This is a genomic window from Rossellomorea sp. NPDC071047 (assembly GCF_050270195.1).
Lineage (GTDB): Bacteria > Bacillota > Bacilli > Bacillales > Bacillaceae_B > Rossellomorea.
In genome coordinates, this window is sequence record NZ_JBNNJT010000007.1 from 115,343 (window position 1) to 169,377 (window position 54,035).

Sequence of the window (54,035 nt, forward strand, 5' to 3'; positions counted from 1 at the left end):
AGTGGCACTATTTGTCCAAAAATACTTTTAATTCACTGTAACATAGTCACTAAGTGAGAGGAAATACAAAATTTAACAAACATGCGACGATTTAGAATACTTATCTCTATTATTCGCTATATGATACTTTCAAACTATATGAGGGTTCATTCTATACATTTCCTAGTCAGGTTGTAAAAACTTACCTCGTTTTATGCGCTGAAGAAAGGGTAAAATGGTATGTGCAACAATTCTAGAAAAAGAAGGTAGATAAACATGAACCCGGACTTCTTAGTGAACCTTATCCTGGTAGGGAATGTTTTTCTTGGGGTGTTATTTGCTCTCAAGTCAAGAAGATGGTGGCTACCCTACATTTTCATTGCAGTCACATTTTTAACCTTGACCTTTGGATTCGGGATTTCCCTTTTATTAAATAAAGAATCCATACTGGCCTATCTATTTGTGTTTGTGGTCGGACAATTGATATGGGTCTTTGCATTTGTGATCATCGCCCACATTTTGTCATGGATCGTAAGAAAAGTTCCATTCCGGCATAAGCAACAGATCGGATGGGGCTTCCTGATTGGTTTCCCATTGTCATTTAGTGTGTTTTTGTTAGTAAATTGAGGATGGCAGTTTTGAGGAACCGTTCATAACTGAAAATTTTGACGCATAAAGAGCAGACTCACATTACCTATGGTAAGAAATATCCTCAAACAAATAAAAAAGGAATGCCATTAACCCCAAATGGCATTCCTTTTTATCATTCAGCTTTATCTTCCGGGCGAATTTTATCCAGAGGGACAAATACCTGCAAATGGCGGTAAAGGTTTTCAAATTCTGCAGGAAGGACTCCTCCCAGCTCACCATCTACATTCAGCTGTACCTTTTCTTTTGCTTTGATCTTGATTCGATTGGCCTGTGTGTAAATGACGTTGGGATCATTTACATGCTCACCTCGGACAGCCAATGTCGCAATGCGTATAAACTCGGCCAAATTCGTTTTCTTTAAAATTAAGAGCGAGAATAAACCATCATTGATTGACGCATCCGGAGCGAGCTTTTCAAAGCCTCCGACTGAGTTGGTTAAACCAATCAGGAATAGCATTGCTTCCCCTTCAAACAGCTTGCCATCATACTCGATGGAAACGTCCGTCGGCTTGATCGATGGAAGCATTTCAATCCCTTTTAAATAGTAGGCCAGCTGTCCCATCATCGTCTTAAGCTTACTTGGCACTTCATAGGTCAATTCGGTTATTCTTCCACCACCGGCGATGTTAATGAAGTAGCGTTCATTCATGCGCCCGATATCGACAGGAATGGATTCACCCTTTGTGATCACATCAATGGCTGATCCGATATCCTTTGGAATGTGAAGAGCCCGTGCGAAGTCATTCGTTGTTCCCATTGGAACGATTCCAAGCTTAGGTCGGTAATCCTGTTCGGCTAATCCGTTGACTACCTCATTTAACGTACCGTCTCCACCAGCAGCGACAACGATATCGTATTTACGTTCTACAGCAATCCGTGCCGCTTCTGTGGCATCTCCTTCGCAAATGGTTGCGTGAACGGAAGTTTCATATCCCGCTTGTTCTAATCTGATTAATACTTCTGCAAGGTGCTTTTTGAATAGCTCTCGTCCAGAAGTAGGATTATAAATAATTCTTGCTCGTTTCATACCCCATCATCCTAATCTGTATTAATTCCAAAGACTCGTCCTTTTATATTCCATCTTTTAACATCATATACTTATTATTTTTATTCATGCGATTTTTATTCCGCAGCTAATTTATTATAAAGCGTCTACCGGTCAATATCATAACTCTTTTCGCTGGAAAAATCTAATGAAAAATGAAAATTGTAAAGCATTCGCCTCCTATTACTGTTATTAAAATACATAAAACGGCACTCTCTTTCGTAATCTTTATAGATTACTCATGGAGGTGCTCAGATGGAATGGTTGATTCTTTTACATGTGTTGTCTGCCATTATAGGGGTTGGGCCTACTTTCTTTGCTCATGTTTTGACCAGGCCTGACAAAAGCATTGAACAATTAAAGGTTACGACGGAATTGTATAAACGCTTGGAATGCTTCCCTAAAATTGGTGGAAGCATTGCCGTGTTAACGGGGTTCATCCTTTTTTATACAGGGGACTATGGAGACTTTGTACAATTGTGGATTCTGGGGTCTGTCATACTTTATATTCTTATTCAAATCATTGTCATCGGCTTCATCACACCCGTCTCTAAAAAAATCAACGAATGGATATCCTTACCGGAAAATGAACACCTTACAGGAGCACCTCCCGAAGAAATCCAACGACATCTGATGACTGTCGATCGCTACTTTTATCTTGCATCCTCTTTTGGTATACTTCTGTTCATTTTTATGATTATGAAGCCATAAATACAAAAAAACCATCCAGAATATCAACACGATATTCCAGACGGCCTATGGGAACAGCTTGATATTCCTTTGTTGCAAAAACTGGATGGACTCTTGCAGGGATGTCGCATCAAAGTGGTAGACTTCCCCGACGATATCTTTCCACTTATCAAAATCTTTCATTTGATATTCACGGATGTTTCGGTAGGTCATCACTTTCAAGGTCTGATTTCGAAGGAAGTAGCATTGATTGCCCTGGAAGCGGACTGCCGTGATTCTTCTCATTGTAATATTGTCATCAGAATCCAGGTATGATGCTTCTATATCGGACTCTAATTCTTCTTCCTCTAACGGGATCCACTCTATGGTTTTTTTTACAAAGGATTTGCCATTTGAACGTCGGTCCACTTCAAATTCACGAATGTCTTTCTGGGTAAAAATGATTTCTTCCCCGAAACCGTGAAGAAGATGCTTCTGCCTCGCTTCAAGCTCAACAGGCTTCATGATCGGGGAACCATATCCAACATCCACATAGAGCTTACGATCATCAATGGTAATCATTAAACCAAGGTGACCCGGTTGCACTCTGACAAACTGACAATGGAATCCTAACTTCTTCAGCAGCCTTCCAAAGTTGATGTTTAATGTAAAACAGGTGCCCCCCCACCCTTTAGAGTGGAGATTCTCTGCGAAGGTGTGTAAAGAGGGCACAAAGGATTCACCTTGAGAGAAGTAATAAAATTTACTAAAGGTCTCATATGGGATCCTGATCAAGTGCTGCTGGATAAGTCGTTGCAAATAGTTTAATGTAGGCGGCTCTATATCCATATTTAAATAGTTTACATATTTTTTTACTGCTTCCAATCCGATCACTCTTTCTACTTTTTCATCAGGCAGACTGTAAACTGGTGCTGAAGAGTAAACTCATGAAGAGCATCGTAACGTCCGGACAGGAACGTATGTAATGATTGGAGTAATCCCTCTTTCTCGCTACCCTCTAAATGAGAGAACCAGGATAAGGAGCCTACCCGCTCACACCAGGACTGTAACGTAAAGTCGACTGCGTAATAAAATGTGTAAAAGTCTTTCAAGTTAAAGTCAGCTTCCTGCCATTCTAACAGCCATTCCACAGGAATTCCATTCAATTGATTCCCTGATTGGGCAATTGATCCCGGTGGGGCCATATCTATATATTCATTTAAAAACGTCATCGTATCTTTTACCACTTCATGATCCGGAACGAAGGTTGAATCACTCACAATGAACGACCCTTTTTCCTTCAATATCCGTTTCATTTCGCTGATCGCCTTTGGACGATCGAATAAATGCCAGCTTCTGTGAATCATCGTGATATCATAGTACTGATCCGGCAGATTCGTAGTTTCAGCTGTACCTGTAAGATATGGGATGTCCAAGTATTGCTTACTCTCTAATGCCTTGGCAGCTTTCCTAAGCTCTATGGACGGCTCGACTCCGATCACTTCTGCCCCACGCTTGTGGAGCTTTCTTGTCAAAGCACCGGTACCCGAACCAATTTCAGCTACTTTTCTTCCTTCCCACACAATTCCCCTAACCTTTAACGTATCAAAAAATTGATGCGGAATATCATCACAAGACGCAGCATTACAAGAGGTCACACGATCAAAATTAACTTCCATTTACTCTCTTCCCCTATCATAATTGAATTTCCCTCAAATGAGCATTACGATTTCATGTCAACTCCATCACAAAACCCTGCCAACAACACCATACCTACTACATTCTGTACCCTGTGCCAAAACTCCTGCCAGGGACTCCTGCCAGGGACGGACCTTGACAATTTTTATATCGTTATAATTAAAAATCTTCTAAATAAACTCTTACTTTAAGGAATTATCCTGTTTTGCCTGGTTGTAAACCTTGAGTTTATATTATATTTCTATCATTTGATAGGGGAATATGGATAAGAAATAGAGGTCCGTCCCTAACCTAAAAAAAACGGTCATCAGGAATGACCGTTTGAGGTGGAATGGTGTTTAGTTGTTTGCTCCAGCTGCGATTCGCTTTACGTTTTGTTCAGCGGTTTTTGTCAGGTCTGGAGTTAATCCATTTTTCATTCGTTGATTTTCTTCATTGAAGTAGTCTTGAACTTCTTGATCAAACTCTATTTCGATGAGATCACGAATGTCTGTAATTCTAAGGGCGATCATAATGGAAACAAGATGAGCCACAGTTAAGGATTTCTTTTTGAAATTAACCAGCTCATTGATCGTAGCCACTCTTAGCCCTGTTAAGCGATGAAGATCGCCTTGTGTCAATCCTCTTTCACGCAGGATTTCTCCCAGTTTAATGTGAATTTTATGGGGAAATTTATTTAGCGCTTCTATAACGATTGTATTTGTCTTTTGGTGAATCATGATGCTTCAACTCCTCATCCTATACCATATTAACGCGAATTCCGTCATTCGTGAACCGGCAAAAAATCCCATGCCGACGGGTACTTTTTACCATTCTATTTTGAGTGAGTATGAAGACATCTTGCCTTAAAAAAAGAAGACTCCAGAAACGACTGGATGTCTTCGAATATTAGAATCCTTTTTACATCAGTACATTCTGGACAAGACTGGTTTTCAAGCTTTCATACACTTCCTGCCATACTTCTTTATCTTTCGTATATTGAGAAGTTAAGCGCTGAATCATTTCCTTCTGCTTTTCCGGGAAAAGCTCATGATCTTTCGGTGGCAGCTTCGCCCGTTCGTCGTCCACGATCTTCTTTACCATAGGGGCTCTGGGTCCCCATACCAGCTTTTCATTCCCATCACAATCGATGAAAATAAAAATGGGAATCGCTCTCGATATGCCATTCGTTAAATATTGATCCATCAGTTCAAGGTTTTCGTCCCGTAAAATCATGCGAACATCCATGTCAGCGGATTTTGCGACTTTTAACAGAATGGGGATATTCAGCATTGCGTCTCCACACCAATCCTCCGTAATGGCAATTACCCGTAAGGAGTGTTCTCCGAGTTTATTCAAAACTTCTATATCTTCTTGTGGAATCGAAAAGTTCTTCCTGATCGCTTCGGTATTTTCTTTATGTACACTCATATATTCCAAGTATTCTTCAGGTGTCATCCCTTTAGTGAACCATTGTTCTAAGTTCATGCTTCTTCCTCCTCCAGCCCCACACATTCCAGTGAAGCGCCAACATCTTTTCTCTTAAATTCTCCTTATAGCATATTCATGTTTCTCGTATTCCACAAGGAAAATATAGTTTTCATTCTATTCAAATTTCAATTGTACGATTATGCCTGTAGGAATATAATAAAAGAAAAGCATCGAAATGGGCAGATTTACAGGTTCTTATGAACTCTCTTTCTTAATAAATTCAATCTAAAAAAAGGAATAGCATACTGCTACTCCTCAGGCATTCTTTCCAGAGGGGGATGGAAATAAATAAGTATGTGAAGAGAAGTATCTTTCATACTTCTTTCATTTACAGAAAAAAAGCTGACTCAATTGTCAGTTTCATCCTCACTTTTTTTGGTTAAATTAGATAGGTATAGGACTACTCTTCAATTGACCCATCTTAGACATCTTGTGATTTCTCAATTATTTTTGCCACTTTATTATAGTAGTAGTTCAGCTCGACTAGGCTATCTGCCTCCTTCAGTCTTTTTAGATACTGATTTGCTTTTTCATAGTCTTCTGGTGGCAGTTCAACCTTGATTCTTTTTTTCTTCCACTTCGCCAACAGGTTTCACCTCATTATGGTTTGGAGATCCTCCCTTAGAGGTCGGTTCGAGCTGATAATGAGATAGCTCTTGGATATAAGACGCTTTGGTACTTGCTAAATTTTGTTCGATTTTCCGTGTGATGACGGAACTTCCCCCGATACCTGATAATAAACTAATATAGATGACATACCAGATCGGGACCGTTTCAACAACCGGTAATACTGACAGATACCCTGCTAGAATGCCTATGATAATATCCTTTGTTGAGCCAAAAAGATAGTGCTTCTCACCTTGGTCATCGATGAATTTTCGCGGAAAAGTGAAATGACCATTTTTGAAAACCAGAATATGTCCTAAGCCTCCAATACCACCCATTAACATTGGCAACAAGATCACTTCGAATAAGGACATTCTATCCACCCTCTGGAATCATTTACTATTATTATACATTATTTACAGAAAATTCAGAATAGATAATTGGACGCAATTTTGTCCAATAAAGGAGTGCCAAAATGAGAAAAATTGTGATGAAAGTCTCGTCAGTCGACAAACTTCGATTCCAAAACTATATGATGCAGCTAAAGAGAGCTGAATCAAAAGTCGAAGCGGATACGTATTACCGCTTGGCTAAACAGATCCTGGAGAAAGCAAAGAAGAAACAAATGTAGCATTCAACGAGCAAGTACCGAAAAATATCTTACTTGCATATAGATCATGCTCCCCCTGGAAAGAACGAATGAGTGTAAAAACCTCCACCTTCTCTTTTCCAACATCGCGTTAGCATACTACAACAACCCATTAAAATCATGGTTCCCAGGAAAACTGCACTTAAAAGAGGGACGGACCTTGAAATTTTTCAAGGTCCGTCCCTCTTTCGTATAAAATAACCCCTGGAAATATAAGGATCCCAGGGGTTACGCATATTTTATTAACGTTTTTGAATTTCTTGAAGCAGCAGCTTGTTAACAAGCGGCGGGTTGGCCTGCCCTTTTGTAGCTTTCATGATTTGACCAACGAGGAAGCCGATGGCGCGGTCTTTCCCGTTTTTGTAATCTTCGATGGATTGTGGATTGGCGTCCAGCGTCTCCGTCACGATTTTGAGTAAGGCACCTTCATCAGAAATTTGAACAAGGCCCTTATCCTTCACGATTTGCTCCGGATTTCCACCGTTTTCCACTAGTTCTTTAAATACTTTCTTCGCAATCTTGGAAGAAATCGTTCCTTTTTCGATTAACTCAATCATTCCTGCAAGTCCTTGTGGAGTCAATTTAACATCTTCAAGTTCTTTTTGCCCTGCATTTAAGTAAGCTGAAACTTCTCCCATCAGCCAGTTGGACGCTAGTTTGGCATCTGCCCCAGCCTCAACGGTATCCTGGAAGAAATCAGACATTTCTTTCGTCAAAGTCAGAACCATGGCATCGTACGCAGGTAAGCCTAAATCCTCTACATAGCGCTTTTTACGCTCATCCGGAAGCTCAGGAATCTCTGCACGGATACGGTCCATCCACTCTTGATCGATGTGAAGGTTTAATAAATCTGGTTCAGGGAAGTAACGGTAATCATCCGATCCCTCTTTTACACGCATGAGAATCGTTTTACCTGTTGATTCATCGAAACGAAGCGTTTCCTGTTGGATCATGCCTCCTGATAAAAGGACCTTCTCCTGACGGACGATTTCATACTCCAATCCTTTTTTAACAAAGTTAAAGGAGTTCAGGTTTTTAAGTTCAGCTTTCGTTCCGAACTTTTCCTGTCCGATTGGACGGAGGGAAATGTTGGCGTCACAACGAAGCGACCCTTCTTCCATCTTACAATCGGAAACCCCTGTGTATTGAATGATGGATTTCAGTTTCTCAAGATACGCATACGCTTCTTCCGGTGTGCGGATGTCCGGCTCAGATACAATCTCAATAAGAGGAGTACCTTGGCGGTTATAGTCGACAAGGGAATAACCGTCGCCTGAGTGCGTCAGCTTTCCTGCATCTTCTTCCAGGTGAAGACGGGTGATTCCTATACGTTTCTTCTCACCGTTCACTTCAATTTCGATCCAGCCATTCTCACCGATCGGCTTGTCAAATTGAGAAATCTGATACGCTTTCGGGTTATCCGGATAGAAATAGTTTTTACGGTCAAACTTCGTATCCGTGGCGATTTCACAGTTCAATGCGATTGCGGCTTTCATTCCGAACTCAATGGCACGCTTGTTCACCACCGGAAGTACGCCGGGATATCCAAGGTCGATGACGTTTGTATTCGTGTTCGGCTCTGCTCCGAAATGGTTCGGTGCCGGAGAGAACATCTTACTGTCCGTTTTTAATTCTACGTGGACCTCTAGTCCGATTACTGGTTCAAAGTTCATTGATTTCACCCCTTACAGTTGTGGTCTTTTTGTATGGAAGTCAGTAGCTTGCTCATACGCATGCGCTACGCGATAAATCGTGCTTTCGTCAAAATGCTTACCGATGATTTGCAATCCGAGTGGCAATCCAGTTGAAGAGAATCCACAAGGTACAGAGATTCCCGGTACACCTGCAAGGTTTACTGGAATCGTTAAAATATCGTTTGCATACATCGTCAATGGATCATCAATTTTCTCTCCAATTTTGAAAGCTGGAGTTGGTGTTGTCGGTCCAATAATGACATCATACTTCGCAAATACATCTTCAAAATCTTTCTTGATCAGTGTACGTGCCTGCTGTGCTTTTTTGTAGTAAGCATCATAGTATCCAGAACTTAATGCAAATGTTCCAAGCATAATACGACGCTTCACTTCGTCCCCGAAGCCTTCTGCACGGGTTTTCTTGTAAAGATCAAGAAGGTTCTCTGCGTTCGGAGTACGGTAACCGTAACGGACACCATCGAAACGTGCAAGGTTGGCAGATGCTTCAGACGATGCTAATAAGTAGTACGTTGAAACACCAAATTTAGAATGAGGCAGTGAAACCTCTTCCCATGTAGCACCCATGCCTTCCAACACTTTCAGTGAAGCAAGCACGGCTTGGCGGGCTTCTTCCCCTACACCTTCACCTAAATATTCTTTCGGTACAGCAATCTTCAAGCCTTTCACATCACCTGTCAGAGCTGCCGCGTAGTTCGGAACCTCAACATTCGCTGAAGTAGAATCATTCGGATCAAGACCCGCGATCGCTTGCAGTAAGTATGCATTATCTTCTACGTTACGAGTAATCGGTCCGATTTGATCCAGTGAAGAAGCGAATGCTACAAGACCGAAACGGGACACCCGTCCGTACGTAGGTTTTAAACCGACAGTACCCGTGAATGCTGCTGGCTGGCGAATCGATCCGCCTGTATCTGAACCCAGTGAGAAAGGTACTTCTCCAGCTGCAACGGAGGCCGCTGAACCACCTGAAGACCCACCGGGAACCGTTTCAAGATTCCATGGATTGCTCGTCTTCTGGAAACCGGAGTTCTCAGTAGATGAACCCATCGCGAACTCATCCATATTCAGTTTTCCGATCGTAATCGTATCGGCACTATGTAATTTATTGATAACCGTAGCATCATAAATCGGATTGAAGTTTTCAAGGATTTTACTGGCACAAGTTGTACGAAGTCCTTTTGTGACGATATTATCTTTAATCCCGATCGGCATTCCGAAAAGAAGACCTTTGCTTTCGTCTGTACCAAGCTTTGCATCCATATCTTTCGCTTTATTGCGGGCATTTTCTTCATCTAATGTTAAAAATGCTTTTACTTTATCTTCAACGGCATCAATACGTTTGTATGATTCGTCTACAAGATCTGTGACAGATACTTCTTTCTTATGTAAAAGCTCATGAAGCTCTGATAATTTATGGTCAAATAATGACATGAGGTCCCCTCCTTAGTCCAAGATCGATGGAACGCGTACTTGTCCATCTTGTTTGTCTGGTGCGTTCTTTAATACTTCTTCACGTGGCAGTCCTTCAACAGGCTTATCTTCACGCATAACGTTCTTCATATCCAACACATGACTCGTCGCTTCCACATTTGAAGTATCCAATTCATTCAGCTGCTCGGCAAACCCGATGATCGCATCTAATTGAGTTGTAAACTTTTTCGCTTCATCCTCTGTGATGGCTAGTCGTGCAAGGTGGGCAACATGCTTTACTTGCTCTTCAGAAATTCTAGTCATCTTCTTCACCTCCGTATATGTTCGAACACTCACAATACTATTGATAATACCAAAATTCGCTTCATTAAAGCAACTATGATAAGAGATAACGATTGTAGGAGCATGGTTGATTCTTGTCCATACCTCCCTTCATTCTACCACGAATCGGAGATAGGATGTGCCATTTTGTGAGGGACGGACCTTGGGTGGGTGTATCACGTGGTGAAATTATAGTTAATGCATTCCATTTGCTTCCTATCCTCCAATTGATTACCTTTAAATAGAGTACTTATTAATGAGAGGATTTTTAGAATGCATCCTATTTTATTAGCCTTTGTCGTTGGAGTTGCCGGCGGCGGGGTATTTACACTTCTACACCTCCCCCTGTCCTGGCTTCTCGGTTCTATGACTTCAGTCTTCTTCATCAATAAATGGATAAAGCTCGATTTAGCATGGCCCTCTTATTTCAGAGATTTGGGATTGATCATTGTAGGCTATGCCATTGGCCAAACCTTTAGTCAGGAAACGATGATTGAAATCTTCAATCAGCTCCCGTCCATGCTGACGATGACAATTGCCATCATTATCTTTAGCATGGTGCTCGCCTATATCACATCGAAAATGACGGGGATAGGTCTTTCCTCAACCATTACTGGGAGTATACCGGGCGGACTTTCGCAAATGGTGGCTCTTGGAGAAGAAATGAAGAATATAGACTTAACGGTTGTGACAGTCCTGCAGGTGATACGCTTATTATCGGTCATCTTCGTTGTACCTTTTCTGGTGTTCAGCCCCCTTTTAAAAGGCGGTGGTGGATCCAGTTCCGGGAATCCTTCACTACCATTCGAAGCAACCTCATTCCAGTGGGTCTTCATCTTATTCTTCATCATTGCCATTCTGGCTGGGATTGTGGCTAAAAGAATCCATTTACCCACCCCTGCAATGCTGGGACCGATTTTAGTCATTGGTGGCTTCATGGTGGCTGGGTTTTCTGTCCCCCAAATGCCCGATCCGTTCATAATTCTTGCTCAATTATCCCTCGGAATCTACTTTAGTTTCATGATGAATTTCTCTTCATCTAAAGAGTTGTCCAAGTTCATCCTTTGGTCTTTGTTTACTTCCGTCTGCCTGCTATTATGCTGCGCGGGTCTTAGCCTTGTATTAAGTCGCTGGCATGACATGACATTTCTTACTGCCTTTATTAGCTTGGCTCCGGGGGGAATGGCTGAAATGGCCTTAGTGGGACAAGCCGTCAACGCGGACCTTTCCATCATTACCGGATATCACTTATTTCGGATATTATTTATTCTGTTTATCATCCCAGCGATTTTGAAAGGGCTGTTCAAACTCTCATTTTTCAAAAAAAGCACACACTATTAAAAAAGCTTGTTTTTAATCGAGGAAAAGAGGCTTTTCTTTGGCTTTTGTTTCGTTTTGGCTTCAGAGTTCTTTTCATTATTTTTCTTCACATAGATTTCTTCTTTATCAATGGCATGATCATAAGCGAGGACGAGGCCTATATCGGTTTCGATTTCCTTATTTGTCACCATTGAAAACGAGACATGATGCGTATCAGCGAGCTTGATGTATTTAGATAAGAAGGAGTAGCTCATATTACCATTTAATAAAAGCTTCGCCTCAGGATGCTTCTTCAAACTCTCCTGAACTTCCTTGTATACTCCCTTTTCCCTTACCTGACTCTGAGTCAGGGCAATGACGATACGTTCCCGCAGGCTCCCGAGAAACTTTCTTCTTTCATCAGGCTTCGTTTGCTTCTGGCCATATATTCCATTATCCAGGTAATCATCAATCGTTGGTTTACTCAAAACCACAAGCACCTCCAAAAACGGTCTAATTACAGTTTCTCCTACACTATATGTTTACATGTGTTTGTTTGGTTCAGTCTTATTTTCTCTTATGGAAATGCTTTTAGGCAACTAAAAGGTCCGCCTCCATCCAGAAGCGGACCCTTTTAACTTTATACAAACAGTGATTGCAATATAGCCTTCTGTACATGTAGTCGATTTTCCGCTTGCTGAAATACGGCAGAACATGGTCCGTCAATGACAGCCGCTGTCACCTCTTCTTCACGATGTGCCGGAAGACAATGGAGAAATTTCACTTGTGGTGCAGCATGCTGAAGCAGCTGTTCATTCACCTGATATGGTTTGAAGTCTTTAAGACGCTTAACCGCTTCTTCCTCCTGCCCCATACTTGCCCATACATCAGTGTATACGATATCCGCTTTCTTAACTGCTTCAACCGGATCGTAAGAAAGAGTAAAGCTTCCGCCGTTCATACCGGCAAGCTCCACCGTTTTCCCGACAATTCCTTTATCGGGTTCATATCCTTCAGGACAAGAAACGACGACCTCCATTCCAAGCTTCGCACATAGAATCATAAAGGAGTGCGCCACATTGTTTCCATCCCCTATATAAACAACCTTCAATCCTTTTAGCGTTCCCGCAAGCTCCAAAATCGTGAGAACATCCGCCAATGCCTGACAAGGATGATACGTATCGCAAAGTCCGTTGATGACTGGCACACTCGCGTACTGGGCAAGTTCCATAACCTTCTCAGTTTCAAACGTACGGATCATGATTCCGTCCACATAAGCAGAAAGGACCCGCGCCGTATCTGCGATCGACTCTCCTCTTCCCAGCTGTATATCACGTGCATTCAAGTAGATGGCATGACCTCCCATCTGGAGCATTCCCGCTTCAAATGAAACACGGGTTCTTGTGGATGACTTCTCAAAGATCATTCCAAGGGTTTTCCCTTCCAATACCTTTGAATAAGGATTTTTCTTCAAATACTGAGCAAGTGATAAAAGCTCATGTACTTCTTCCTTTGTGTAATCTAACCACGTGATAAGATCTCTCCCTTTTAAAGAAGCCTTTACCGGTGACGTCGCAACACTTGAATTCATCATACTCTGCTCACTCCCTGTATGGATTTTGCTTGTGCCAATGGAATGGGGTTCACTTTATTCACTTTCATACTTCGAACAAAGGCCAACAAGGTCTCTGCTTCTGTTAAAACGGTGAACCCTGCTTCTAAAGCTGCAATTCTTCTCTTCTTCATTTCGTCCGTTTCTTCATGACTGAAATATACAGAGGCATTGCTTGTTTCAATCCAGTCACTAAACGAAGTTTCCGTAGAAGTCTGGTACTGTTTTAATTCCTTCTGTTCACTATCGATATAAACCGTCCCGCCAGTTTCCACAGCCTCATGGAGCCCTTCAAACACTTTATACAGGGCTTCATCAACCGTCTTACCAAGACATAATCCTTCTCCCGTTGATTTCATATTGGCCCCGAGTGTTTGATCGATTTCCGGCAGGGCATGAGATGAAAATACAGGATATTTCACACCTACAACGTCTATTTTTGAAGGAGGGTAAAAATCGTCTATCTTCAATCCCTCATCGCACATGATGTCTGTGGCCATATCGATCAATGAGTAACCAAGAACCTTGCTGACCACCGGAACTGTCCGGCTTGCTCTCGGGTTCACTTCCAACACAAATACCTCTTCACCCTGCAGCAAAAATTGAATATTCATGATCCCTTTGTAATGAAGGGAAGACACGATCCTCTGAGCATACCCTTCAATCGTTTTCTTGATTCCAACTGACAGGGATTCAGATGGAAAAATAGACATGCTGTCCCCTGAATGGACGCCTGCGCGTTCAATATGCTCCATGACTCCTGGAACGTACACTCCGTCTCCATCCCCCACAAGGTCAACTTCGATTTCCTGTCCCGCTTTGAATTCATCTATTAATATAGGAAAGTACTCTTCATCCGCTTCCTGTATAAACTTCTCGATCTCGGGTTGTGTCGTTACCTTCACCATCCCTTTCCCTCCAATCACATAGGAAGGACGGCAAAGAAGCGGAAAGGTTAAATGCTGTGCTACTTGTAAAGCTTCCTCCTTACTGTGGCAGATATCCCCCTTCACACGAGGTATCTCCAGTTCATCCAGCAGTTGATAAAAACGTTCGCGATCCTCTACACGATCAATGGTATCTGAAGATGTACCAAATAATTGGATGCCCTTCTTCTCTAAAAAAGAAGCCAGGTTTAAAGCCGTTTGTCCACCGAATTGAACGAGTACTTTATCTATTTTCTCGTGTTTGATAATAGAAAGGACCGATTCTTCCGTAATAGGTTCAAAGTACAATCGGTCTGCCGTCTCATAATCCGTGCTCACGGTTTCCGGATTATTGTTCACCATAATGGTCGTGTATCCATGCTCTTTCAATCGTTGGATCGCCTTTACGGCACTGTAGTCGAACTCGACTCCCTGACCGATTCGAATCGGACCCGCTCCAACAATCAATACCTTCCTCTCTCCTTGTAACCGTTGAATCTCATTGTCTCCATAATAAGTAGAGTAGGCATAATTGGTGATCGCTTCGAATTCACCTGCACATGTATCCACCATTTTAAAGACAGGCACAATTCCTTTCTCCATTCTCATTTTTTCTATGGACGCTTCCGGTTTCCCCATTAATTCCGCTATTGTTTTATCCTCAAACCGGAATTTCTTCGCTTCTTTCAAAAGATCAGAAGTGAAATCAGATGTCCTTAGCTTATTTTCCATGAATACTAAGTTACTCATGATAGACAAGAACAGCTTATCAATTCCAGTCTTCTCATGAAGATCGTGAATCGAACAGCTCCTTCTCAACAACTCCATCAGTTCAAAAAAGCGGACATCCGTCGGGGTGCCAATCTTTTCTGCCAGCTCTTCAAGTGATAAATCAGCCAGTTCAGTCGTGATGTTCTCCAAAGACAGATCCAGCGACTGAAGAGCTTTATGAAAAGCAGCCTCTAACGAACGCTCGATCGCCATCACTTCACCCGTTGCTTTCATCTTCGTTCCGAGCACCCGATTCGCCTCTGGAAATTTATCGAATGGCCATCTTGGAAACTTGACCACAACGTAATCAAGAGCCGGTTCAAAGCTTGCAAAAGTAGTTCTTGTCAGCGGATTGATAATTTCGTTCAACGTATAGCCAACAGCAAGCTTAACCGCTATTTTGGCGATGGGATAGCCTGTTGCCTTCGATGCCAAAGCAGAAGACCTGCTCACCCTTGGGTTCACTTCAATCACATAGTATTGGTTACTGTTAGGGTCTAAAGCAAATTGTATATTGCATCCTCCCACCACTTCCAGCGCACTGATAATATCAAACGCCGCTGTACGCAGCATATGAAACTCTTGATCTGTCAGGGTTTGAGACGGAGCGACGACGATGGAGTCACCCGTATGGACACCAACAGGGTCGAAATTTTCCATATTACAGACGGATATACAATTTCCTTTCGAATCTCTCATGACTTCATACTCAATCTCTTTGAACCCGGCGATGCTTTTTTCCACCAGTACTTGATGAATCGGGCTCGCCTTTAATCCGGTTTGAACGAGTTTACTATATTCCTCCATGGTAGAAGCGATGCCGCCGCCTCTTCCCCCCAATGTATAAGCCGGGCGCACAATGATCGGGAAGGAAATCTTTTCAGAAAAAAGGATAGCCCCTTGAAGATCGTGTACGATAGCACTTTCTGCCGTTGGATGTCCCAATGTGTTCATCAAGGATCGGAATTTCTCTCTGTCTTCCCCTTTTTGAATCGAATCCACAGAGGTCCCAAGCAGTATCACTCCATACTTCTCAAGAACCCCTCTTTCATCCAGCTCCACTGCAAGATTCAGAGCGGTTTGACCTCCAAGATTTGCGACGATTCCATCAGGACGTTCACTAGCGATGATCGCAGTTAATGTTTTGACCGTTAAGGGCTCGCAGTACACTTTGTCGGCGTAGGTCGTATCTGTCATGATCGTCGCCGGGTTATGGTTCACAAGAATCACTTCATACCCTTCATCCTTCAGGGCAAGGCACCCTTGTGTACCTGAGTAATCAAACTCTGCCGCTTGCCCAATGATGATGGGCCCTGATCCGATTATGAGGATTTTTTGAATACTGGAATCTTTAGGCATACACTTTCTCTCTCCCTGGTTGTTTAATCGTTTGATAGAATTGTTGGAATATCCACGAAGCATCTTCCGGACCCGGACGCGCTTCAGGGTGAAATTGAACTGAAAGGATAGGCTTGCTTATATGTTGAAGCCCTTCAAGGGAACCGTCATTGACGTTCATAAAACGCGGTTCCAACCCGGTTCCTGTCAAACTGGCCCCGTCCACGACGTAATTATGATTTTGTGATGTGATAAACACCTCTCCGGTTTGGTTGTCGATGACAGGATGATTAGCTCCTCTATGACCGAATAATAATCTTTCGGTATTCCCTCCGAGTGCCAGAGCGATTAATTGATGCCCTAAACAAATTCCAAGGGTCGGAATCTCCATGATTTTCTCCTTCAGTTCAGGTAAAAGACTCATCATATCTTTCGGGTCTCCAGGACCGTTCGACAGCACCAGTCCGTCAACATTCATTTGATCCAGAAGCTCAAGCTGATGATAGGGAATGACGGTAACAAGACAATCCATCTTTACCAGACTGGATACAATCGATTTCTTCACACCGAAATCGATGACTGCTATATGTTTGTCTCCACTCCCCATCTTACGGATCTGAGAAAGGGCTACCTTTTCAATTTGGCCTGTGAGTTTCTCTTTTCCAGGAAGTACTTCTGTATAAGATATACACGCATTTTGGCTACCAACATCACGGATCGCCTTCACTATCTGCCTCGTATCCACACCTGTCATGAATGGAATCTTCCACTTCTGAAGATATTCTTTAAGAGAACAAGTCGCATGATAATGGGAATACAACTCCGGTGATTGGAGCATGATGACTCCTTTCACCTGCGGCTGTGAGCTCTCGAAGTCATCTTCGTTCACGCCATATAGACCGATGAGCGGATACGTGAAAACAACGATTTGATCTTTGTAGGAAGGATCGGTCAGCACTTCCTGGTATCCCGTCATTCCCGTAAAAAACACAATCTCACCCTGAACGGGATCTTCTTCATCCATTGTGATTTCACCTATAAAGGTCTTTCCGTTTTCTAAACATAAGTAACCTGTCATGAGATCGCCTCCTACAATTGAATTTTTATTAACATTAAGGTATTTTTATGCATTCATTCCTAAAAAATAGATTAGTAGACACGGGCTGATTGATAGTGTTTTAGCGTTTCTCCCAGTATGTGAAGTGCCTGATCCAGCTCTTCATAGGTGACCGTTAAAGGTGGTAATAGACGGATCACTTGAGAACCTGCCGGAAGAGTCAATAATCCGTTGTTCCGCAGCTCATCGATGATTTCTTTTACTTCCATATCCAATTGGATGCCTATCATAAATCCGATCCCTTTTACCTCTTTTACGCTCCGGCATTCCTGTAGTTGATTCTTCAGCTTCTGCATAAAGTATTCAGATTTACTTTGCACTTCTTGCAGGAACACTTCATCGAAAACCGTTTCAAGAGTCGCTTTCACTGCTGCCATCGCTAATGGATTACCTCCGAATGTCGACCCATGAGTTCCTGGAGAAAAAGAGGAAACAAGATCTTTTTTGCCAATCATCGCACCTACCGGAAAGCCGCTTCCTAATCCCTTAGCCGTCGTGACGATATCCGGTTGCAGAGAATAATGCTGATAAGCAAATGGAGCTCCCGTACGACCGATCCCTGTTTGGACTTCATCGACAATGAGTAAAGCATCCATCTCCTTGCACAACGTTTCAACTGCCTGTAAAAAGGAAGGAGTACCAGGGTTCACCCCTCCTTCCCCTTGAATCACTTCCACCATGATGGCCGCAACGTCATTTCCTTCCACGTTCGATAGAGCCTGTTCATCGTTATAAGGAAGATAGTCAAAGGTTGGAACCAACGGACCGAAGCCGCTATGAATCTTTTCCTGCCCCGTTGCACTCATGGTCGCAAAGGTCCGACCATGAAACGATTGCTTAAAGGTCAGGATCTTCGTTTTCCCCGTGTGCTTTTTGGCTAACTTAATCGCCGCTTCGTTCGCTTCAGCTCCACTGTTACAAAAGAAGACAGAGTCCAAGCCACTTGCGGAAGCAAGAAGTGAAGCTGCCTCTTCCTGCAGCGTAATCGAAAACAGATTGGATACATGCCAAAGTTTATCCAACTGTTTTTCAAGAGCTTCCTTAACAACATAAGGAGAGTGACCTAAATTACAAACAGCTATACCTGAAATGAAATCCAAATAGGATTTCCCATTTTGATCTTGAACAACCGTGCCTTTTCCTGAAACCAATTCAATATCCAACCGATTATAAGTAGGAAATAAATGACTCATACTGCCTTGACCCCTCCTCCTTCTGTTATACGTGTGCCCAGCATCTCTCCGTCTTGAATGATCGTGTCCTGACACCCGACGATCATTACTTCTTTAATGTTAAGCTGCAGAACCGACAGGGCTGCCTGCACCTTTGGAATCATTCCGCCGTGGATGATTCCGGTTTCTATATAATGAAGGATCTCTTCCTTTGTTACACGTGAAACAATTTCCCCTTCTTTTAAAATTCCGGGAACGTCCGTGACAAAGACCAGCTTCTCTACTTGCAGGGCTTCTGCTATGGCTGATGCAGCCAGGTCTGCATTCACATTTAGCTTCTCCCCATTGTTTGTAGTGGCAAGGGGAGCGATAACGGGTACGTAGTTCAGCGAAAGCAGATTGTTTAATAAGGTAAGGTTAACCTTTTCAATTTTGCCAACATAACCTAGAGATCCTTCATCCAGTATGCTGGCCTTTAACAAGTGGGCATCGTACCCGCTTAATCCGATTGCTTTTATCCCTGCCAGATTGAGTTGATGTGTTAACTCGCTATTCACCTTGCCCTTTAACACTTGTTCAACGACTTCAAAAACCTGCTTTGTGGTTTTTCGATGGCCATTGATGAAGGTGGATTCGATGGTCAGTTTGTTCAGCATAGCCGTAATATCAGGCCCTCCTCCGTGAACAAGTACTACATGGTAGTGCTGCTGAAGATCTTTTATACTTTTATAGAAAAGGGATGAGAGCTTAGAAAGGACACTTCCTCCCAGTTTGATGGCAATCACTGGCTTATGTTCGATAACTTGCATTGATTTTGACGTAATCATACGTAAGATCGCACCCCCAGGCTTTTCCTTTTCCTTCTCCACCCTGCAACCCGACAGATATGATCACAAGTTCCCCTTGCATATACTGACTTACACTCTCCTCGTTGAATGGCTGAGGAGTACCATTCGAAAACACGAGTGTCTCTCCAATATGAATGTCACATTGATGAGGCTCGATCGTCACCTCACTGTGTCCCATGGCACCCACGATCCTTCCCCAGTTTGGATCTCTGCCAAAGAGTGCCGTTTTGACTAAATTGGAACCGACGATTTTTTTTGCTAAAATATTGGCGTCTTGATGGGACTGAGCACCTGTGACGTTTACTTCTACGAGTTTGGTCGCCCCTTCACCATCCCGGGCAATTTGTTTGGCCAGATCTTGACATACGTGAATTAATCCCTCTTGAAAGTGATGCCAATCAGGATGGTTCTCATGCAATGTATCATGCTCTACCAACCCGTTTGCCATCGCAATGACCATATCATTCGTAGATGTTTCTCCGTCTACAGTGATTTGATTAAAGGATTGATCGATCGCTTTTTTAAGTGCTTTTTGCAGGACGGTGGATGAAATCGATGCATCCGTTGTAATGAAGCCAAGCATCGTCGCCATATTTGGATGAATCATACCAGACCCCTTCGCACATCCCCCTATCGTGACCGTTTCTCCGTCTATTTTCATTCCATAGCATGAAGTCTTTTCGATAAGATCCGTCGTTAGGATGGCCTGTTGAAAAGATCGGGCACTCTGCTCTGTCGAATCAACCTCGATTTCGTTGCAGCCCTTTTCAATCTTCTCCATAGGAAGCCACTCGCCAATGACTCCTGTCGAAGCAACGGCTACGTACTCTTCCGGAATTTGAAATCGTTTGGCCGTCCACTCCCTCGTTTGATATGCATCTTTTAATCCTTGTTCACCCGTACAGGCATTTGCGATTGCACTATTGACCACAACCGCTTGCAGAGTGTGAGATTTCAGGATGCTTTCTTGTGTGACTTTCAGGGGAGCGGCTTGAAAGTGACTTTGCGTATAAACCGCTCCGACTTGTGCAGGCTTTTCACTGTATATGACCCCAAAGTCTTTCTTAGCGTATCGAAGACCGGTGTGCATCCCCCCTGCCTTATACCCGAGAGGTGAAAGAATCGTTCCTCCAGGTATGTGTTGAACAGCCTTTTCTTTTACTAGTTTCATTGATTCTCCCCCTCTTATGGATAAATTGGATAGTGATGGAGTCCCGTCGTTTCGTCTAACCCCAGCATTACATTCATGTTTTGAACCGCCTGGCCGGCAGCTCCTTTTAGCAAGTTATCGATCACAGACACAATCGTGACCCGATTCGTTCGTGAATCTACTTTTATCGCGATATCGCAGAAATTCGTGCCGAACACTTCTTTTGTACTTGGGAACTGGCCAACAGGGCGAATCCTGATAAAAGGATGTTTCTCGTAATAGTCCTGGTAGATGTTGTGCAACTGAACAGTGGTGTATGTGCTTTTTAATTCCGTATACATCGTAGCCATAATCCCACGGATCATTGGAATAAGGTGAGTCGTAAAGGTAATGGGTCCCGCTTCGCTGTTCCAGTCCTTCAATTGTTGTTCAATTTCAGGAGTGTGCTGGTGTTGATGAACCTTATAGATTCGTAGATTTTCCTGAGTCTCTGAAAAGTGACTGGATTGAGTCGCTTTTCTCCCTGCTCCCGATAATCCCGTTTTGGCATCGATAATGATGGAATGGGGATCTATAAGCTCATGATGGAAAAGCGGGGCCAATCCCAGTAGGGTGGCTGTCGGAAAGCAGCCTGGGTTCGCGATCAGTTCCGCCTCTTGAATGGATTGTCGATTGCATTCTGTGAGACCATACACCGCTTTTTGTAAAACATCTGAAGATGCTGATTCTCCTTTGTACCACTCTTCGTATTCTTGAGGATTCTTCAAACGCAAGTCCCCTGAAAGATCGATCACTTTCGCCTTTTCACCAAGGAGCTTCTGGGATAATTCCTTCGATACACCGGAAGGAACAGCCAAAAAGACGAAATCAAGCTGCTTCATTTCCTCGATATTAATAGGGTTCACTACTTCATGTGAAAGGTTAAAGAGGTGTGGATATTGATCTGCATATGGTGCCCCATCCAAAGAAGATGAATACAAAATACAATTATTCACATTCGGATGATTCGATAACAATCGATGCAACTCCACCCCACCATAACCCGTACTACCAACAATACCAACATTCATAACTAATCACCACACAGATTAAATTTAAATTAGCTCTAATTATATGTATGTATATTAATAAAATCAATAGTATATTTATAAATAAATTCTATAAAGTTAAACTATTCACAAATTTGCATCGATAGTACTACATTGCGGATCACCCAAAGAAAGGTCCGTCCCTCGGGGTATAGCAACCCCCGAGGGACGGACCTTCCTTTATATTTTTATGCAATTTAATTTTTTAGAATTGAGCAGCCTCTGTCGAACCTTTAAGGGCTGTTGTAGAGGACGTTCCTCCTGAGATCACCATCGATACTTCGTCAAAGTAGCCTGTTCCTACTTCACGCTGATGTCTCGTAGCTGAATAGCCATATTTCTCGCTGGCGAATTCCGCTTCTTGAAGCTGGGAATATGCCGCCATCCCGCGCTCTTTATATCCTCTCGCAAGCTCGAACATGCTATGGTTCAATGCGTGGAATCCTGCAAGCGTTACGAACTGGAACTTATAGCCCATTTTCCCAAGCTCCTTTTGGAACTTAGCGATCGTTTCATCGTCCAGTTTCTTTTTCCAGTTAAAGGATGGTGAGCAATTATACGCCAATAATTTCCCTGGATGCTCAGCATGAATAGCCTCAGCAAATTGGCGAGCTTCTTCAAGGCTCGGTTCTGACGTTTCACACCACACAAGATCTGCATAAGGAGCATAAGCCAAACCTCTTGCAATCGCCTGATCCAGGCCGGCTTTTGTACGGAAAAACCCTTCAGGAGTCCGTTCCCCTGTAATGAACTGCGCATCGTACGGATCCACATCGCTCGTAATTAAATCTGCGGCATTCGCATCTGTACGCGCTACGATTAACGTTGGTACCCCCATTACATCTGCCGCTAGACGTGCTGAAATTAAATTCTTCACTGACGTTTGTGTAGGCAGTAATACTTTACCTCCTAAATGTCCGCATTTTTTCTCAGATGAAAGCTGATCTTCAAAATGGACAGCTGAAGCCCCCGCTTCGATCATACCCTTCATGAGTTCGAATACATTAAGCTGTCCTCCAAAGCCTGCTTCTGCATCGGCTACAATCGGGACAAACCAATCGATCGATTCATCACCTTCAACATAGTGAACCTGATCTGCACGTTGTAATGCTTGATTAATTCTCTTTACCACGGATGGTACAGAGTTCGCAGGGTACAAGCTTTGATCTGGATACATTTGCCCGGCCAGGTTAGCATCCGCCGCTACCTGCCATCCGCTTAAGTAGATCGCTTTCAGACCGGCTCTGACTTGTTGGACAGCCTGGTTTCCAGTCAAGGCACCAAGTGCATTGATATAATCTTCTTTGTGAAGCAGATTCCATAGCTTTTCAGATCCGTGTCGGGCAAGAGTATGCTCAATATCAATTGATCCTCTTAAACGGATGACATCTTCAGCTGAATAAGGTCGGGATACCCCCTTCCATCTTTCATCCATCTCCCAATTCTCCTGTAGTGCATTTACGCGTTCGTTATTTGCTTTTACCATTGATAATCTCTCCCTTTTGTTTTTTTGGTTTGATTCTAAGGATTAAGTGAAATACTTTGGTGAAGTTATATTTATCCGGCATGCAATCGTTCGTGAGGTCCGTCCCTCTATTCACTGCAGCGGTAATTAATTAAAGTAATCAGGCTTGTTTATACAACCTTTTTTGCTTTGTTGATGTTTTTTGCAGGTCCGTCCCCTTTAAAGTATTCGGTAGCCAGGGATGGTGAGGAAGTCTGTGAATTGTTCGTTCTGGATGAGTTGGTCGAATAGCTGGACGGCTTCTGAGAACCGGCGATTTTTGTACTGTTCTTCTCCCAATTGGCTTTTGAGTTTGGTCAGTTCTTCTTGCTTCAGCTGTTCATAGAGATCGATGGTGATGTTTCGCCCGTCGTCGAGAATCCCTTTCGGATGACGGATCCATTGCCATAACTGAGCACGGGAAATTTCAGCCGTTGCCACATCTTCCATCAGATTGTGGATCGGCGCTGCCCCTTGCCCGCTCAACCAGGAAGAAATATATTGAATACCGACGCTAATGTTTAATCGGACACCTTCTTCTGTTATCGTCCCTTGAGGAACTTCAAGAAGATCCTGCTCAGACACTTCCAAATCATCTAATGCTTTCTCTGCAATTTGGTTATCATGTTTCATTTCCAGATTGAAAACGTCCATGGCAACAGGTACGAGACCAGGATGAGCTACCCAGGTGCCATCATGACCATCCCGCGCTTCCCTTTCTTTATCTGCTCTCACCTTGTTAAACGCTTCTTCGTTTTTAACAGGATCGTTTTTAACAGGGATCTGTGCCGCCATCCCTCCGATTGCAGGAGCTCCCCTTCTGTGACAGGTCTTAATCGTGAGCAAAGAATACGATCTCATGAATGGTGCTGTCATCGTCACCGTTGAACGGTCCGGCAGGATCACATCTTCTTGCTCCCGCAGTTTTTTAATATAGCTGAAAATATAATCCCATCTTCCACAGTTCAACCCTGCTGAATGTTCCTTTAATTCGTAAAGGATTTCATCCATTTCAAATGCCGCTGTGATGGTTTCAATCAGGACCGTCGCTTTGATCGTTCCTTGAGGAATACCGATATATTCCTGGGCAAATATAAACACGTCATTCCAGAAGCGCGCTTCCTCGTGACTTTCTAATTTAGGTAAGTAAAAATAAGGGCCTTTATTCGTTGAGGTTAAATGAGTCGCATTATGAAAAAAGAATAGTCCAAAGTCAACTAGGCTTGCTGATATTGATTTCCCATCCAGTTCGATATGTTTCTCTTCCAGATGTAATCCTCTGGGCCGAACAATTAATACGGCATGTTCCTTGTTCAATTCATAACGCTTCCCATTTGGATTCGTGAAGTCTATTGTTTGATGTACTGCATCTCTGAGGTTGATTTGTCCTTCTATGAGGTTCGTCCATGTAGGTGAAGTGGCATCTTCAAAACATGCCATAAAACATTTTGCTCCAGAGTTCAATGCGTTGATGACCATCTTCCGGTCAACAGGTCCAGTGATTTCTACCCTTCTATCCTGCAGAGCTTGAGGAATCGGACTCACTTTCCATTCACTTTGTCGAATCGATTCTGTTTCAGGTAAGAAGCGAGGAAGCTCTCCTCCATTGATCCGTTCCTGCTGTTTCTCTCTGTTGTGTAACAGCTCTTTCCGTTTTTCACCGAATCGGCGCTCCAGTTGTTCTAAAAACTGCAATGCTTTCTGGGACAAAATTTCATCAAAGCCTGGCTGAAGTTCCCCAGTTACCTTGATACCAACCATTTTTGTAGACATTGAACACCATCACTCCTTAGCAGTATTAAACAAATCCCTATTGTTATAATACAGATTATTTTGCATGTTTGTATTATATAACAGAGTATTTTAATTTGGAACAACTTTCTGGTAATTTTCTTTCGACAAATTTCGCAACACTAAAAAGAAGGACACTTATCTCAAATTCTCCTTTAATGAAAATTAAACACAACAAAAAAAGAGGTCCGTCCCTCATCACTCTAAAGTGACGAGGGACGGACCTCTTATCGATACTCTAATTATTTTACGATATCTTTGGCAACAGCTTCGTCGAATTCAGCTTGGATCTCAGCACTTGGTTGTGGTCCAACCTTACTGAAGATCACGATTGCCAGCATAGCAAGGAAGAATCCTGGAACAATTTCATACAGTTCGAATGGAATGACTCCAGCTGCAGTCAGCTGTTTCCAAACGACGACTGTTACAGCACCAGTGATCATACCAGCTAATGCACCGTTTCGTGTCATACCCTTCCAGTATAGTGACAACAGGATGATTGGTCCGAATGCGGCACCGAATCCACCCCAAGCGTAACTTACCAGATCTAGAATCTTCGTACCTCCACCATTCGCAGGGTTACCTTGAATGGCAAGCATGATCGCGATGAATGCGATAAGAAGCACTCCGATACGACCTACCCATACAAGCTCGTTGTCAGAAGCATTCTTACGGATGATCGCTTTATAGAAATCCTCCGCTAATGCACTGGAAGAAACGAGTAATTGGGAATCAATTGTACTCATGATAGCAGACAGAATCGCTGCTAACAGAATTCCGGATACCCATGGGTTAAATAAGACATCTGTAAAGAAGATAAATACTTTCTCAGAATTATCAACATCACCTGTGATCAACGGCATATCAGCGAAATAGGCGATACCGGAGAAACCGACCAGTACAGCACCAATCATTGATAATGTCATCCAGCTCATACCAATCCAGCGTGCCTTTGGTACATCTTTGGTGGATTTAAGTGCCATAAAGCGGGTGATGATATGCGGCTGACCGAAGTAACCAAGTCCCCACGCGAGGAGTGAAATGACTCCCATAACCGTCATCGTGTTCATTGTATCAAGATTTGCCGCATCAACAGAACGAACAGCATCAACTGTAGCATTCCATCCACCCAGCTCTGTAATAGCAACGATTGGTGTAATGATCAGTGCAAGGAACATTAGAATACCTTGTACGAAGTCAGTCCAACTTACTGCTAAGAATCCTCCAAGGAATGTGTAAGAAATGATTACTGCAGCACCAATCCAAAGTGATTGATTGTAAGACATTCCGAACGTTTCCTGGAATAATAACGCTCCGCCTACAAGACCTGAAGATGTGTAAAAGGTAAAGAATACCAAGATGATAACTGCTGAAATGACACGAAGGAGACGGGAACCATCTCTAAAACGATTTTCAAAGAAGTCCGGAACCGTAATAGAATCGTTTGCAACCTCCGTGTAAGCGCGTAGTCTTGAAGCTACGAATCTCCAGTTTAAATAAGCACCAATTACTAACCCAATACTTAACCAGATCGAACCTAAACCAATTGCATAAGCAAGGCCGGGCAGTCCCAGTAATAACCATGAACTCATATCTGAAGCACCAGCACTTAATGCTGCTACCCCCGGTCCTAAACTACGTCCTCCAAGAACGTAATCCGATAAATTACTTGTTAATTTGTAAGAAATAATACCGATTGCGAGCATTCCAACTAAATATACGATAAAGGTGACTAAAGTAGCTATATCCATTGTGTAGTTAGCATTCTCCTTTCAATAAATTTGTACTGCTTTTCGTTAGGTGCTTAATCTAACTTTCGAACCATGCAAAAAGACATATCAAATTGTAAATCCAACAGTTCTTTACCCCATGCATACGGGTTGTAAACTTATTCACTCAATAATGTTTGAAAAAGTTTATTCTGCGAAGCGACGTTCCGTAACAAGTTCACAACGTTATTAATACTAACATACATTCACACCGTTAACAGACAGAATTTTCTAAATACATTTACCTATATGAATAAATATTCATATAAAGTGCATATATTTTTATGAAAGCGCTTTTTTAGCTATATCTATTCATAAAAATTTATAAAATTAAGTTACTTTCTGTTCACATATTTGTTTCATTTACTGGTTTTCACTAACGTTAGCATCATTATTTTGCAACAAATGATACATTCATATACATGAAGAGAACGGTGGGGAATAGAAAATTTCCTGTATGGCTTTTTGGAACTGGTTAATTATCGCCCCAAGCTTTTTACCGATTACAATTTATTCTCCAATTCCTTCACTCTCTTTTCTAATTTCTTGTTTTGTTCAAGAAGGATCATGACGATCGAGAAAGCCCCTCCGGCTAAAACAAATGCGATTATTTCCATCAGCCTTTTCCCCTTTCCTGTCTTCAATCTATATATGCATTACGGATATCCGTCAAATTTGGTTTCGTTTTTTGTAAATATCGTGAAGTACATGACGATGGGAGGATCAGGTTTATCGATCGTATTTTCAATATATCAACCTAATTTTCATCTTATCTACCGAACTTTCAAGATATCGACCGTACTACATGATTTCGACTAATTTCTGTGACACACACCTCTCCAGTACTTTCCCACAACAAAAAAAGAACTAACCTATATGATTAGTCCTTTTCCTCTTCTATTCATAAATGTGCAAATACGTTTCTTTACTGCCGGGCTTCTTCACGATCAGAGCTTCCGGTCCATAGGACGATGACACGAGGAGTTCTACGTCCCAGGTGTCTGGCGTCTGTTTGCTGATCATGCCGGAAAGATGCTGGGCAAATCCGATGGTTTCAGCTTTCCCCTGGAAGGACAGGGCTACCTCGAATTTCATATCGGCCAGCTTCTGGTTTTGGTAAAGTGCTTGTCCCGTCAGGCCCGTGTAAACAGGAAAGTATTTTTCGATATCCGTCTTCAGTTCGTTAAATACTTTGTAATCGTTTGGGTGATTTTCCTGAGCTTCAGGAGAAGGGAATAAGTAGAATTCTTCATTAATCCCTTCCCAGTTTTGGATGTTGCTTTCGTTTGCTTCAACGGTTGTGTAGGCAAAGAAGTGACCAGGGACGACCTGTTCTTTTGGAGCTTGTTTATAAAGTGAGATCGTGATCGGAACGTTTTGAAGTTCTTTTTTCTGACGAAGACGTTTGAGGACTTCGTCGGCAATTCTTGCTCCTTGTTCCTTTAAGACTTCATTGCTAATGTTTTTTACGGTTCTTGTTCCAGATGAGAGATTGGTTTCGTATTGAACAGAATTCAATGAAAGAGCGATTGCTACTCCACCCAGATGAACCTTGTTGTCTTCTTTTTTCATTAAGTAATTATGTTCAATCACATGGGCTAAGTAGATCGGCGCATTCTCACCTTCCGTCTGGACAGGGTTAAGCCCCACATTCTCAGATTCTTGAAGTCCTTTTTCTTTCAGCTGTTCGCTTGTATATTTTCGTTGAAGCCAGCTATCAACTGTTTTCTTCGTGAGGAACTGGCCCTCTTTGAAAAAGTATTCATCCGTTGAGAAACGATTTTGAGCTACCCTCAGCAAGCCCGTTTCGATTTCATTGATATCATATCTTGATCCTAAATCATTGACGACGACTCCACGGGTTTTACTCGTTTCATACGGGAGCATTGTCTTGTAGTATTCCTTGGATATCTGGAAGCTTGGAATGATCGCTTTTTTTGCTTCGCTATCCTGATTTTCCTGAACGACCTGATCCTGCTTTTCAAATGTCGGAGCACAGCCCCCTAGTAACAATAGTGCGGAGAGAGCGACCGAAATCCCTTTTTTCATTACTTGTTACACCTCTTATCGGTTAAGTTCTTCCATCAGCTTGTCCTCATCCCATACTTCGATGTTCAATTCATTGGCTTTCGTAAGCTTTGATCCCGCTTCTTCCCCAGCGATGACAAGATCGGTTTTCTTACTGACACTGCCAGTGACTTTTCCACCGAGCAATTCGATCTTTTCTTTTGCTTCATTTCTGCTTAATCGTTCAATTTTTCCGGTTAACACAATGGTTTTCCCTGCAAAATAAGAATCCACTTCACTTGCAGCTACCGGCTTCGGTCCTTTGTATTCAAGATTTACACCGGCATCCTTCAGTTCCTGGATCAGTTCTTTCACTTCATCATTTTCAAAATAGGCCACAATGGCATCTGCCATTTTATCACCGATTTCGTTTACATTGATCAGCTCTTCTTTGCCTAGGTCCAATAACTTATCCATTGATCCGAACTCCTGAGCCAATGTTTTCGCTGCTTTCGCCCCAACATGACGGATTCCAAGTCCAAAGAGCAACTTTTCCAGGGAATTCGCCTTTGAGGTCTGAATCGCATCCAAAAGATTATCAGCGGATTTTTCACCCATGCGCTCCAGTTGAAGTAGCTGATCACGCTCTAATCGGTACAAGTCAGCCACATCTTCTATCAACTTCTCCCTGAATAACTGACTGATCACTTTTTCCCCCAGTCCATCGATGTTCATGGCATTTCGGGACACAAAGTGAATCAGGCCTTCCCGAATCTGCGCAGGGCATTTTGGATTGATACAGCGAAGGGCGACCTCCCCTTCAAGTCTGACCAGCTCACTTTCGCATTCAGGACAATGAGTGGGCATATGAAATTCCTGTTCGTCACCCGTCCTCTTGTCTTCTAATACGTTGACCACTTCAGGGATGATGTCACCGGCTTTTTTAATGACGACATGATCGCCGATTTTAATATCTTTTTCTCTAATAAGATCTTCATTATGAAGGGACGCCCGTTGAACGGTTGTACCAGCGACACGTACAGGCGCAAGTATCGCCGTCGGTGTCACAACGCCGGTACGGCCCACACTCAGTTCAATCTCTTTTAAAACGGTTACCACTTCTTCAGCAGGGAACTTGAATGCAATCGCCCAGCGTGGACTTTTCGCTGTCGTTCCGAGCTGTTTCTGCTGCTCCAGTGAATTGACTTTAATCACGATCCCGTCAATGTCATATGACAGATTCGGACGTTGATCGGTCCATTTGCCGACAAAATCAATGACTTCCTCAATTGTCGCACACTGCTTCCGCTCAGGATTCGTTTTAAATCCGAGTCTTTCTAATTTATCTAACCCTTCACTGTGAGAGTCGATCCCGGTATCTCCAATATCCGCCAGTGCATATAAGAAGAGGTCGAGATTTCGTGATGCTGCGATTTTAGGGTCGAGCTGCCGGAGGGAACCTGCAGCTGCATTGCGGGGGTTGGCAAAAGGTTCTTCCCCTTTTTCATCTTTGATTTTATTTAACGCTTCGAAGGAACCTTTAGGCATGAAGGCTTCTCCACGAACTTCAAAGGAAATCTTTTCAGAAATCTTCAACGGAATGGAACGGATGGTCTTAAGGTTCGATGTAATATCTTCTCCTATCGATCCGTCCCCCCTTGTTGCCCCTTGAGCAAAGACACCATCTTCATAACGAAGAGAAACAGCCAACCCATCGATTTTCAGCTCACATACATAGGAAAAGTCATCCCCAACGGCTTGACGGACACGACGATCAAAGTCACGGAGATCCTCTTCATTGAAGGCATTCCCCAAGCTGAGCATCGGCGTCCGATGTTCCACTTTTTCAAAGGCGTCCAATATCGCTCCCCCAACACGCTGGGAAGGTGAATCGGCTGTTTTCAAATCAGGAAATTCATCTTCCAGTTCGATAAGCTCTCTCAGCAGCTGATCATACTCCGAATCGGTAACAGATGGCTTATCTAGAACATGATATTCATAGTTATACTGATTTAACAATTCATGTAGTTCGTTTATACGGTTTCCGGCTGATTGTCGATCCATTTCCACAACCCTTTCTTGCTAAAGTGTTCAGAATGATTGAGTTTAAGCCGGGAGTGAACTTCCCTCCCGACTTTAGATTGTTACGCTTTTTCTATAGGAGCGAATTTGGCAAGGAGACGCTTGATTCCCATCGGACTCGGGAACGCAATGTCGAGCTCTACGCTGTCTCCGGAGCCTTTCACACTGACGACCGTCCCCGTACCCCACTTCTTATGCTGGGCTTTGTCCCCTACTTGCCATGCAACAGACTCACCACCGGTTGTCGTTTGAACCGGTCGTGAAACAGGCTTACGCGGGGCAGGACGCGTTGGTGCTTTCGCCGCTGATTTCCCGAAAGGTGTGAAGGCACTCTTCTTCTCTGCCATTACGTCATCCAGCAGGTCAGCAGGAATCTCCTGAATGAATCGGGACACAGGGTTCATCTTCGTCTGCCCGAAGAGTGTTCTCATTTGAGCATTCGTCAAATAGAGCTGTTCTTCTGCGCGGGTAATCCCTACATAAGCCAGACGGCGTTCCTCTTCCATCTCAACCTCTTCCATAAGGGAACGACTGTGAGGAAATACCCCTTCTTCCATTCCCATCAGGAATACAACAGGGAACTCAAGTCCTTTTGCAGCATGAAGGGTCATCAGAATGACCGAGTCTTTTGGCTGATCATCTTCATCAAGCTTGTCGATATCCGCCACTAATGCCAGATCCGTTAAAAATGCGACCAGACTTTTGTCGTCGTTGGATTGCTCGAAGCTTTTCGTTACAGACAGGAACTCGTCCAAGTTCTCCAAGCGACTTTGAGACTCAATCGACTTTTCTGCTTTTAACATATCGATGTAACCGGATTTCTCCAGTATTTCTTCTACAAGTTCTGTTACAGAAAGATATTCCTGCATGCCTGTATAACCTTTCACCATTTCCTTGAATTCAATGACGGCTTTCGTGATTTTCGGACTTAGGCCGATAAAATCCGCTTCTTCCAAGGCACTGAACATGGAAATATCGTGATCCTGTGCATAACGGGCAATTTTATCTATAGAGGTTGCCCCTACGCCCCGCTTCGGAACGTTAATGACACGCATGAGGCTGATGTCATCATCCGGATTCGAGATGAGTCTCAGGTACGCCAAAATGTCCTTGATTTCTTTACGATCATAGAACTTGATGCCACCGACGATGGAGTATTCAATATTTGATTTTAAAAGAACTTCCTCCATCACACGGGACTGGGCGTTTGTTCGATAAAGGATGGCAAAATCGGAATATTTCTTCTTACCGCTTTCCATCATTTCTTTGATTTTACCTGTCACAAATTGAGCTTCGGTCTGCTCGGTATCCGCTCTGAAATACGAAATCTTTTCTCCGTCATGATTTTCTGTCCAAAGATTCTTTGGTTTACGATTCGAGTTCTTTTGGATTACTTCATTCGCCGCCTGCAGGATCCTCTTCGTTGAACGATAGTTTTGTTCAAGGAGAATAACGGTTGCTCTTGGGTAATCCTTTTCAAAGGAAAGGATATTGGCAATGTCCGCACCACGCCAGCGATAAATCGATTGATCGGAATCCCCGACCACACACAAGTTCTGAAAGCGGGAAGCCAGCAGTTTAACGAGCATGTATTGGGCTCTGTTCGTATCCTGATACTCATCGACATGGATGTATTGGAACTTTCTTTGATAGAACTCCAGTACTTCCGGTACACGCTGAAACAATTGAATCGTCGTCATGATGAGGTCATCAAAATCCAACGCCTGATTCTTACGTAACCGCTTCTGATATTCTGTATATACATCAGAGACAACCTGATCGTAATATCCCCCTACCTGTTTGGATAATTCCTCGGGAGTCGTCAGCTCATTCTTCGCAGAGCTGATGGATCCCAAAAGCGAACGGGGATCAAATTTTTTCGGATCAATATTCTTTTCTTTTAAAATCGCTTTGATCACTGACTGCTGATCGGTAGAATCAAGGATCGTAAAATTACGATTCATCCCGATGCGATCAATATCGCGTCTCAGAATTCGCACACACATGCTGTGGAAGGTTGAGATCCATATGTTCTCAGAAGCCCCGCCCAGAATGTTATGAATCCGATCCTTCATCTCTCTCGCTGCTTTATTTGTAAAGGTTATCGCTAAAATGTTATATGGATTGACCCCTTTTTCCACCATCAAATACGCAATTCGATGCGTCAATACTCTCGTCTTCCCTGAGCCTGCCCCTGCCATGATCAGTAACGGCCCCTCAGTCGCCTTCACAGCTTCTGCCTGCTCAGGATTCATTCCATTCAACAATCGATCAGTCAAAAATTGCATACTCTCACACCACCATAACGAACGTACGTTCTATATTTGTATTCCATTATATCCTACTTAGGGACGGACCTCCAGTTTAATCCTTATCCCTTCACTGCTTTTACGGTTTTTAACGCTTCTTTCAGATTGTCATATACAGCATTTCCTACTACGACAACATCTGACACTGCAGCCATTTCCTTCGCCTGCTGGACGGTTTTAATGCCGCCACCGTAGAATAATGTTGTGTTTTCCAGTGAATCTCTTACCTCTTTCACCGTTTCAACATTCCCATATGTACCACTGTACTCCAGGTAAAAGATTGGCAGGTTGAACATTCTTTCTGCCATCATGGCATAAGCAGCCGCGTCTTCACTTGAAATATCTGTATCGGCCTCTGTAACTTGTGCCGCCTTACAGTCTTTGTTTAATATACAATATCCTTCTACAAGGATTTCATCCCAATTCATGATTTCCCCATATTCCTTGACAGCCTGGTGATGCAATCCTGTCACCCAGTTCATGTCCCGGCTGTTCATCACCATAGGAATGAAATATAAATCGAAGCCCGGAGTGATAGACTCCAAATTAGATACCTCCAGAATACAAGGAACAGTATATCGTCTCACCCGTGCCATCAAATCAAGAACCTTTTCAAGGGTTACACCGTCCGTTCCCCCTACAATAATGGCGTCTGTCCCTGATTCACATACAGCTTCTAAATCCCCATCATCGATTGTCTTATTCGGATCTAGTTTAAATACATGGCTCCACTTTTGGACATCATACATGCTTTGTTCCTCCATTCATACATCCATCTAACGTATTATATCATTTGTGGGAAGGAGCCGCATCACCTACAAAAGCGGAGGTGGCTTGCCCAGAGGCGACAAGCATAAGGCGAAACTGCCGGAAAGGCGTTCTTTGCCTTTTTGGCAGTTTCGCCTTATGACCTCGAGCCTCTAAGCCCCGGAGCTGGATGACACCTAGAACGGAGGCAAATTGTTCTGTCCCGGACAAATCCCCACAAAAAAACAAAGACCGCTCATCATGACGACAGCGGTCCCTTCTATTATTTTTCTTCCTGATGCACACGGTCCAATACAAGCTCGTAGGCATCATTTCCGTAGTTTAAGCAGCGCTTCACACGGGAAATGGTTGCGGTGCTTGCACCTGTTTCGGTTTCAATCTTATGATATGTTTTCCCATCCTGCAGCATACGTGCTACTTCAAGGCGCTGAGCAAGAGATTGAATTTCATTGATTGTGCAAAGATCATCGAAGAAACGATAACATTCTTCAAGATCTTGTAGAGATAGAACAGCGTTGAATAACTGATCCAGCTCCTTGCCTCTTAGTTTATTTATTTGCATAAAAAGACTCCTTTTTCCGTCTATTCTTGATATGATACCGATCCCGCCAAGCCCGGAGAACTTGGAATGATATTGATCCACGTAGATCCTTTTCGCAAGCTGACAGGTTTTTTATTTTCAAAAGGTAGAATTCTACCATTTACGTTCTTCCACTGAACTTCCCGGAGTTTTCCTTCTTGAATCAAGTACGCATTCCCGCCGGATTCAAAATCAATGTTTCGTCTGCCTGCATCGTCGACTATTTTATGAGACGCTTCCACTATAAAGAGATTTTCTACTAAAACAGGGTCTTTGGAATCGTAATCAATGGTCTGTTCACCATTTGAGTAACGCTCGTATTTGCCCTCTTCTTTATTGAAATCATACACTACGTTAAACAGCGGATTATTGTTATATGAAATCATGACAGAATGGGATGCTTCTCCGCTTACCGACCCTTTATCACTAAAGTTCAATGCTTTCGGCGGACGTTCCATATCAAAGTCGTTCTGCTCCGCTCCCTCATTGATATGCTCAAAGGAGATATAGGAATTATGAGGAGCCTTACGGAAGCTTGCACGTTTGAACAGCGTTCCATCATATTTCATGCCATTTAAATTGTCAATGAAACCTCTGGTCAGCATTTCCTGTGCTTCTGGACTATATCCATGGGCAACATATAGACTATCATATCCTTTGGCAAGCTCCACATAATAATCTCTGGCACTCCGTACAGGACCGATTTCTTCAGGTTTATGGCTTTGATATATGGCCAGGAATCGTGTGACATCCCCTTCTGCCAGCACTTCATACACAATGTCTGCTTTTGAAAGGCCTGATTGGGGACGCGCCTTCGGGTGATTATTCACCATGACAGCAACCGCTCGCGACGTGGATGCTTTCTCTTGTACCTCACCTGTTAACGGTGATTGGTTTTTCTCTTCCGTTTCTACGCCTGTCTCCTCTTTCACCACTGGAGTTGCAGCTTCCTTATCAGATTCTTTGTTTATCTCTTTATCTGAACTACATGCGACAAGTGTAAACGAGCTTAAAGCAATGATCAAAGCTCTTTTCAGCATGTTTTTAGACACCCCTATTTTTTAGAAATCCTTTTCCCTATACTTTACTATTTTAACGCATTATCGTTGGAAAGAGTATCGTTTTCTTCATTACATCATAGATTCCCTTTTGTGTCATCCGTATATAAGGTAGATGAGTAGACTGAAGGAATAGCAGTGTATAAATGGGATCAGAGAATCGATATCCTCTTTCTTTCAATAAACCTTTAAGCATTTTTTCTTCCTGGATAAGGTCCGGCATCTCTTTATGAGAGAGAAGGCCGCTTAATGGAAGGGGAATTTCGTGAAGGACTTCACCCTTCTCTGTCAAAACAATTCCGCCTCCGATTTCCTTCATTCGTTTAAAGGCAGCAATCATATCTGACTTATTTTTACCAATTAAAATGATATCCCCTGTATTTGAATAGGAGGAAGCAAAGCCCATGACACCCGTTGAGAATCCTTTGATCATAGTGCTGATTCTCCATCCTCCCTTTCGATCCAGAAGCATGAGGAACGATTGGTCGTGATCAAGATCCAGCTCCTCCGTAGATGGATTGATGGATATGGAATAGGGCTTGGTGATGACATCGTTCACCATTTCAACTCCAAAAGGCATGGAAAACTGGAGGTCATCGTAGCCCACTTCCCAATTCAGGGATAATGGTTTAAATCCGTTCGTTTCCCAATTTATTTCTGTGAAATCTTCTATTTGCTCTCCGTCTCTCTGTACCCACTCCCCTTTTGAAAGAACGGACTTCGGAGTCGGGTCATCAATTGCCGTAAGGAAGTTAATATTAGCCACTCTCCCTGTAGCGATCATCCCGTGCATATGAGTGATGTGATAGTAATTGGCGACGTTGTAGCTAGCCATATTATATGCTTCGATTGGGGGTATGCCCTTATCAATAGCCATTTTTATCATGAAATCCAATACACCTTGTTCATAAAAGCCTGGTGTCGATCCATCCGTTGTGAACAATAAGGAATCGTACGAATCGATGCCCTTTTCTTTTAACCCGTCTAAAAGGACCGGCAAATCCGGTCGGATGGATGAATGACGCAATGTGACGGTCAGACCTTGAATAAGCCGCTTATAGACATCTTCACCCGTCATGGATTCATGATCACCATCGATCCCCAGTAAGCCAAGCTTGGCAATGGTTTTGTCAGATGCTCCTGGCAGATGCCCTTCAACGATCTTGCCCATTCTCTTCGCTTCCTGCATCCAGTGGAGAATCAGATCATCTCCCTGAAGCAGTCTCGGCCAGGCGGTCAACTCTCCTCCTTGAAGCACGGAGTCATGTTCCAGCCATGACTTCACTTCTCCATTTGAAAAGGTCACCTCTTCATTCGCCATCTCCGTTTGAGAATCGAATCTTGTCCACCAATACATAGTGACGGGCATTTTATTAAACTCTCCCAATAAAGAAAACGCTTTCTTTTTTTCCAATTGCAAAAACATCATCAGGTTATCATTTACGAATGTCGTTGTACCGGTTTGGGATGCATACTTGGAAAAGGATTGGGGATTATAAAGCTGAAACGGATGTACATGCGGTTCGATATATCCGGGAACGAGGTACTGTGAGTCACAGTCCACTATTTCGCATTTCTCAAGGTTTTCCGGGAGCTGCTCGCCTGTATAAACAATTCGATCACGGTAAACCCAAATGTGTCCCTGCACCCATTTCTTTAGAGTCGAGTGAAGGTACGTTGCATTCTTTAAAAGGATGCTCGGAGATATTTCTCCGTTCAGTACTTGTACATGTTCTCGTAGTTGTTTGTTCTTCCATCTGTAGCGCTGTTCCAATGTGAACACTCCTCTAGTGGAATGGTATTAGTTTAAGTTTCATTTTATGTTAACATATTTTACTATTTAACGCATTAACGGTTTACAACAATTATGTGAATTTTCTATTAAGGAGGAGTTTACAAATGAAAGTATCATCAAACATAGGGATTATCAATGCCCTTATCCGCATCACAGTTGGTTTCACGATTCTGGCCTGGAGTACATCAAAGCTTGCGAGACGTCCTTGGAGAGACTCCTATCTCGTGATGGCTGTGATTGGTGCCATGAAAGTGGGGGAAGGAATTCTTCGCTACTGCCCTGTTACGGCCCTATTTGAGAAAAACGGGGAAGGAAACGGCAACGGCGGATTCGGCGGTTTCAAAGCGAAGGATATGATGAACTTTAAAGACATGCTGAAATCCGACAAATCAACAAATCACAAAGATCACCACCCAACAAACGAACACAAACAAGACCCCCTGGACAATACCAAAAAAGAATCCAACTTCAATCCCGAAGAACTCACCAACAAAGAAGTCCAGGCAGCATTGAATGGTGACACAGGGACGGACATTAATTCTTAAGGATATTGGAAATGAAAGCCGGCAGAAATCCCTTCCGTTTCTCTATTTAATGGCATTTTCACCTGATTTATATTCAGCTAATAGCAAGAGTGCCAAGGTCCGTCCCTCAAAAAAGGGTGAGACCTGGCACTCATGATTAATATCATTTATAAATGAAGGAGTTGCTCAAGTATGTTTTGGGAATATTTAACTGATATGTCTTATGTGTTGTTTTCCCTGATTGGCGGCATTATTGCCATTGCTTTTGTTTATGTTCGCAGAACTAGGAAGAGACGTGTTCGATAGCTTTCTTCCCGATATCTCTTCTGTAGAACAACCCGTTCCAATCCACCTTATCTAATTCTTTATACACTTTAGCCTGGGCTTTTTCCACAGAAGCTGCAGAAGAAGCTACAAGTAACACTCTCCCACCATTTGAAACAAGGGCAGCTTCACCATTCTGCTCTGTTCCTGCATGGTATACGAGGGTTTCTTCATCCATTGACTCTTCAAGGTCCGGCAGGGCAATTCCTTTTGCATAATCGCCTGGATAGCCATCAGCCGCTAATACTACCCCCAGAACAGCATCTTGTGACCATTCTAATTGCACAGGTTTGCCTTCGATCATGTTCTTCACTACAAGACCAAAGTCAGAAGTCAAACGTGGCAGTACGACCTGGGTTTCCGGATCGCCAAAACGGGCATTGAATTCAATGACCTTTGGACCTTCACTTGTGAGCATCAGCCCTGCATAAAGAATGCCTGTAAACGAACGATTCTCCTTAACCATCGCTTTAGCCGTCGGATACAGAACAGTTGAAATCGCTTCTTGCACGACATCGTCCGAAATATGGGGCACCGGGGAATACGCACCCATTCCGCCTGTATTCGGTCCCTGATCCCCATCAAAGGCACGCTTATGGTCCTGTGCAATCACCATCGGATAAACGGATTCAGCATGTACAAATGCCATTAAAGAAAACTCTTCCCCAAACAGACACTCTTCCACTACCACTTTAGAAGAAGCATCACCAAATTTTTCATCAAGAAGCATTTCTTCCAATGCACTGATTGCTTCTTCTTCTGTTTCAGCAACCACAACGCCCTTGCCCGCTGCCAATCCATCCGCCTTCACGACAATCGGAGCGCCAACTTCTTTTACATATTGGATTGCTTTCTCAACACTTGTGAATACTTCATATTTGGCCGTTGGAATATTATACTTTTTCATTAATTCTTTAGAGAACGATTTGCTTCCTTCTATGATGGCCGCTTCTTTGGTCGGTCCAAATATGTGCAGGCCCTCTTTCTGGAAGCGATTTACGATACCATCCAATAATGGGTTTTCAGGACCTACAAAGGTATAAGCGATGTGCTCTTCTTTGGCAAAAGCAATGAGACCATCCACATCGGATTCACTGTAAGGAAGATTCGTAGCAACGCTTGCAATGCCTGCATTTCCAGGTGCACAGAACACATCTGTCACACTTTCACTTTCCGCTAACTTCTTACATATCGCATGCTCGCGACCACCGCGACCGATAACTAATACTTTCATCTTGAAAAGCCCCCTTTTTAAGAAAACCTCTCCTACCTGAGTTGAAGATGAGGAGAGGTTGTATGTGGAATGGATCTATGGTTAGGTGAGGTTAGTGGATATGCTAATGGGTATGAGCTTGGGTGAGGTCCGTCCCTCAACCCCCCACTCTGACTAATCACCCAGTTCCCAACAAGTCGTTCCCCCACGTGGTATACGTTAATTTCACAAAAACTTCTTTCTATGATTGGAGGTCCGTCCCTCAAATTAATGTTTGAAGTGGCGGATTCCGGTTAAGACCATGGTGATGCCGTGTTGGTCGGCTTTTTTGATGGAGTCTTCGTCCCGGATGGATCCCCCTGGTTGGATGATGGCTGTTACGCCCGCTTTGGCTGCTGCTTCTACGGTGTCGTCCATTGGGAAGAATGCGTCAGATGCCATCGCTGCCCCTCTTGCTTTTTCCCCGGCTTGCTCGAGAGCAATGTTTGCAGCACCTACCCGGTTCATTTGTCCTGCCCCTACTCCAACCGTCATATGAGCATCCGTTACAACGATTGCATTGGATTTCACATGCTTCACAACTTTCCAACCCAATTTCATACTTGCCCACTCTTCTTCTGTCGGCTGACGTTTTGTTACCACTCTCAGATCAGCATCATCAAGGGTAAAAGTGTCATCCGCCTGAACGAGTAATCCACCTTCAACGGTTGTTAATTTACGTTCAATTTTGTTTGTGGATTCGAATGGAACCGTCAATAGTCGGATATTTTTCTTGCTTGAAAGAATCTCAAATGCTTCATCGCTAAAAGCAGGAGCAATGACGATTTCCAAGAAAATTTCATGTAGCTGCTTTGCTGTTTCTTCATCCACGACACGATTCAGTGCTACAATCCCACCAAAAATAGATGTAGAATCCGCTTCATATGCTTTAGAAAAAGCTTCATTAATCGTACTACCTACCCCAACTCCACATGGATTCATATGCTTGACTGCTACAGCAGCCGGTTCAGTAAATTCTTTCACAATTTGAAGAGCCGCATTAGCGTCATTGATATTATTATAAGAGAGCTCTTTTCCGTGGAGCTGTCTTGCCATGGCTACAGAGAATTCAGAGCCAAGTGGTGCTCGGTAGAAAGAAGCCTGCTGATGAGGGTTCTCCCCATAGCGAAGTGTTTGTTTTAACTCGTACGTTCTTGTAAAACGCTCTGGGTTTTCTTCACCTGAAATGTCAGTCATATATTCAGCAATGAAAGCATCGTAAGCAGCAGTATGACGGAACACCTTAGCCGCCAGCTTACGGCGCTTTTCTAGCGATAGTTCCCCTTGAAGCTTTAACTCCGCAATGACTTCATCGTAGTCAAGCGCATCGACTACCACAGTGACATACTGATGGTTTTTTGCAGCCGCCCTCAGCATCGTCGGACCGCCGATATCGATATTCTCAATCGCTTCTTCTACACCGACATTCGGTTTAGCGATGGTTTGTTGAAACGGATAAAGGTTGACACATACCAGGTCGATCCCTTCGATCCCTTGTTCCTGAAGCTGCTGGCGATGGCTTTCTTCCCCGCGTTTCGCGAGGAGTCCACCGTGGATATTGGGGTGAAGTGTTTTAACGCGTCCCTCTAATATTTCCGGGAAACCTGTTACTTCTTCTACTCCCATCACTTCAACGTCACTTTCCAGAAGAAGCTTCTTTGTTCCACCTGTCGAAATGATTTCGTACCCAAGTGACTTTAGTTCTTTAGCAAATTCGATTACTCCGCTTTTATCTGAAACACTGATTAATGCTCTCTTTTTCAATGTCTGATCCTCCTCTGCCTGCTGTAATGCTGATTTTATTTCATTATTTGGTTGAATTTGAAATGGATTTGCGGTTTTTCACAAAATTCATGGGTGGAAAGGCAGAGTGTGGTTTATAAAAAGGTGTGCATATAGGCTGTTAACTCATTGCACCCGTTTAGATGAGTGTTGTCCCACTTTTGGACAAACTCGTGCCACTTCCAGCGATTGTTGTGCCAAGTTGTGAATAACGTACCTGGTACTTACCTTATGCCCACGATCCACTGCACCACTCATTACTTAAAATGAATCCAAATCTGAGGTCCGTCCCTCACCACTTTACCACACTACCATGATAAAGCAACCACCTTTTCCCGGCTTTAGTAGCCCGTGGTAAGGAAGAGGTGGTTGAGGGTGGTTGGGTACAGGTGGTGTTCGACGTGCTGGATTTTGTCCTGGAGTGATTGTTTGGTTTCGCCTGTTGTTACCCGGACGATTTCCTGCGCGATAATTTCGCCTGTGTCCATTCCGGCATCTACATAGTGGATGGTGACGCCGGTGATCTTCACTCCACCATCTATGGCTTGACCGATGGCATCTTTTCCTGGAAAGGAAGGAAGAAGGGAAGGGTGGATATTCACGATCCGTCCTCCGAAGCTTTCCAATAAAGTGGGCCCAATCAACCTCATATACCCTGCTAATACAATAAAATCAACACCCAAATGAGCCAGTTCATTTAGGATTTCCTGTTCAAATGCCTGCTTGTTTTCGTAATCTTTTGCACGGAAGACGAAAGTCGGTATCCCTGCTGATTGAGCGCGGTGAATCACGAACGCTCCCGGCTGGTCACAGACAAGTAGTTTAATATTCGCTTTCAGTGTTCCACCTTGAACAGCATCCACCAATGCTTGAAAATTACTTCCGCTCCCTGATGCAAAAATGGCAATCTGTCTCATGACTCGCCCCCGATATTGACATACTCATCCTTCATTTCAACGAACGAAACGCACTCCATTTCCAGTGGTCACACGTCCGATGATAAAGGCTTCTTCTCCTTGTCCGTTAAAGAATTGAAGGATGTCTTCTGCTTCCTTTTCCTCCACCGCTAATACAAATCCAATTCCCATGTTAAAAATGTTGTACATTTCGCTGCGGGGAATTCCCCCGTAATGTTCAAGGGCCGTGAAAATACTTGGAATATCCCAGCTGCCTTCCGTAATGTCCGCTTGCAAATGATCCGGCAGCATACGGGGGATATTTTCAATGAAGCCTCCGCCTGTAATATGAGACATACCCTTGATGGAGAATTGTTTCAGTGCAGCTAACACTGGTTTCACGTAAATCCTGGTTGGTGTAAGTAATGCTTCTTTTAGTGTGGTCTCTACTTCCGGTAATGATTCTTCCAAAGAGAACGACTGATCTTCAAAGAATACTTTTCGTACTAAAGAGTACCCATTACTGTGTATACCACTGGAACCCAGTCCGACTAACACATTTCCTTCAGAAATCTTTTCGCCTGTGATGATCTCTTTTTTTTCACAAGCTCCTACTGCAAAACCGGCGATATCATATTCTTCATCAGAATACATACCAGGCATCTCGGCGGTTTCTCCACCAATCAGCGCACAGCCAGCCATTTCACATCCGTCCGCAATACCCTTTACAATACCTTCTATCTTCTCGGGAAGTGCTTTTCCAGTCGCTATATAATCTAAGAAATACAGTGGTTCTGCTCCCTGGACGACAATGTCATTCACACACATGGCCACACAATCGATCCCGATCGTATCGTGTTTGTCTGCCATGAAGGCAAGCTTCAGCTTCGTTCCGACTCCATCCGTGCCTGATACAAGAACAGGCTCTTTTAAATTCAGAGAAGATAAATCAAACATTCCACCAAAACTGCCTAATTGACCCAGAACCCCTTCTCGAGCGGTTCTTTTCACATGTTTTTTTATGCGGTCGACTGACTCGTATCCCGCTTCAATATCTACTCCTGCTTGACGATACGCATTTGCCATCATGATTCCCCCTATTTCACTAACTCTTTTTCATGTGGATGAAGTGTATCCGGGTAGATTTCCGTTGGATACTTTCCTGTAAAGCAAGCCAAGCATTGACCGCGATTTTCTGACGAATCATTTCGGTCGATTGCTTTTAACACACCGTCTGTACTCAAGAAGGTCAGGGAGTCGGCTCCGATGATTTGACGCATTTCCTCCACTGAATTGGAAGAAGCGATCAGTTCTTCATGAGTGGATGTATCAATGCCGTAGAAACATGGGTTCTTGATGGGCGGCGAACTGATGCACACATGAACTTCCTTGGCTCCGGCTTCTTTCAACATGCTGACGATTCGTCTACTTGTTGTTCCGCGAACAATCGAATCGTCCACCATTACCACGCGCTTCCCTTCTACCACTCCTCTTACCGGTGAAAGCTTCATCTTCACCCCTTGCTCACGAAGAGATTGAGAAGGTTGTATAAATGTGCGCCCTACATAACGGTTCTTAATAAGACCCAATTCGTATGGAATTCCTGACGCTTCTGCATAGCCGATGGCACTTGAAATGCTGGAGTCAGGTACACCCGTAACAACATCCGCTTCAATCGGTGCTTCTTTCGCGAGTTCCATTCCCATTCTTTTTCTGGCGGAATGGACGTTGATTCCTTGAATGTTGCTGTCTGGTCTTGAGAAGTATACGTATTCCATCGTACACATCGCATTCCCACCTGAAAAACTAAACCGTTCTGAGGTCAATCCCTCATCATTGATGATCACAAGCTCCCCCGGCTCGATATCCCGTACAAATTCAGCCCCTACGATATCAAAGGCACATGTTTCAGAAGCTACGCAGTAAGCATCCCCAAGCTTACCAAGTGATAGTGGACGCAGACCGTGTGGATCAAGTGCCACCATCATTTCCGTTTCCGTCATGACTAGAAACGCATATGCCCCTTTTAACATGGTCAGTGCATTTTTCATGCGGTCCTTCAAGTTGAAATAGCCGCTTCTTTTAATCAAGTGAGCTAACACTTCTGTATCTGAACTTGTTTGAAAAATACTCCCTTGCCCTTCAAGCTGGTGCTTTAAGGCGTTCGCATTGACGAGATTCCCGTTGTGAGCAAGAGCCAGTCCGCCATTCTGTGAGTTGAAAAGGAGAGGCTGAACATTTTCATAGCCTCCGCCCCCGGCTGTCGCATATCGTACATGACCGATGGCTGAATCCCCTTCAAGCTTCTCGATGGTTCCTTCCTGGAACACTTCCGTTACGAGGCCTTCCCCTTTTAAGCAACGTAACTTCTCACCATCTGAAACAACAATTCCTGTGCCTTCTTGTCCTCTATGCTGCAAACTGTGAAGTCCATAGTACGTAATTTGTGCAGCATTCGGGTGTCCCCAAATACCAAATACTCCACATTCTTCGTTTAAACCTTTGATTTCAGCAGGCATGGGATGGCTCCTTTCCAAGCTGACTCTAATTCCTCTACGGATGCTTGTAAGATGACGTCTCCATTTTCTGATGACACGTTGATTGTTCCATTATCTGCTACTTCTCCAATTGCCTTCGCATCTGGAACAAGTTTCGCAAACTCGTCTTTGTTTTCAGGTTTGACTGAAACGATGAAACGGGATTGTGTTTCACTGAACAGATCTGCCACAGTGTTTTCTCCAGAAATCTGAACGTTTGCTCCCAGTCCTTTTGTTCCAAAAGTTGATTCTGTAAGAGCGACGGCAAAACCACCTTCAGCGATATCATGAGCCGAAGCTACAAGCCCTTTTTGAATCGCTTCAAGTAACTGCATTTGACGGCGAAGCTCTGTTTTCAAGTCGATTTTTGGTGCTTTACCGAAGATTTTTCCTTCAGTCAGCTTTTGAAGCTCACTTCCGCCAAACTCTTCATGGGTTTCACCAATGACAAAGATATAATCTCCAGCTTCCTTGAATCTTTGAGTTGTAATATGCTCGACGTCCTCGATCAATCCAACCATTCCAACAACCGGTGTTGGATAAACGGCAGTACCCATCGATTCGTTGTAAAGGGAAACATTCCCACCGATGACTGGAGTGGACAGCTCACGACAAGCTTCGCTCATCCCGTCAACAGACTTTTCGATTTGCCAGAAGATTTCCGGTTTCTCTGGATTACCGAAGTTTAAGCAGTCCGTAATCGCCAGTGGAATCGCTCCTGAACAAACGATATTACGTGCCGCTTCCGCTACAGCGATCTTTCCTCCGACCTCCGGATCCAGGTAAAGGTAACGGGAATTACAATCCGTTGTCATGGCAAGGGCTTTTCTAGTACCGCGTACCCGTACGACCGCTGCATCAGAACCCGGGCTAACAACTGTACTGGTTCTTACTTGATGATCATATTGATCGTATACCCATTCTTTACTCGCAATCGTCGGCTGCTGCAAGAGCGCCTTAAGGGTTTCTTTATAATCGTCCACTCTTGGAGATACCGATTCCATTGCTTGAAACTCTTTATAGTAAGCCGCTTCTTGAGATGGCTTATGATAAACAGGTGCTTCCTCAGCAAGTGCGTCAACCGGTACATCTGCCACGACCTCTCCTTTATGAAGAAGACGAAGACGCTTATCATCTGTTACTTTCCCGATCGAAACTGCCTCTAAGTCATATTTTGAAAAAAGATCAACGATTTCTTGCTCGCGTCCTTTTTCAACGACGATCAGCATACGCTCCTGAGATTCTGAAAGCATCATCTCATATGCCGTCATGCCTCTTTCTCGCTGCGGGACAAGGTCAAGATTCATTTCGATACCCGATCCTGCTTTACTTGCCATTTCAGCGGATGAACTTGTAAGACCAGCTGCTCCCATATCCTGAATCCCCACAAGAGCATCGTTCTTAACAAGTTCCAAACACGCTTCAAGAAGTAATTTTTCCATGAATGGATCTCCCACTTGAACCGCCGGACGCTTCTCTTCTGATCCTTCATTTAATTCCTCGGATGCGAAGGTGGCTCCGTGAATTCCGTCACGACCTGTCTTCGCCCCTACATACATAACTGTATTACCGACACCATGAGCCTGGCCTTTTTTAATATCTTTATGATCGATCAATCCTACACACATAGCGTTTACAAGAGGGTTTCCTTCGTAAGAGGCATCGAATTGGACTTCCCCTCCCACCGTTGGGATCCCGATGCAGTTTCCGTACCCGGCAATACCTGCTACGACTTCTTTAAATAGATACTGAACACGAGGAGAATCCAGCTCTCCAAAGCGTAAAGAGTTGAGGAGTGCGACAGGTCTTGCCCCCATCGAAAATACGTCCCGTATAATACCCCCGACACCCGTTGCCGCTCCTTGAAAAGGCTCAATGGCTGACGGATGATTGTGACTCTCGATTTTGAACACCACTGCTTGATCATCACCAATATCAACAATTCCAGCTCCTTCTCCAGGTCCTTGAAGAACCCGTTCACCTGTCGTTGGAAACTTCATCAGTACAGGCTTCGAATTTTTATAGCTGCAATGCTCTGACCACATAACAGAGAAAAGTCCGGTCTCTGTGTAGTTCGGTGTTCTTCCGAGGATGTTTTCCACCATTGAAAATTCTTCGTCTGTTAAACCCATCTCACGATAAAGCTGCTCTTCTTTCACTTGTGTTGAAGTTGGTTCAAGCATTAACGACATGTTTTTCCCTCCAGTGTTTCACAATCGATTGAAATAGTTTCTTCCCGTCTTCACTACCTAGTAAAGTGTCCATGGCGCGCTCAGGGTGAGGCATCATCCCAAGGACATTTCCTGCTTTATTTGTAATCCCTGCAATGTTTTCAACGCTTCCGTTCGGATTTTCATCACTGTACGTGAATACAATTTGATTGTTTTCCTTTAGTGTGATCATGGTCTCTTCGTCACAGAAGTAATTTCCTTCACCGTGAGCGATCGGAATTTGAATCACATCATTCTTTTCATACCCATTCGTAAACATCGTTTCATTATTTTCAACGGTTAACGGTACCGTTTTACAGATGAACTTCAAGCTATCATTCCGGCGCATGGCCCCTGGTAATAACCCTGTTTCAAGTAAAACCTGAAATCCGTTGCACACACCAAGAACCGGCTTACCTTGCTCTGCTGCTTTCACGACCTCTTTCATGACGTTCGAGAAACGTGCAATCGCTCCTGAACGAAGGTAGTCCCCGTAAGAGAATCCGCCTGGTAATAGAATCGCATCATAGTTTTCCAGATTATCAGCATCGTGCCAAACGTATTCGACTTCTTCGCCGATTTCGTCTTTAATCGCATGGTACATATCGATGTCACAGTTAGAACCTGGGAATACAATCACTGCAAACTTCATTGAGCCACACTCTCCTCGATTTCATATCGATAATCCTCAATGACAGGGTTTGCGAGTAGTCTGTGACACATTTCTTCAACCGCAGCTTCCACGTTTTCAACACTTGATGGAAGGGTAAGCTCCATATACTTCCCGACGCGTACATCTTCAACCGCTTTGAATTCCATTGAATGCAGCGCTTGTTTCACAACACTTCCCTGAGGATCTAATACACTTTCTCTTAATGTGATATAAACCTTTACTTTGTACATAGCTTGTTTCCTCCTAAGCGTTCTAAAATGATTGAGTATACTTCCGTTAAACTCCCTATATCTCTTCTGAAAACATCTTTATCAAGCTTTTGGTTCGTTTTTGAGTCCCATAATCGGCATGTGTCGGGTGAAATTTCATCCCCTAATAAAATCGCACCGTTACGGTCTTTTCCAAACTCTAATTTAAAATCGACAAGCGTGACTCCCGCTTCTTTAAAAATCCCTAGGAGTACCTCATTCACACTAAGTGCCATGTCCCTTATCTCAGCGCGTTCTTCCTTTGAAGCAATCTCAAGGTAATCAATGTGATCATCTGTGATAAGCGGATCCCCCAGGTCATCATCCTTATAGTAGAATTCGATGATCGGTTTTTGAAGTGGCGTCCCTTCTTCTTTTCCAAGCCGTTTTGACAGACTTCCCGCAATCACGTTGCGAACCACGACTTCAAGCGGAATGATACTTACACGTTTGACAAGCTGCTCATCATCCGATAACTGTTTAATAAAGTGACTCTGTATTCCTTGTTCAGCAAGCTTTGAAAATAGTAAGCTCGAAATCTTATTATTTAATACCCCTTTGCCGTCGATATCCGCTTTCTTCTCCCCGTTAAAAGCAGTGGCAGAATTCTTATACTGAATCCAAACGACGTCCTCATCTTGTGTGGCGAAAATCTGCTTTGCTTTGCCTTCATATAAAAGCGTTCCTTTTTCCATATGAAATCCCCCTAATCGCTGAATATTGCCAATCTTCAGTCTATATTTTCATAAAAAAAGGAAGGGATTCTGCTAAAACCCCCGCCTTATTCATTTGTCAGAAGGACTTATTCCACTAAGCCGCAACGTTCAAAAATAGTATCTACATGCTTCAAGTGATAGTTATAATCGAAGCAGTCATCAATGTCAGAAGGTGAAAGCTTGGATGTGATGGTCGCATCCTCTTCAATGAGGGAACGGAAAGCCACTTGCTTCTCCCATGCCTCCATCGCTTTCGGCTGAACCGTATCATAAGCCTCTTCACGCGTCATCCCTTTATCGATAAGGGCTAAAAGGACACGTTGGGAGTAGATCAAACCAAGCGTACGGTCCATATTGCGCTGCATATTCTCCGGGAATACCGTTAAGTTCTTGATGATATTTCCGAAACGGTTCAGCATGTAATTTAACGCGATCGTCGCATCCGGAAGGATTACTCGCTCTGCTGAAGAGTGAGAGATATCACGCTCATGCCATAAAGGCACGTTCTCATAAGCTGTCAGCATGTATCCTCTGATTACACGCGCCATTCCCGTCATATTCTCAGAACCGATCGGGTTACGCTTATGAGGCATAGCCGATGATCCTTTTTGACCCTTCGCGAAGAACTCTTCCACTTCACGAGTTTCACTCTTCTGCAGGCCGCGAACCTCAACAGAAAACTTCTCGATTGAAGTCGCAATCAGTGCAAGTGTCCCCATGTAATGAGCGTGACGGTCGCGCTGTAATGTTTGGGTAGATACAGGAGCCGGCTTAATACCAAGCTTTTCACACACATATGACTCAACGAAAGGATCGATATTCGCATACGTTCCAACCGCTCCTGAAATCTTACCGAATTCCACTCCATCAGCAGCTGCTTTGAAACGTTCAACGTTACGCTTCATCTCTTCATACCAAAGGGCAAGCTTCAGACCGAACGTAGTCGGCTCAGCGTGAACACCGTGCGTACGTCCCATCATGACCGTATGCTTGTGCTCGATCGCTTTGTTCTTTAAAATTTCAACAAATCGTTCCAAGTCTTTCAGAATGATGTCGTTGGCCTGCTTTAATTGATAAGAAAGAGCCGTATCCACCACATCAGTAGAAGTCAGTCCGTAATGAACCCATTTTCTTTCTTCTCCGAGGGTTTCAGAAACCGCTCTGGTGAAAGCTACAACATCGTGTCGCGTTTCTTCTTCGATTTCCTTAATGCGATCCACATTGAATCCTGCGTTCTCACGAATCTTCGCAACATCCTCTTTCGGAATGTCCCCGATTTCAGCCCAAGCTTCACAAGCCAAAATTTCTACTTCTAGCCACGCTTGAAAACGATTTTCCTCTGTCCAAATTGCTCCCATTTCAGGGCGTGTATAACGTTCTATCATACCTGTCGTCCTCCGATCTTTTCTTGCACCTTCCAAATTCCAGCTTCGTTTATGTTCATCAACGTGTCTTCCACATCGTTTGTTAAAAGAGTGACATGACCCATCTTACGTTTCGGCTTTGGTACGTCCTTCCCGTAAAGATGAATAAACCAGTCTGGTTGCTTTGGAACAGCCTTCATAATAGGCTCGATATGCTCTCCTAATAGGTTAACCATCACAGCGTTCTTTAATAAGGTTGGTTGAACAAGTGGCCAGTTGCATACCGCTTTTATATGTTGGGCAAATTGTGAGAAGTCACATGCTTCGATAGAGTAGTGACCGGAATTATGAGGTCTTGGAGCCAGTTCATTGATATAGATGTCCCCACCCCCCGTCAGGAACATTTCAATCGCCAGCGTTCCGACTAGATCAAGAGTCTCACTGATTCTCTTCGCCATCTCGATTGCTTTATCTGCTACTTCTTCACTCACCCTTGCCGGCGCGATCGTTTCATGTAAGATATTATCCACATGAATATTTTCCACTACCGGGAAGTTGGTTTGCTGTCCATCGGGATTTCGTGTCACAATGACGGATAACTCTTTTTCAAAAGGTATCCATTTCTCTAACACACATGGACCATTCTCCAATAAAGCAGCGGCTTCTTCTATCCCGCTCTCTTCACGGATCACATACTGCCCTTTCCCGTCATAACCACCTCTGGATGTTTTCAGAACCACTGGATAGCCAAGCTTTTCTATATTATCATAGATATCCTGTTGTTGTTTAATCACAGCATAAGGAGCTACTTCCACCCCTGCAAGTGTAAGGGCTTCCTTTTCCATGATGCGATCCTGCGTGATGCGGATCAGTTCTGCTCCTTGAGGCAAATACGCTCGCTCCGACAACCATTTAAGCGCATCATAATCGATGTTTTCAAATTCATATGTGATCACGTCACACTCTTCCGCCAATCTATAAAGGGCATCATACTGGTCAAAGCCGGCCGTGATTACGAGATCTGCCACTTGGGCACATGGTGATTGTGGTGCCGGGTCTAAAACGGCCACCCGAAAGCCATTTTGTTTCGCAGCAAGTGCCATCATTCGTCCAAGCTGTCCTCCGCCAATAATCCCGATCATCTGTCCTGGTAAAATCGTCTTCTTATTCAAGGTCATCACTGCTTTCCAACACCTTTTCCCGTAACGCGTCTCTTCTACTTTCTAAAGTAGCGGTCAACTCTGTATTTTCTATCGAAAGAATTTGTGCTGCTAAAAGCCCGGCGTTTGTAGCTCCTGCCTTCCCGATCGCAACCGTCGCGACCGGAACGCCTCCTGGCATCTGCACGATTGACAACAACGAATCCATCCCATTTAGGGCTTTCGATTGTACCGGAACCCCTATCACAGGTAATGTCGTCTTCGCAGCCACCATGCCCGGCAAATGAGCAGCCCCTCCTGCACCTGCAATAATGACCTTCACTCCTCGACCTCTTGCGCCTTCTGCAAATTCAAACATATAATCAGGTGTCCTGTGAGCCGATACTACTCGTTTCTCAAATGGAATCTCTAACTCTTCCAATACCTCACACGCATGCTTCATTGTCTCCCAGTCCGATGTACTTCCCATGATTACTGATATCATAATGGTGACAGGCACCTCCCGTTATTAATCGAATCTCATTTAACAAAAAATACCCAGATCAATTGTTCTCTACTCTTTGAGAGAAAGCAATTGATCTGGGTATTTTACAGAGAATGGTCCCGTTTTATCCGATAGGGTCCACAAACGAGCTCGTATCCAGACAGCTACTTTCCCTCATAGTCCGACCATTTACGGTAGTCAGGTAGAAACTCATGGGCCATATTCCCATTATTATATGAGGGTATTCGGTTTATTTGTCTCCATCATAACGTGATATAGAGCCTCTGTCAACGAATAATCGAACGATAATAAAAGTCTGAAAATTAATGTTCGGATTTGAAGCGTTTACTCTTCAATCTTCTTCCCCTCAAAGACAATTGTCTGTTTAATAGGGACATACTCTGTTTTCGTTCCTTCTTTTTGTTCCTCAAACACAGGTTTTTCCATCCGTCTTACCGGCATATAACCCATTTCCTTCATACGATCTAAACAATCCGTAATCGTCTCATTCTCCTGTACTTCAAATAATAATTTCTTTTTACTCATTCTTTTAATTTTCCTTTACGAATATTTCGGACTGTCTTCACCCAGAACCCTCCGTGAATCGCTTTCGGTTCATACGCAATGATAAATGCCTTTGGGTCAAGCTCTTTAATTGTATCATACAGCTTCATCTCATACTTTCGCGGAGTCAGGATCTGCAGGGCCATCCGATTCCCTTCCAGTCCATTCGCTTCCCAATTCGTCACGCCGTAGCCCCTTGCACGGAGCTCATTCGGAAGGGCCTTATCATATTCTTTCGTGATCACATTGACCGTAATATAGCCAAGCGCAAGCTTCTCCTCGATTTTCATCCCTACTATCACCCCGAGACCATAACCGACCGCATAAGCGATCAGATTCTGAATCTCATTCAGGTTGTCCAGTACCAGCCCAAGACCCACAACATAAATCACTACTTCAAATGTACTCACAAAAGCAGCAATATATCGATAACCCTTCAACGTCAAAATCATTCTGATCGTAAAAAAGGATACGTATACAACATTGATGATCAAAATAATCGCTACCATCACAAAACTATTGTCTAACACCGAGATGCTCCTCTCTCCACTACTACTTGTAGTATGCTCAAATTAAGTTCCTATTTTACTAGAAAAAATCCATAATATGAACCACTTCAAGAAAAATTGCGAATGATTTTCAGGTGACAATTTCTAGTAATTCTGATCTCCTACTTTGTGTCTTTCCTATTTTGATCTGATTAAAACATAAAACGGCTTTATGGCAGCTTGTCACCGCAGCCATAAAGCCGTCTTGCTTTGCATTATTATAACGATTTCAACTTCTCAACCACTTCAGAAGGTTCCACACGATCTTTGTAATCGGCTTTTGTATATTCATAAGCAATCGTTCCGTCCTGCTTAATAATATACGTTGCTGAAACAGGGAGCGTCCATGAATCACTGTCATTCGCTTTCTCCAGATCCAGGCCTTTTTCTTTATAAATATCCACTAAGTAAGGTGGCAGCTTGTACACCAACTTGTACTCATCTGCCACTTTATTTCCTTCATCACTTAACACGAAATAATCCAATTCATTCTTCTCTTTTGTCGATAGGGATGCATCCGGCGTTTGCGGACTGACCGCAATCAGCTCGGCACCTGCAGATTTAATGTCTTCCATTAGCTGTTGGTATGCACGCAGCTCCATATTGCAATATGGGCACCATCCGCCTCGATAAAACGTAAGGATGACTGGACCCTTCTTCAGCTCATCTTCCAATGTGACACCTTTGCCTGTCGCATCCGGTAATGTGAAATTCGGTGCTTTCTCCCCTGCACGAAGACCTTTACCTTCATCAGATCGCTCCAGTTCGTTGATTGCTTTCCCCATTTTATCTTGTACTTCCTGAGATGCATTCTGCTTAAATTTAGAAATATATTCATTGTACTGTTCCTGCATGTTGGTTGTTGTCATTAAAAAACCTCCCTTTAGAACTTGTTTATAGTATAAGAGCAGGTTATTCAAAAGAAAAGCGATGTGCTTGGTTGGGTATGGTGGTGGATAGGGATGGGTGATGGGGTGACTGCTTAGATTTTTAGTTTGTTTTCGAATGTGGGGATTACTTTGGCAAGGTGTGAAAGAGGGATGTGAAAATTAGTAGTTAAAAGAATGGTAGAATTGTTTTTTTTACAAGTTTTAATTAAGAATGAATGAAATATAGCTAGACTCTATGATAATTTAGTACTTCTAGGGTCCCATTTGTAGATAGTACCCTTTATTTCGTTGATTCTTTGTGCCGACTTAAATAATTGCGTCTGAGTTGATAGGAATTGCGTCGTTTTATAAATTTATGCGTCAATTCCGACAGTTTTTGCGTCTATTTTTCATTTTATGCGTCAGTTACACTCACTTATGCGGCTTTTTCCAAACACCTCCTAATTTTTACACAGAGGTGGAAAGAAAAATGCAAACCACATATCCTTCAACACATAACAAAAAAAGAGCAACCCCTAAGGGATACTCTTTCTTCATATTTGCCTGGCGGCGTCCTACTCTCACAGGGGGAGATCCCCCAACTACCATCGGCGCTGAAGAGCTTAACTTCCGTGTTCGGCATGGGAACGGGTGTGACCTCTTCGC

At 43.5% G+C, this 54,035-nt stretch carries 49 protein-coding genes, 1 rRNA gene and 1 riboswitch; of the genes, 6 read left to right on the forward strand and 44 right to left on the reverse strand.

Annotated elements, in window-relative coordinates; genetic code table 11:
* Nucleotides 1-255: 255 nt before the first annotated feature.
* Nucleotides 256-606: a hypothetical protein gene (locus ACQKFO_RS20910; RefSeq protein WP_113968519.1), complete on the forward strand. Its 351-nt coding sequence runs from the start codon at nucleotides 256-258 to the stop codon at nucleotides 604-606.
* Nucleotides 607-742: 136 nt separating this feature from the next.
* Here the strand turns inward: ACQKFO_RS20910 and ACQKFO_RS20915 are convergent, their stop codons facing one another.
* On the reverse strand, nucleotides 743-1,657 hold the full coding sequence (locus ACQKFO_RS20915) for a diacylglycerol kinase (RefSeq protein ID WP_427600703.1): 915 nt from the start codon (nucleotides 1,655-1,657) through the stop codon (nucleotides 743-745).
* 273 nt (nucleotides 1,658-1,930) lie between these two features.
* Between ACQKFO_RS20915 and ACQKFO_RS20920 the strand changes: the two genes are divergently transcribed.
* Complete coding sequence (locus tag ACQKFO_RS20920; RefSeq protein ID WP_427600705.1) at nucleotides 1,931-2,386, forward strand: DUF2269 family protein; 456 nt, start codon at nucleotides 1,931-1,933, stop codon at nucleotides 2,384-2,386.
* Nucleotides 2,387-2,431: 45 nt separating this feature from the next.
* Here the strand turns inward: ACQKFO_RS20920 and ACQKFO_RS20925 are convergent, their stop codons facing one another.
* The 6 genes from ACQKFO_RS20925 to ACQKFO_RS20950 form a co-directional block, all read right to left on the reverse strand.
* Nucleotides 2,432-3,229 carry an arylamine N-acetyltransferase gene (locus tag ACQKFO_RS20925; protein ID WP_427600707.1) on the reverse strand — a complete coding sequence of 266 codons (798 nt, stop codon included), beginning with the start codon at nucleotides 3,227-3,229 and terminating at the stop codon, nucleotides 2,432-2,434.
* Between the two features lie 14 nt (nucleotides 3,230-3,243).
* Nucleotides 3,244-4,023 carry a class I SAM-dependent methyltransferase gene (locus tag ACQKFO_RS20930; RefSeq protein ID WP_427600709.1) on the reverse strand — a complete coding sequence of 260 codons (780 nt, stop codon included), beginning with the start codon at nucleotides 4,021-4,023 and terminating at the stop codon, nucleotides 3,244-3,246.
* 357 nt (nucleotides 4,024-4,380) lie between these two features.
* Nucleotides 4,381-4,761: a helix-turn-helix domain-containing protein gene (locus tag ACQKFO_RS20935; RefSeq protein ID WP_427600711.1), complete on the reverse strand. Its 381-nt coding sequence runs from the start codon at nucleotides 4,759-4,761 to the stop codon at nucleotides 4,381-4,383.
* Between the two features lie 181 nt (nucleotides 4,762-4,942).
* Nucleotides 4,943-5,509: a thioredoxin family protein gene (locus ACQKFO_RS20940; protein ID WP_427600713.1), complete on the reverse strand. Its 567-nt coding sequence runs from the start codon at nucleotides 5,507-5,509 to the stop codon at nucleotides 4,943-4,945.
* 424 nt (nucleotides 5,510-5,933) lie between these two features.
* Nucleotides 5,934-6,098: a hypothetical protein gene (locus ACQKFO_RS20945; protein WP_187443184.1), complete on the reverse strand. Its 165-nt coding sequence runs from the start codon at nucleotides 6,096-6,098 to the stop codon at nucleotides 5,934-5,936.
* Nucleotides 6,064-6,492 (reverse strand): DUF4257 domain-containing protein, encoded by a 429-nt coding sequence (locus tag ACQKFO_RS20950; protein ID WP_148967220.1) that lies wholly within the window; start codon nucleotides 6,490-6,492, stop codon nucleotides 6,064-6,066. Before ACQKFO_RS20950 ends, ACQKFO_RS20945 begins: the two co-directional genes overlap by 35 nt.
* Before the next feature lie 101 nt (nucleotides 6,493-6,593).
* On the opposite strand from ACQKFO_RS20950, the gene ACQKFO_RS20955 reads away from it, so the two are divergent.
* Nucleotides 6,594-6,749, forward strand: coding sequence for a hypothetical protein (locus ACQKFO_RS20955; protein WP_427600716.1), 156 nt, complete (start codon nucleotides 6,594-6,596; stop codon nucleotides 6,747-6,749).
* Between the two features lie 260 nt (nucleotides 6,750-7,009).
* Here ACQKFO_RS20955 and gatB read toward each other — a convergent pair whose 3' ends face one another.
* From gatB to gatC, 3 genes are read right to left on the reverse strand one after another with little or no spacing between them, the layout of a single operon-like run.
* On the reverse strand, nucleotides 7,010-8,440 hold the full coding sequence (gene gatB / locus ACQKFO_RS20960; protein ID WP_427600717.1) for an Asp-tRNA(Asn)/Glu-tRNA(Gln) amidotransferase subunit GatB: 1,431 nt from the start codon (nucleotides 8,438-8,440) through the stop codon (nucleotides 7,010-7,012).
* A gap of 12 nt (nucleotides 8,441-8,452) precedes the next feature.
* A complete protein-coding gene (gene gatA, locus ACQKFO_RS20965) occupies nucleotides 8,453-9,913 on the reverse strand; it encodes an Asp-tRNA(Asn)/Glu-tRNA(Gln) amidotransferase subunit GatA (protein ID WP_427600719.1) in 1,461 nt (486 codons plus the stop codon).
* A 12-nt stretch (nucleotides 9,914-9,925) separates the two neighbouring features.
* Nucleotides 9,926-10,216, reverse strand: coding sequence for an Asp-tRNA(Asn)/Glu-tRNA(Gln) amidotransferase subunit GatC (gatC, locus tag ACQKFO_RS20970; RefSeq protein ID WP_113968770.1), 291 nt, complete (start codon nucleotides 10,214-10,216; stop codon nucleotides 9,926-9,928).
* Between the two features lie 291 nt (nucleotides 10,217-10,507).
* On the opposite strand from gatC, the gene ACQKFO_RS20975 reads away from it, so the two are divergent.
* Complete coding sequence (locus ACQKFO_RS20975) at nucleotides 10,508-11,575, forward strand: AbrB family transcriptional regulator (protein ID WP_427600721.1); 1,068 nt, start codon at nucleotides 10,508-10,510, stop codon at nucleotides 11,573-11,575.
* On the opposite strand, the gene ACQKFO_RS20980 is transcribed toward ACQKFO_RS20975, so the two are convergent.
* The 18 genes from ACQKFO_RS20980 to ACQKFO_RS21065 all read right to left on the reverse strand — a co-directional run bounded on the left by ACQKFO_RS20980 (nucleotide 11,572) and on the right by ACQKFO_RS21065 (nucleotide 37,197).
* Nucleotides 11,572-12,021 carry a YueI family protein gene (locus tag ACQKFO_RS20980; RefSeq protein ID WP_427600723.1) on the reverse strand — a complete coding sequence of 150 codons (450 nt, stop codon included), beginning with the start codon at nucleotides 12,019-12,021 and terminating at the stop codon, nucleotides 11,572-11,574. The two genes, ACQKFO_RS20975 and ACQKFO_RS20980, sit on opposite strands and share 4 nt — an antisense overlap.
* A gap of 152 nt (nucleotides 12,022-12,173) precedes the next feature.
* A complete protein-coding gene (gene argF / locus ACQKFO_RS20985) occupies nucleotides 12,174-13,124 on the reverse strand; it encodes an ornithine carbamoyltransferase (RefSeq protein WP_427600794.1) in 951 nt (316 codons plus the stop codon).
* A complete protein-coding gene (locus ACQKFO_RS20990; protein WP_427600725.1) occupies nucleotides 13,124-16,201 on the reverse strand; it encodes a carbamoyl phosphate synthase large subunit in 3,078 nt (1,025 codons plus the stop codon). Before ACQKFO_RS20990 ends, argF begins: the two co-directional genes overlap by 1 nt.
* On the reverse strand, nucleotides 16,194-17,258 hold the full coding sequence (locus ACQKFO_RS20995; protein WP_427600727.1) for a carbamoyl phosphate synthase small subunit: 1,065 nt from the start codon (nucleotides 17,256-17,258) through the stop codon (nucleotides 16,194-16,196). Before ACQKFO_RS20995 ends, ACQKFO_RS20990 begins: the two co-directional genes overlap by 8 nt.
* A 71-nt stretch (nucleotides 17,259-17,329) precedes the next feature.
* On the reverse strand, nucleotides 17,330-18,490 hold the full coding sequence (locus ACQKFO_RS21000) for an acetylornithine transaminase (RefSeq protein ID WP_427600729.1): 1,161 nt from the start codon (nucleotides 18,488-18,490) through the stop codon (nucleotides 17,330-17,332).
* Nucleotides 18,487-19,296, reverse strand: a complete 810-nt coding sequence (gene argB / locus ACQKFO_RS21005) for an acetylglutamate kinase (protein ID WP_427600731.1) — start codon at nucleotides 19,294-19,296, stop codon at nucleotides 18,487-18,489. The genes ACQKFO_RS21000 and argB overlap by 4 nt, the downstream gene beginning before the upstream one ends.
* Entirely contained in the window at nucleotides 19,259-20,488 is a 1,230-nt protein-coding gene (gene argJ / locus ACQKFO_RS21010) for a bifunctional ornithine acetyltransferase/N-acetylglutamate synthase (RefSeq protein WP_427600733.1), read from the reverse strand. Before argJ ends, argB begins: the two co-directional genes overlap by 38 nt.
* A 14-nt stretch (nucleotides 20,489-20,502) precedes the next feature.
* The gene (argC, locus tag ACQKFO_RS21015; RefSeq protein WP_427600734.1) at nucleotides 20,503-21,537 is read right to left on the reverse strand and encodes an N-acetyl-gamma-glutamyl-phosphate reductase; all 1,035 of its coding nucleotides are present in this window, start codon (nucleotides 21,535-21,537) and stop codon (nucleotides 20,503-20,505) included.
* A 223-nt stretch (nucleotides 21,538-21,760) separates the two neighbouring features.
* Complete coding sequence (aceA, locus tag ACQKFO_RS21020) at nucleotides 21,761-23,041, reverse strand: isocitrate lyase (RefSeq protein ID WP_427600736.1); 1,281 nt, start codon at nucleotides 23,039-23,041, stop codon at nucleotides 21,761-21,763.
* Between the two features lie 198 nt (nucleotides 23,042-23,239).
* Complete coding sequence (gene aceB, locus ACQKFO_RS21025) at nucleotides 23,240-24,832, reverse strand: malate synthase A (RefSeq protein WP_427600738.1); 1,593 nt, start codon at nucleotides 24,830-24,832, stop codon at nucleotides 23,240-23,242.
* 260 nt (nucleotides 24,833-25,092) lie between these two features.
* On the reverse strand, nucleotides 25,093-26,601 hold the full coding sequence (putP, locus tag ACQKFO_RS21030; RefSeq protein WP_427600740.1) for a sodium/proline symporter PutP: 1,509 nt from the start codon (nucleotides 26,599-26,601) through the stop codon (nucleotides 25,093-25,095).
* A gap of 915 nt (nucleotides 26,602-27,516) precedes the next feature.
* A complete protein-coding gene (locus tag ACQKFO_RS21035; protein WP_427600741.1) occupies nucleotides 27,517-28,668 on the reverse strand; it encodes a CamS family sex pheromone protein in 1,152 nt (383 codons plus the stop codon).
* A gap of 15 nt (nucleotides 28,669-28,683) precedes the next feature.
* Nucleotides 28,684-30,690, reverse strand: a complete 2,007-nt coding sequence (ligA, locus tag ACQKFO_RS21040) for an NAD-dependent DNA ligase LigA (protein ID WP_427600743.1) — start codon at nucleotides 30,688-30,690, stop codon at nucleotides 28,684-28,686.
* Nucleotides 30,691-30,770: 80 nt separating this feature from the next.
* A complete protein-coding gene (gene pcrA / locus ACQKFO_RS21045; RefSeq protein ID WP_427600745.1) occupies nucleotides 30,771-32,996 on the reverse strand; it encodes a DNA helicase PcrA in 2,226 nt (741 codons plus the stop codon).
* Between the two features lie 83 nt (nucleotides 32,997-33,079).
* Nucleotides 33,080-33,766 carry a heptaprenylglyceryl phosphate synthase gene (locus tag ACQKFO_RS21050; RefSeq protein ID WP_427600747.1) on the reverse strand — a complete coding sequence of 229 codons (687 nt, stop codon included), beginning with the start codon at nucleotides 33,764-33,766 and terminating at the stop codon, nucleotides 33,080-33,082.
* 281 nt (nucleotides 33,767-34,047) lie between these two features.
* Complete coding sequence (locus ACQKFO_RS21055) at nucleotides 34,048-34,347, reverse strand: YerC/YecD family TrpR-related protein (RefSeq protein ID WP_113968493.1); 300 nt, start codon at nucleotides 34,345-34,347, stop codon at nucleotides 34,048-34,050.
* Between the two features lie 20 nt (nucleotides 34,348-34,367).
* Complete coding sequence (locus tag ACQKFO_RS21060) at nucleotides 34,368-35,405, reverse strand: DUF3048 domain-containing protein (protein ID WP_427600749.1); 1,038 nt, start codon at nucleotides 35,403-35,405, stop codon at nucleotides 34,368-34,370.
* Nucleotides 35,406-35,457: 52 nt separating this feature from the next.
* The gene (locus ACQKFO_RS21065) at nucleotides 35,458-37,197 is read right to left on the reverse strand and encodes an adenine deaminase C-terminal domain-containing protein (protein ID WP_427600751.1); all 1,740 of its coding nucleotides are present in this window, start codon (nucleotides 37,195-37,197) and stop codon (nucleotides 35,458-35,460) included.
* 125 nt (nucleotides 37,198-37,322) lie between these two features.
* Between ACQKFO_RS21065 and ACQKFO_RS21070 the strand changes: the two genes are divergently transcribed.
* Nucleotides 37,323-37,763: a YgaP family membrane protein gene (locus ACQKFO_RS21070; RefSeq protein WP_427600753.1), complete on the forward strand. Its 441-nt coding sequence runs from the start codon at nucleotides 37,323-37,325 to the stop codon at nucleotides 37,761-37,763.
* 195 nt (nucleotides 37,764-37,958) lie between these two features.
* Complete coding sequence (locus tag ACQKFO_RS21075; protein WP_348774862.1) at nucleotides 37,959-38,048, forward strand: EYxxD motif small membrane protein; 90 nt, start codon at nucleotides 37,959-37,961, stop codon at nucleotides 38,046-38,048.
* Here ACQKFO_RS21075 and purD read toward each other — a convergent pair.
* From purD to rrf, 16 genes are all read right to left on the reverse strand, one after another.
* Entirely contained in the window at nucleotides 38,026-39,300 is a 1,275-nt protein-coding gene (gene purD / locus ACQKFO_RS21080; RefSeq protein WP_427600755.1) for a phosphoribosylamine--glycine ligase, read from the reverse strand. The genes ACQKFO_RS21075 and purD overlap by 23 nt on opposite strands.
* A 246-nt stretch (nucleotides 39,301-39,546) precedes the next feature.
* The gene (gene purH, locus ACQKFO_RS21085; RefSeq protein WP_427600757.1) at nucleotides 39,547-41,082 is read right to left on the reverse strand and encodes a bifunctional phosphoribosylaminoimidazolecarboxamide formyltransferase/IMP cyclohydrolase; all 1,536 of its coding nucleotides are present in this window, start codon (nucleotides 41,080-41,082) and stop codon (nucleotides 39,547-39,549) included.
* Nucleotides 41,083-41,441: 359 nt separating this feature from the next.
* Entirely contained in the window at nucleotides 41,442-42,017 is a 576-nt protein-coding gene (purN, locus tag ACQKFO_RS21090) for a phosphoribosylglycinamide formyltransferase (RefSeq protein WP_427600759.1), read from the reverse strand.
* Between the two features lie 36 nt (nucleotides 42,018-42,053).
* Nucleotides 42,054-43,082, reverse strand: a complete 1,029-nt coding sequence (gene purM / locus ACQKFO_RS21095) for a phosphoribosylformylglycinamidine cyclo-ligase (protein WP_427600761.1) — start codon at nucleotides 43,080-43,082, stop codon at nucleotides 42,054-42,056.
* Nucleotides 43,083-43,093: 11 nt separating this feature from the next.
* The gene (gene purF, locus ACQKFO_RS21100) at nucleotides 43,094-44,515 is read right to left on the reverse strand and encodes an amidophosphoribosyltransferase (RefSeq protein ID WP_427600763.1); all 1,422 of its coding nucleotides are present in this window, start codon (nucleotides 44,513-44,515) and stop codon (nucleotides 43,094-43,096) included.
* The gene (purL, locus tag ACQKFO_RS21105; protein WP_427600764.1) at nucleotides 44,491-46,725 is read right to left on the reverse strand and encodes a phosphoribosylformylglycinamidine synthase subunit PurL; all 2,235 of its coding nucleotides are present in this window, start codon (nucleotides 46,723-46,725) and stop codon (nucleotides 44,491-44,493) included. Before purL ends, purF begins: the two co-directional genes overlap by 25 nt.
* Entirely contained in the window at nucleotides 46,709-47,395 is a 687-nt protein-coding gene (purQ, locus tag ACQKFO_RS21110) for a phosphoribosylformylglycinamidine synthase subunit PurQ (RefSeq protein WP_427600766.1), read from the reverse strand. The genes purL and purQ overlap by 17 nt, the downstream gene beginning before the upstream one ends.
* On the reverse strand, nucleotides 47,392-47,646 hold the full coding sequence (gene purS, locus ACQKFO_RS21115; RefSeq protein ID WP_148967193.1) for a phosphoribosylformylglycinamidine synthase subunit PurS: 255 nt from the start codon (nucleotides 47,644-47,646) through the stop codon (nucleotides 47,392-47,394). The genes purQ and purS overlap by 4 nt, the downstream gene beginning before the upstream one ends.
* Nucleotides 47,634-48,359 (reverse strand): phosphoribosylaminoimidazolesuccinocarboxamide synthase, encoded by a 726-nt coding sequence (gene purC / locus ACQKFO_RS21120; protein ID WP_427600768.1) that lies wholly within the window; start codon nucleotides 48,357-48,359, stop codon nucleotides 47,634-47,636. Before purC ends, purS begins: the two co-directional genes overlap by 13 nt.
* Nucleotides 48,360-48,466: 107 nt before the next feature.
* Nucleotides 48,467-49,765, reverse strand: coding sequence for an adenylosuccinate lyase (purB, locus tag ACQKFO_RS21125; RefSeq protein ID WP_427600770.1), 1,299 nt, complete (start codon nucleotides 49,763-49,765; stop codon nucleotides 48,467-48,469).
* Nucleotides 49,762-50,922, reverse strand: coding sequence for a 5-(carboxyamino)imidazole ribonucleotide synthase (gene purK, locus ACQKFO_RS21130; protein ID WP_427600796.1), 1,161 nt, complete (start codon nucleotides 50,920-50,922; stop codon nucleotides 49,762-49,764). The genes purB and purK overlap by 4 nt, the downstream gene beginning before the upstream one ends.
* Nucleotides 50,909-51,388: a 5-(carboxyamino)imidazole ribonucleotide mutase gene (gene purE / locus ACQKFO_RS21135; RefSeq protein ID WP_427600772.1), complete on the reverse strand. Its 480-nt coding sequence runs from the start codon at nucleotides 51,386-51,388 to the stop codon at nucleotides 50,909-50,911. Before purE ends, purK begins: the two co-directional genes overlap by 14 nt.
* A gap of 157 nt (nucleotides 51,389-51,545) precedes the next feature.
* Nucleotides 51,546-51,647: riboswitch (purine riboswitch) on the reverse strand.
* A gap of 86 nt (nucleotides 51,648-51,733) precedes the next feature.
* Complete coding sequence (locus ACQKFO_RS21140) at nucleotides 51,734-51,934, reverse strand: NETI motif-containing protein (RefSeq protein WP_427600774.1); 201 nt, start codon at nucleotides 51,932-51,934, stop codon at nucleotides 51,734-51,736.
* The gene (locus ACQKFO_RS21145) at nucleotides 51,931-52,482 is read right to left on the reverse strand and encodes a DUF2179 domain-containing protein (protein WP_060671612.1); all 552 of its coding nucleotides are present in this window, start codon (nucleotides 52,480-52,482) and stop codon (nucleotides 51,931-51,933) included. The genes ACQKFO_RS21140 and ACQKFO_RS21145 overlap by 4 nt, the downstream gene beginning before the upstream one ends.
* A 236-nt stretch (nucleotides 52,483-52,718) precedes the next feature.
* Complete coding sequence (locus ACQKFO_RS21150) at nucleotides 52,719-53,369, reverse strand: peroxiredoxin-like family protein (protein ID WP_427600776.1); 651 nt, start codon at nucleotides 53,367-53,369, stop codon at nucleotides 52,719-52,721.
* A 562-nt stretch (nucleotides 53,370-53,931) separates the two neighbouring features.
* Nucleotides 53,932-54,035: ribosomal RNA gene (rrf, locus tag ACQKFO_RS21155) — 5S ribosomal RNA — on the reverse strand; the annotation flags it as partial.

Coding starts and splice junctions, on each gene's coding strand:
- aceA (WP_427600736.1), bottom strand. CDS start 23,041: ATGGTAAAAGCAAATAACGAACGCGTAAATGCACTACAGGAGAATTGG.
- gatA (WP_427600719.1), bottom strand. CDS start 9,913: ATGTCATTATTTGACCATAAATTATCAGAGCTTCATGAGCTTTTACAT.
- ACQKFO_RS21150 (WP_427600776.1), bottom strand. CDS start 53,369: ATGACAACAACCAACATGCAGGAACAGTACAATGAATATATTTCTAAA.
- purB (WP_427600770.1), bottom strand. CDS start 49,765: ATGATAGAACGTTATACACGCCCTGAAATGGGAGCAATTTGGACAGAG.
- argJ (WP_427600733.1), bottom strand. CDS start 20,488: ATGAAACTAGTAAAAGAAAAGGCTGTTCAACACATACCTGGAGGAACG.
- argF (WP_427600794.1), bottom strand. CDS start 13,124: ATGAATTCAAGTGTTGCGACGTCACCGGTAAAGGCTTCTTTAAAAGGG.
- ACQKFO_RS21060 (WP_427600749.1), bottom strand. CDS start 35,405: ATGCTGAAAAGAGCTTTGATCATTGCTTTAAGCTCGTTTACACTTGTC.
- ACQKFO_RS21070 (WP_427600753.1), top strand. CDS start 37,323: ATGAAAGTATCATCAAACATAGGGATTATCAATGCCCTTATCCGCATC.
- pcrA (WP_427600745.1), bottom strand. CDS start 32,996: ATGCAATTTTTGACTGATCGATTGTTGAATGGAATGAATCCTGAGCAG.
- gatC (WP_113968770.1), bottom strand. CDS start 10,216: ATGACTAGAATTTCTGAAGAGCAAGTAAAGCATGTTGCCCACCTTGCA.
- purK (WP_427600796.1), bottom strand. CDS start 50,922: ATGACCTTGAATAAGAAGACGATTTTACCAGGACAGATGATCGGGATT.
- purN (WP_427600759.1), bottom strand. CDS start 42,017: ATGAGACAGATTGCCATTTTTGCATCAGGGAGCGGAAGTAATTTTCAA.
- purE (WP_427600772.1), bottom strand. CDS start 51,388: ATGATATCAGTAATCATGGGAAGTACATCGGACTGGGAGACAATGAAG.
- ACQKFO_RS21055 (WP_113968493.1), bottom strand. CDS start 34,347: ATGCAAATAAATAAACTAAGAGGCAAGGAGCTGGATCAGTTATTCAAC.
- ACQKFO_RS20915 (WP_427600703.1), bottom strand. CDS start 1,657: ATGAAACGAGCAAGAATTATTTATAATCCTACTTCTGGACGAGAGCTA.
- ACQKFO_RS21000 (WP_427600729.1), bottom strand. CDS start 18,490: ATGAGTCATTTATTTCCTACTTATAATCGGTTGGATATTGAATTGGTT.
- ligA (WP_427600743.1), bottom strand. CDS start 30,690: ATGGATCGACAATCAGCCGGAAACCGTATAAACGAACTACATGAATTG.
- purF (WP_427600763.1), bottom strand. CDS start 44,515: ATGCCTGCTGAAATCAAAGGTTTAAACGAAGAATGTGGAGTATTTGGT.
- ACQKFO_RS20990 (WP_427600725.1), bottom strand. CDS start 16,201: ATGCCTAAAGATTCCAGTATTCAAAAAATCCTCATAATCGGATCAGGG.
- purC (WP_427600768.1), bottom strand. CDS start 48,359: ATGGAAAAAGGAACGCTTTTATATGAAGGCAAAGCAAAGCAGATTTTC.
- purM (WP_427600761.1), bottom strand. CDS start 43,082: ATGGCAAATGCGTATCGTCAAGCAGGAGTAGATATTGAAGCGGGATAC.
- ACQKFO_RS20955 (WP_427600716.1), top strand. CDS start 6,594: ATGAGAAAAATTGTGATGAAAGTCTCGTCAGTCGACAAACTTCGATTC.
- ACQKFO_RS20920 (WP_427600705.1), top strand. CDS start 1,931: ATGGAATGGTTGATTCTTTTACATGTGTTGTCTGCCATTATAGGGGTT.
- gatB (WP_427600717.1), bottom strand. CDS start 8,440: ATGAACTTTGAACCAGTAATCGGACTAGAGGTCCACGTAGAATTAAAA.
- purD (WP_427600755.1), bottom strand. CDS start 39,300: ATGAAAGTATTAGTTATCGGTCGCGGTGGTCGCGAGCATGCGATATGT.
- ACQKFO_RS20995 (WP_427600727.1), bottom strand. CDS start 17,258: ATGACAGGTTACTTATGTTTAGAAAACGGAAAGACCTTTATAGGTGAA.
- ACQKFO_RS21050 (WP_427600747.1), bottom strand. CDS start 33,766: ATGTATGATGTCCAAAAGTGGAGCCATGTATTTAAACTAGATCCGAAT.
- purS (WP_148967193.1), bottom strand. CDS start 47,646: ATGTACAAAGTAAAGGTTTATATCACATTAAGAGAAAGTGTATTAGAT.
- purQ (WP_427600766.1), bottom strand. CDS start 47,395: ATGAAGTTTGCAGTGATTGTATTCCCAGGTTCTAACTGTGACATCGAT.
- ACQKFO_RS21140 (WP_427600774.1), bottom strand. CDS start 51,934: ATGAGTAAAAAGAAATTATTATTTGAAGTACAGGAGAATGAGACGATT.
- ACQKFO_RS20930 (WP_427600709.1), bottom strand. CDS start 4,023: ATGGAAGTTAATTTTGATCGTGTGACCTCTTGTAATGCTGCGTCTTGT.
- argB (WP_427600731.1), bottom strand. CDS start 19,296: ATGATTACGTCAAAATCAATGCAAGTTATCGAACATAAGCCAGTGATT.
- ACQKFO_RS20940 (WP_427600713.1), bottom strand. CDS start 5,509: ATGAACTTAGAACAATGGTTCACTAAAGGGATGACACCTGAAGAATAC.
- ACQKFO_RS20950 (WP_148967220.1), bottom strand. CDS start 6,492: ATGTCCTTATTCGAAGTGATCTTGTTGCCAATGTTAATGGGTGGTATT.
- ACQKFO_RS20935 (WP_427600711.1), bottom strand. CDS start 4,761: ATGATTCACCAAAAGACAAATACAATCGTTATAGAAGCGCTAAATAAA.
- ACQKFO_RS21075 (WP_348774862.1), top strand. CDS start 37,959: ATGTCTTATGTGTTGTTTTCCCTGATTGGCGGCATTATTGCCATTGCT.
- ACQKFO_RS20910 (WP_113968519.1), top strand. CDS start 256: ATGAACCCGGACTTCTTAGTGAACCTTATCCTGGTAGGGAATGTTTTT.
- ACQKFO_RS21035 (WP_427600741.1), bottom strand. CDS start 28,668: ATGAAAAAAGGGATTTCGGTCGCTCTCTCCGCACTATTGTTACTAGGG.
- argC (WP_427600734.1), bottom strand. CDS start 21,537: ATGAATGTTGGTATTGTTGGTAGTACGGGTTATGGTGGGGTGGAGTTG.
- aceB (WP_427600738.1), bottom strand. CDS start 24,832: ATGTCTACAAAAATGGTTGGTATCAAGGTAACTGGGGAACTTCAGCCA.
- putP (WP_427600740.1), bottom strand. CDS start 26,601: ATGGATATAGCTACTTTAGTCACCTTTATCGTATATTTAGTTGGAATG.
- ACQKFO_RS20975 (WP_427600721.1), top strand. CDS start 10,508: ATGCATCCTATTTTATTAGCCTTTGTCGTTGGAGTTGCCGGCGGCGGG.
- purL (WP_427600764.1), bottom strand. CDS start 46,725: ATGTCGTTAATGCTTGAACCAACTTCAACACAAGTGAAAGAAGAGCAG.